Raw genomic sequence first — 57,084 nt, 5'->3', positions numbered from 1 at the left:
AGCGGCGACCTCGACCAGCACGCGGTCGGGAATCTGCTCATCGTGGCCCTCTGGGAGCTCCTGGACGACCCCGTGGCAGGGCTCGACTGGGTGGGCAAGCTGCTCGGGGCCCGCGGCCGGGTGCTGCCCATGGCCGCCGTGCCGCTCGGCATCGAGGCGGACGTGCGCACCGGGGACGGGCTGTCGACGATCGTGGGCCAGAGCCAGGTCGCCGTGACGCACGCACGCATCGAGCAGCTGCGCCTGGTCCCTCCCGACCCGCCCGCCTGCCCCGAGGCCGTGGAGGCCGTGCGGTCCGCGGACTGGGTGATCCTCGGTCCGGGCTCCTGGTACTCGTCGGTCATGCCACATCTGCTCGTCCCCGACCTCGCGCACGCGCTGCACGAGACCGCGGCCCGCCGCTGCGTCGTGCTCAACCTCTCGAGCGACACGGGCGAGACCTACGGCCTCACGGCGACCGACCACCTGGAGGCGCTGCACAAGCACGCGCCCGGGCTGCGGATCGACGCCGTGGTCGCCGACCCGAGCGCGGTCGAGGACATCGGGCTGCTGGCCGACGAGTCGGCGCGCATGGGTGCACGCCTCCTGCTCCGTCAGGTCGGGCGCTCCGACGGGACCCCGCGGCACGACGCGCTGCGCCTCGCCGCGGCTCTGCGGGACGTCTTCGACGGGTTCCTCGGCGACGTGGGGACGACGACGCGCTGACCGTCGCCCGCGTGGGGGAGTGCGGTCACGATCGTTGCCCGTTGATGGGAGGATGTCGCCATGGCGTTGACGGCACAGGTGAAGGACGAGCTCGCGCGACTCAAGGTGGACAAGACCTCCTGCCGCAAGGCGGAGGTCTCGGCCATGCTGCGATTCTCCGGTGGGTTGCACATCATCTCCGGTCGCATCGTGATCGAGGCCGAGCTGGACACGGCGATCGCCGCGCGTCGGCTCCGGCAGACGATCAGCGACGTGTACGGGCACACGAGCGAGCTGATCGTGGTCTCGGCCGGCGGCTTGCGCCGGGGGAGCCGGTACGTGGTGCGGGTCGTCAAGGACGGCGAGTCGCTCGCGCGTCAGACGGGCCTGCTCGACAACCGTGGTCGGCCCGTGCGCGGGTTGCCGCCGCAGGTGGTGTCGGCCGGGGTCGGCGAGGCCGAGGCCGCGTGGCGCGGCGCGTTCCTCGCGCACGGTTCGCTGACGGAGCCGGGGCGCTCGTCCGCTCTCGAGGTCACGTGCCCGGGGCCGGAGGCCGCCCTCGCCCTGGTCGGCGCTGCCCGACGCCTGGGCATCTCGGCCAAGGCGCGCGAGGTCCGCGGGGTGGACCGTGTGGTCATCCGCGACGGCGAGGCCATCAGCGCGATGCTCACGCGGCTGGGGGCCCACGAGACCGTGGTCGTCTGGGAGGAGCGGCGCCAGCGGCGCGAGGTGCGTGGCACGGCCAACCGGCTCGCGAACTTCGACGACGCCAACCTGCGGCGCTCGGCACGCGCGGCGGTCGCGGCCGGGGCCCGTGTCGAGCGGGCCTTCGAGATCCTCGGACCGGACCTGCCCGACCACCTGCGCGAGGCCGGCGAGCTGCGCCTCGCGCACAAGCAGGCGTCGCTCGAGGAGCTGGGTCAGCTGGCCGAGCCGCCGTTGACCAAGGACGCCGTCGCGGGCCGCATCCGACGCCTCCTCTCGACCGCGGACAAGCGGGCTGCGGAGCTGGGCATCCCCGACACCGAGGCCGGTCTGAGCCCGGACCTGCTCGACGTCTGAGCACCCACCCGTGGGTGGACGAGGGGCGCGCACCGGACGGTGCGCGCCCCTCGTCGTGCGCCGAGCGCCTCGCACGCCGTGGAGTGCGGTCCGGGCGGTGTGATGACGCTGGTGTGACGTGCGTCTCGGGCCTCCATCACGTTCCCACGCTTCGTGCAAGGTCGTCTCAGATCAGGTCTCAGGTCACGTGTCGGGCCGCTTTGGGTATAGGCTCGGGGATGTCAGGTGACAAAGACGTGCTCCTTCACTGAGGTCTTCGGGACCCTTTGAGTCGCAGCTGTCGCTGAGGCTCCGAGTTCCCGGGATCACGCCGTCAGGCATTCAGTGGGGGAGTACTTCGCCGTTCACCACCTACGTACGCCGTAGTACGTGATCGTTCGGCATCAACCGTGTGCGTCGGGAACACCGGCGCGCCCTGAGGAGGGCATTGTGACCATCCGCGTCGGTATCAACGGCTTCGGTCGTATCGGACGTAACTTCTTCCGCGCCATCATTGCGTCGGGGGCTGACATCGAGATCGTGGGTGTCAACGACCTCACGGACAACAAGACGCTCGCGCACCTGCTGAAGTACGACACCGTCCTGGGTCGTTTCCCGCTGAGCGTCGACTTCGACGACAACAACATCATCGTCAACGGCAAGGCCATCCGCGCCCTCGAAGAGCGCGACCCGGCGAACCTGCCCTGGGCCGAGCTCGGTGCGGACATCGTCATCGAGTCGACCGGTTTCTTCACCGACGCGACCAAGGCCAAGGCTCACCTCGAGGCCGGCGCCAAGAAGGTCATCATCTCCGCTCCGGCGAAGAACGAGGACGGCACGTTCGTCGTCGGCGTGAACCACGAGCAGTACGACCCCGCGACGCAGCACATCATCTCCAACGCGTCGTGCACCACGAACTGCCTCGCCCCGCTGGCCAAGGCGCTCAACGACGCGATCGGGATCGAGAACGGTCTCATGACCACGATCCACGCGTACACGGGTGACCAGAACCTGCAGGACGGCCCCCACAAGGACCTGCGTCGCGCCCGTGCGGCCGCGCAGAACATCGTCCCCACCTCGACCGGTGCGGCCAAGGCCGTCTCCCTCGTGCTCCCCGAGCTCAAGGGCAAGCTCGACGGCTACGCGCTCCGCGTCCCCGTCATCACGGGCTCGGCCACGGACCTCACCTTCGTCGCCTCGAAGGAGGTCACGGTCGAGGAGGTCAACGCCGCGGTCAAGGCTGCTGCCGAGGGCGCGCTCAAGGGTGTTCTCGAGTACGTCGAGGACGAGATCGTGTCCTCGGACATCGTGACCAACCCGCACCAGAGCATCTTCGACTCGAAGCTGACCAAGGTCTCGGGCAACCAGGTCAAGGTCGTCTCCTGGTACGACAACGAGTGGGGCTACTCGAACAGCCTCGTCGCCCTCACGCAGTACGTGGGTGTGCGTCTCTGATCTCCGTCTCTTCGACGTGAGGTGAATTCTGCGTCCGCGTGCGTGGCCGGCCCGGTTGGCCGCCCATGCACGCGGACGCAGTCATGTGTGACGTGACCTGTTTCGACCTGTTCAGACCAGGAGTGTGCTCATGAAGACCATCGACTCCCTCGGCGACCTGCGCGGCAAGCGCGTGCTCGTCCGCTCGGACTTCAACGTCCCCCTCGACGGGACGACCATCACGGACGACGGCCGCATCCGCGCCGCGCTCCCCACGCTCAAGCGTCTGACCGACGCCGGTGCGAAGGTCGTCGTGACCGCGCACCTCGGGCGTCCCAAGGGTGAGCCGGACGCCAAGTACTCCCTCGCCCCCGTCGCAGCCCGCCTCGGCGAGCTCCTCGGCGCGCCGGTGACGCTCGCTGCCGACACCGTCGGCGAGTCCGCCCGTGCCACGGTCGCCGCCCTCGGCGACGGCGAGGTCGCGCTGCTCGAGAACATCCGCTTCGACCCCCGTGAGACCTCGAAGGTCGACGCCGAGCGCGAGTCGCTCGCCGCGGACCTCGCAGCCCTCGCGGACGCGTACGTGTCGGACGGGTTCGGCGTCGTGCACCGCAAGCAGGCCTCGGTCTACGACATCGCCAAGGTGCTGCCGTCCGCGGTCGGCGAGCTCGTCCTCAAGGAGGTCGACTCCCTGAAGAAGGCGACCGAGGACCCGGCCCGCCCCTACGTCGTCGTGCTCGGCGGCTCGAAGGTCTCCGACAAGCTCGGTGTCATCGCCAACCTGCTGACCAAGGCGGACCGCCTGCTCATCGGTGGCGGCATGGTCTTCACCTTCCTCGCGGCCAAGGGCTACTCGGTGGGCAACTCGCTCCTCGAGACGGACCAGATCGAGACGGTCAAGGGCTACCTCGCGGACGCCGAGAAGGCGGGCGTCGAGATCGTCCTGCCGACCGACATCCTCGCCGCGGACTCGTTCGCCGCCGACTCGCCCTACGAGGTCGTGCCCGCGGACGCGATCCCGGACGGCAAGATCGGCCTGGACATCGGCCCCGAGTCGGCCAAGCTCTTCGCGAGCAAGATCGTCGACGCCAAGACGGTCGTCTGGAACGGCCCTGCGGGCGTCTTCGAGTTCGAGGCGTTCTCGGGCGGTACGCGTGCCGTGGCGCAGGCCCTGGTCGACGCGACCGCGAACGGCGCGTTCACGATCGTCGGTGGCGGCGACTCCGCCGCGGCCGTGCGCATCCTCGGCTTCGACGAGGCCGGATTCAGCCACATCTCGACCGGTGGCGGCGCGAGCCTGGAGTTCCTCGAGGGCAAGTCCCTCCCGGGGCTCGCAGTCCTCGAGGCCTGACCCCACCACCGCAGCCTCACGGCTCACAGAAGGTAGACACACCATGACTGATGCACGTACCCCGCTCATCGCGGGCAACTGGAAGATGAACCTGGACCACCAGGAGGCCATCCACACGGTCCAGAAGCTCGCCTGGGCCCTCAAGGACGCCAAGCACGACTTCTCGGCCGTCGAGGTCACGGTGCTCGCGCCGTACACGGACCTGCGCAGCGTCCAGACGCTGGTCGACGCCGACAAGCTCGAGCTGACCTACGGCGCGCAGGACGTCTCCCAGCACGTCTCGGGTGCCTACACGGGCGAGATCTCGCCCGTGTTCCTGAGCAAGCTGGGCGTGACCTACGTGGCGATCGGCCACTCGGAGCGTCGTCAGTACCACGGCGAGGACGACGCGCTCGTCAACGCCAAGTCGAAGGCGGCCCTTGCTCACGGCCTGATCCCGATCATCTGCGTCGGCGAGGCGCTCGAGATCCGCAAGGCGGGCGAGCAGGTCTCCTACACGCTCGCGCAGGTCGACGGCGCGCTCGAGGGCCTCTCGGCCGAGGACGCCGCCAAGGTCGTCATCGCGTACGAGCCCGTCTGGGCCATCGGCACGGGCGAGGTCGCCACCCCGCAGGACGCGCAGGAGGTCGCGGGCGCGATCCGTGCCCGTCTCGCGGAGCTCTACTCGACCGAGGTCGCCGACGCCGTGCGCGTCCTGTACGGCGGTTCGGTCAAGTCGTCGTCGATCGCCGAGCTCATGAAGGAGCAGGACGTCGACGGTGCACTGGTCGGTGGCGCGAGCCTCGACCCCGAGGAGTTCGCGAAGATCGCGCGCTTCCAGTCGCACCAGACCGGGGCCTGATTCCCCCTGCTGCCGGGTCGCGCCGCACGCGCGACCCGGCAGCGCGGCCACCGCTCGTGCGGTGGTCGCGGCCGGGCGGACCGGCGTCGGTTCCCCGCTGGACCGGGCGACGTGGCCCGCAGTGCGGAACGGTTCGTCGGAACGGCCCCTCGTCACCTACCCTTGTCCTCTGTGCCGCACCTGCACCCGCAGGTCGGTCCAGGACACCCGTGCGGTCCCTCTCGACTTCTCGACGTGGACCCAAAGAGCCAAGGACGTACTCGTGGACGCGCTGCGCATCATTCTTCAGATCCTGCTGGTCATCACCAGCGGCTTCTTGACCCTGCTCGTGCTCATGCACAAGGGCAAGGGCGGCGGCCTCTCGGACATGTTCGGTGGCGGCATCTCGAGCAGCGCCGGCAGCTCCGGCGTGGCCGAGCGCAACCTGAACCGCATCACGATCACGTTCGCCATCACCTGGACCGTCGTGATCATCCTCCTGGGGCTCATCCAGAAGGTCAGCTGACCCTCGCCGCCACGGCGGCAGGGAAGTGGAACCGGTCCGGCTCGCGGCCCGGTCGGAAGTCGGGGGAGTGAAGTCGTGGCTGGTGGCAGTGCTATCAAGGGGTCTCGCGTCGGGGCAGGCCCGCTCGGAGAGACGGAACGGGGCGACGTCGCCCCGCGCATCTGGGTTTCCTACTGGTGTGCCAACGGACACGAGACGCGCCCCAGCTTCTCCTCCGAGGTGGAGATCGTCACGCCCGAGACCTGGGACTGCCCGCGCTGCGGGCTGCCCGGCGGGCAGGACCAGGCGAACCCGCCGAGCGCGCTGCGCAACGAGCCGTACAAGACGCACCTCGCGTACGTGAAGGAGCGTCGCAGCGACGAGGACGGTGTGGCGCTCCTCGACGAGGCGCTCGCCGCTCTCCGCGCCCGTCGTAGCCGCCGCTAGCGCTCGCCGCAGCCGGTCAGCACAGCACAGCGGGGCCCGTCCGATCATCGGACGGGCCCCGCTGTGCTGTGCTGACCGGGGCCGGGACCGCCGGGCCAGCGCTCGACGGTCCCGGCCCTCAGGAGATGGTGCTGCTCGCTGCCAGGTCGACCAGCCACAGCGTGCGCTGCGTACCGACCGCGCCAGCAGCCGGCGTGGTCTCGACGGGATCCCCGGCCAGGGCGGACGCGACGGCAGGGGCCTTCTCGGCGCCCGCGGCGACGACCCAGACCTCCTGCGCTGCCTGGATCGCGGAGAACGTCAGGGACACGCGCTCGGGCGGCGGCTTGGGGGAGTCGTGGACTCCCGTCGCGGCTCCCTCGGCTGCGAGCCCTGCGTTGCCCGGGAAGAGCGACGCCACGTGCCCGTCCGGCCCCATGCCCAGCAGGAGGACGTCGAACGCGAGGTGTGCGGAGCCGTCGGGCGTGAAGCGCGAGAGCTCGTCGGCGTAGAGCGCCGCCGACTCCTCGGGGGACCCGACGCCCTCGCCCGGCGCAGCCATGACGTGCACGTTCTGCGCGGGAAGGGTCGGCAGGTGGTCGAGGAGGGCCTCGCGTGCCTGCGTCTCGTTGCGCTCGGGGTCGCCCGTCGGCAGGAAGCGCTCGTCGCCCCACCACACGTGCACGCCGGTCCAGTCGACCGCGTCGCGCACGGGGTGCGCGGCGACGGCCGCGAGCGAACGGATGCCGACCGTCCCGCCCGTGAGGACGACGTGGACGGGCGTGCGCACGGACTGGATGTCGAGGATGCGGGTCAGCAGGCGCGAGGCGACGGCCTCGGCGAGCACGCCCGCGTCGGGGTGCACGACGACGAGGCGCGCCCCGTGCGCGCGGGCCTCGGTCCCCGCGTCGGTCGTCATTCGCCGATCCTTGCCAGGCCCTTGGTGAGGACCTCGCCGTAGACCTCGTCCGGGTCCAGCCGGCGCAGCTCCTCGGTGAGGCACTCCTCGAGCTGGCGCAGCGGCAGCGAGATGCGCCGGTCCGGCTGGCCGGGCTGCGTCAGGGTCACGATGCGCCCGTCCGGTCGGGACAGGACGACGGCGCCGCCCTTGCGCTCGAGGGTCACCTTCGTGATCCCCTCGACCCCGCGCCGACGGACGAGCCGGACCGGGCACCGGAGCTGCTGGGCCAGCCACGCCGCGAGGATGTCGACCGAGGGGTGGTGCTCCTCGCCCTCGACCTCCACGGCCGTCACGGACTCGTAGGGCGGCTGGTCGAGCGCGGCCGCGATGAGCCCGCGCCACAGGGTCACGCGCGTCCACGCGAGGTCGGTGTCTCCCGGGTGATGGCTCTTGCTCAGGTGCTGGAGCGTCTGGAGGGACTTGCCCGCGTTGACGGCGTCGGTGATGCGACGGTGGGCCATCTGGCCGACGGGGTCCGCCGAGGGGTTGTCGGGCGTCTCGCGGGGCCACCAGGCGACGATCGGGGCGTCGGGGAGCAGGAGCGGCATCACGAGGGTGTCGGTGTGCGCGACGAGCGGGCCCGAGGGGCGCAGGATGATGACCTCGCTGGCCCCCGCGTCACCGCCGATGCGGATCTGGGCGTCGAGGCGCGCCGTCGAGCGCTTGTTGGCCGGCGCGACGACCACGACGCGGCAGGGGTGCTCGCGCGAGGCGCCGTTGGCGGCGGCGACCGCGTCCTCGACGTCGGCCTCCTCGGCCAGGACCACGAGGGTCAGGACACGCCCGAGGGCGACCGCGCCACCCTCGTCACGCAGCTTCACGAGGCGCTTGTTGACCGCATTGGTCGTCGTCTCGGGGAGATCGATGATCATGAGGTGGGGCTCCAGTTCGAGGTCCGGGCGGAGGTCCGGGGCAGGCGGGAGATCGGTGCGGTCGCGGTCACGGACGCCGCCACGTGCGACCGTCGCGGGCCATCATGTCGTCGGCCGAGGCCGGGCCCCACGTGCCGGAGCGGTACGGTTCCGGGGCGCCCTTGGACTCCCAGAACGCCGTGATCGGGTCGAGGATCTTCCAGGACAGCTCGACCTCCTCGTGGCTCGGGAAGAGCGGCGGGTCGCCCAGGAGGACGTCGAGGATCAGACGCTCGTAGGCCTCGGGGGAGGACTCGGTGAAGGCGTGGCCGTAGCCGAAGTCCATGGTGACGTCCCGGACCTCCATCGCGGTCCCGGGGACCTTGGCGCCGAACCGGATCGTGACGCCCTCGTCGGGCTGGACCCGGATCACGAGCGCGTTCTTGCCGAGCTCGGACGTGGCCGACGACTCGAACGGCAGGTGCGGCGCCGACTTGAACACGACGGCGATCTCCGTGACGCGACGGCCCAGGCGCTTGCCCGTGCGCAGGTAGAACGGCACCCCGGCCCAGCGGCGGTTGTCGATGTCGACGCGGATCGCGGCGAACGTCTCGGTCGTGGACTCGGGCGAGATGCCGTCCTCCTCGAGGTACCCCACGACCTCCTCGCCGCCCTGCCACCCGGCCGAGTACTGGCCGCGCGAGGTGTGGCGTCCCAGGTCGCGCGGAAGACGCACGGCCGAGAGCACCTTGAGCTTCTCGGCGCGCAGCGACTCGGCGTCGAACGAGACGGGCTCCTCCATCGCGGTGAGCGCGAGCAGCTGGATGAGGTGGTTCTGGATGACGTCGCGCGCCGCGCCGATCCCGTCGTAGTACCCCGCGCGGCCGCCGATGCCGATGTCCTCGGCCATGGTGATCTGGACGTGGTCGACGTAGTTCGCGTTCCAGATGGGTTCGTAGAGCTGGTTCGCGAACCGCAGCGCCAGCATGTTCTGGACGGTCTCCTTGCCCAGGTAGTGGTCGATGCGGAAGACCGAGTCCGGCGAGAACACCTTGGAGACGACGTCGTTGAGCTCGCGCGCGCTCGTCAGGTCGTGGCCGAACGGCTTCTCGATGACCACGCGGCGCCACGCGTCCTCGCCCGAGCGCGAGAGCCCGGAGCGCGAGAGCTGCTCGCAGACCAGGGGGAACGCGCTCGGGGGGACCGAGAGGTAGAACGCGTGGTTGCCGCCCGTGCCGCGCTCCTTGTCGAGCTCCTCGACCGTGGTGCGCAGACGCTCGAAGGCCTGCTCGTCGTCGAACTCGCCCTGGACGAACCGGATGCCTTCGGCGAGCTGCTTCCAGGTCGCCTCGCGGAACGGGGTGCGCGCGTACTGCTCGACGGCGTCCCGCACGACCTTGGCGAAGTCCTGGTCCTCCCAGTCGCGGCGGGCGAAGCCCGTGAGCGCGAAGCCGGGCGGCAGGAGACCGCGGTTGGCGAGGTCGTACACGGCGGGCATGAGCTTCTTGCGGGCGAGGTCGCCCGTGACGCCGAAGATCACGAGGCCGCTGGGCCCGGCGATGCGGGGGAGTCGAAGGTCACGCGGGTCGCGCAGCGGGTTGTGCTCTGCGCTGATCTTTGCCGGTCTCAACTGATGTCACCGTTCTCGTCGGCGTGGGCTGGAATGGTCGAAAGGTCCGTCCTGCGGACCGAGGTGAAGCCTAGGTGGTACGTGAGAGGCCGTCGCGGGGCGTCCACGATCGGTGCCGCAGGGGCCGCGACAGCAGTGCCGGCACCCCCGGCGCGCAGGGAGCGTGCCCGCGTCATGCGGGTGCGCCGCCGGCCCGGGCGAGCCCGTCCGCGACGGTCGCCAGCAGGTCGGACCAGCTGGTCTCGAACTTCTCGACGCCCTCGACCTCGAGCCGCTCGGTCACCTCGGCGAGCGAGACGCCGAACGACTCGACGGTCTCGAGGACCGAGCGGGACGCGGTATAGGTGCCCGCGACGGTGTTCCCGAGGACCACACCGTGGTCCGCGAACGCGTCGAGCGTCGCCTGCGGCATCGTGTTGACGACGTCGGGGGCGATGAGCTCGTCGACGTAGAGGGTGTCGCGGTACTCGGGGTTCTTGACGCCCGTCGAGGCCCACAGGGGGCGCTGCGGGTGGGCGCCGGTCGCGGCGAGGGCACGCCAGCGGTCGCTCTGGAGGACCTGCTCGTAGGCCTCGTAGGCGAGCCGCGCGTTGGCGATCGCGGTACGTCCGCGCAGGTCGAGCGCCTCGGGCGAGCCGATCGCGGTGAGCGCCGTGTCGACCGCCGCGTCGACGCGCGAGACGAAGAAGGACGCGACGGACGCGATGTGCGTCACGTCGTGCCCGGCGGACCTCGCCTGCTCGATCCCGGACAGGAAGGCGTCCATGACGCGGCGGTAGCGCTCGAGCGAGAAGATGAGCGTCACGTTGACGCTGATGCCCTGGGCCAGGGTGCGCTCGATCGCGTCGAGGCCCTCGACCGTGGCGGGGATCTTGATGAGGACGTTGGGGCGGTCGACCGTCTGCCACAGGCGGACGGCGGTCGCGACGGTGGCGTCGGCGTCTCGCGCCAGGCGGGGGTCCACCTCGATCGAGACCCGGCCGTCGACGCCGTCGGTCGCGTCGTAGACCGGGCGCAGGACGTCGGCCGCAGCGCGCACGTCGTCCGTGGTGATGCGCTCGACCGCGGCCTCGACGTCGGTCCCGGCCGCGGCCAGCTCGGCGAGCTGGGCGTCGTAGGCGTCGCCCTTGGCGAGCGCGCCCGCGAAGATCGTGGGGTTCGTCGTGACGCCTACGACGGCTCGCGAGCCGATCAGGTCGGCGAGCCCACCGCTGCGCAGTCGTTCTCGGGAGAGGTCGTCCAACCAGATGGAGACACCTGCCTCCGACAGCTCGCGGACGGGTGCTGGTGCTGCGCTGTGGTGCACGGACACGATTCTCCCTCTCGTCGTCTGGCGGCCGTCCTCACGGACGTCCCAGGAGGGGGCGGACGGAAGCCGCCCCCTCCTGGAATCTACGGATGGTCAGCGCTGGTCGCCAGTGCCACCGACCGAGGGGATGGCCTCTCCACCCGGTGCGGCGCCCGTACGGGCCGCCTCGATGGACTCCTTGGCGGCCGAGGCGACGGCCTCCGACGTGATCCCGAACTCGCGGTAGAGGATCTTGTAGTCCGCGGACGCGCCGTAGTGCTCGAGGCTCACGGAACGGCCGGCGTCGCCGACCAGGTCGCGCCAGCCCTGGGCGATGCCCGCCTCGACCGAGACGCGGGCCTTGACGGCCGCCGGGAGCACGCTCTCGCGGTACTCGGGGCTCTGCGCGTCGAACCACTCGCGGCTGGGCAGCGAGACCACGCGGGCCGCGATGCCGTCGGCGGCGAGCTGCTCGCGCGCCTCGACCGCGAGCTGGACCTCGGAGCCCGTGCCGATGAGGATCACGTCGGGCGTGCCCTCGGTGTCGAGCAGCACGTAGCCGCCCTTCGCGGTGCCCGAGGCGTCCGCGAAGCCGTCCGTGCCGCGCGGGAACGTCGGGACGTTCTGACGGGTCAGGATGAGGCCCGCCGGGCGGTCGTCGTGCTCGAGGATCGTGCGCCACGCCCACGCGGTCTCGTTGGCGTCCGCGGGGCGCACGACGTCGAGGCCCGGGATAGCGCGCAGCGCGGCGAAGTGCTCGATGGGCTGGTGCGTGGGGCCGTCCTCGCCCAGACCGATCGAGTCGTGCGTCCAGACGAACGTCGACGGGATCTCCATGAGGGCCGCGAGGCGGACCGCGGGGCGCATGTAGTCGGAGAAGGTGAGGAACGTGCCGCCGTAGGCGCGCGTGCCGCCGTGCAGCACGATCCCGTTGAGGATCGAGCCCATGGCGTGCTCACGGATGCCGAAGTGCAGCGTGCGGCCGTACTCGTGGCCCGGGAACTTCTTGGTCGCGTGCTCGGCCGGGACGAACGACGGCTCGCCGTCCATGGTCGTGTTGTTCGAGCCCGCGAGGTCGGCCGAGCCGCCCCAGAGCTCGGGCAGGGTGTCGGCAAGCGCCGAGAGGACCTTGCCGGAGGCCGCGCGGGTCGCGACGTCCTTGCCGGCCTCGAACGTGGGGAGCGACTCGGTCCAGCCGGCCGGGAGCTCGCGGGCCGTGAGGCGCTCGAGGAGGGCGTTGCCCTCGGGGTTCGCGATCTTCCAGGCCTCGAACGCGGTGTCCCAGCGCTCGCGCAGCTCGGCACCGCGCTCGCCGACGGCGCGCGTGTAGGCGAGGACCTCGGGCGAGACGTCGAACGACTTCTCCGGGTCCAGGCCGAGCTCGACCTTGAGGCCGCGGATCTCGTCGGCGCCCATGGCCGAGCCGTGGATGCCGCCGGTGTTCTGCTTGGTGGGCGAGGGCCAGCCGATGATCGTGCGCAGCGCGATGATCGAGGGCTTGCCGGTCTCGGCCTGGGCCGCGGCGACGGCTGCTGCGAGCTCGTCGACGTTCTCCGCGTAGCCCGTGCCGCCCTGGGTCCAGTCGACCTTCTGGGTGTGCCAGCCGTAGGCCGCGTAGCGCGCGAGGACGTCCTCGGTGAACGCGATGTCGGTGTCGTCCTCGATCGAGATCTTGTTGTCGTCCCAGATCACGATGAGGTTGCCGAGCTGCTGGTGGCCCGCGAGGGACGAGGCCTCGGAGGTCACGCCCTCCTGCAGGTCGCCGTCCGAGGCGATGACGTACACGTGGTGGTCGAACGGGCTCTCGCCCGGTGCGGTCGACGGGTCGAGCAGGCCGCGCTCGCGGCGGGCCGCCATGGCCATGCCGACCGAGGAGGCGAGGCCCTGGCCGAGGGGGCCCGTGGTGATCTCGACACCGTTGGTGTGCTTGTACTCGGGGTGGCCGGGGGTCTTGGAGCCCCAGGTGCGCAGCGCCTCGATGTCCTCGATCTCCAGGCCGTAGCCGGCGAGGAAGAGCTGGAGGTAGATCGTCAGCGACGAGTGGCCCGCGGAGAGCACGAAGCGGTCGCGACCGACCCAGTGCGAGTCGGCCGGGTCGTGGCGCATGACCTTCTGGAAGAGCAGGTACGCGGCGGGAGCCAGCGAGATCGCCGTCCCAGGGTGGCCGTTGCCGACCTTCTCGACGGCGTCGGCCGCGAGAGCCTTGATGGTCTTGACAGCCTGGTCGTCCAGGGGGGACCACTCGAGGGGCTGGTTGGCAGGAACGAACGCGTTCACCGGACCTCTTTCCCGTCCGGAGTCTGCGCCCCGGATCTTCGTCGATTCAACTCGGATCAACCGTTGAACTATTCCTTCGCGCGCACCCGGTGACTCACAGGGGGACCGAGGGCGGAGCGGCGGACCGGCCGGTCGCGACGGTGCGCACCGCGAGGTCAGGTCGCCTCGGGTCGCACCAGGGCACCAGGCCGTCGGTTGCTCCGCCCAGCCTATACGTGCGCCCCGAGCGGGCACGTCGCGCGACCATCTCGTGGATTTCGGTCGGATCTCACACTTTTGTTCGGGCGGGCAGGGCGGCGCCGAGAGGACGGGCGACGTAGCATGGGACGGATGTCCAGCGGGTCGGAGCAGACACGCACCGGCTGCCGGACGACGCCCCCCAGCATTCCTCGCCAGAACGGAACACCGAAGCGCGTGCACACCACGAGCCAGGCACCGATCGACGAGACGGGTATCCCGTCTCGCCCTGCCGCGACCTCCCCGGTCGCCGGGCAGGCCCGGGTCTCCACGGACGGCCATGCCGTCGCGGGGGTCCGCAGCACGATCGGCGCGTACGTCGCCCTGACGAAGCCGCGCATCATCGAGCTCCTGCTCGTGACGACGCTGCCCACCATGATCCTTGCCCAGGGTGGGCTCCCGGACCTCTGGCTCGTCGTCAAGACGCTCGTCGGCGGCACGCTGGCGGCCGCGTCCGCCAACGTCTTCAACTGCTACATCGACCGTGACATCGACGAGCTCATGAACCGCACCAAGCGGCGCCCGCTCGTCACCGGGGAGATCTCCCCGCGCGCTGCGCTGGTCTTCGCGACCGCGCTCGGCGTGATCGCGCTCGTGTGGTTCGCGTGGCTCGTCAACGCGCCCTCGGCCTGGCTCACGTTCGCGGCCATCGCGATCTACGTCGTGGGCTACACCATGATCCTCAAGCGCCGCACGCCCCAGAACATCGTGTGGGGCGGCATCGCGGGCTGCATGCCGGTCTTCATCGGCTGGTCGGCGGTCACCGGTTCGCTCAGCTGGTCCGCGGTCGCGCTGTTCCTCGTGATCTTCTTCTGGACGCCGCCGCACTACTGGCCGCTGTCGATCAAGTTCAAGAAGGACTACGCCAACGCCGGCGTGCCGATGCTCCCTGTCGTCGCCGACAACCGCAAGGTCGCGCGCGAGATGATCGGCTACACCGTCGCGATGATCGCCTCGTCGCTCGCGCTGTGGTGGCTCGCCCCCATGACGTGGGTCTACGGCGTGGTCGCGATCGGCCTGGGCGCCTGGTTCCTGGCCCTGTGCATCACCATGCTGCGCCGCGCCAACGACCCGACCAAGGGCAAGCTCGGGGCCATGAAGGTGTTCCACGCCTCGATCACGTACCTGACCCTGCTGTTCGTCGCCGTCGCGGTCGACGTCTTCCTCCCCTTCTGACGGTCGGGCCGGGACGCACGGGATGACCGTCCGACGAGCAGCCGACGCGCGATGACGCGCGTCGCCGACGGAGAGCCCATGCTCGCCGTCGGGCCCTCGGACGGTCCCCACGCCCCTGCCGCCCCGGACGCCACGCCCCCGGCTCCACCGCTGCCCGCCGCGCTCGAGCGCGCCGTGCGCGAGTACCTCGCGCACCTCACGGTCGAGCGCGGGCTCTCCCCGAACACGGTCGCGGCCTACCGGCGCGACCTGGCCCGCTACGCCGCGTACCTCGCGGCGCGCGGCCGCACCGAGCCCGCCGAGGTGAGCGCGGCGGACGTCGCGGAGTACGTCACCACGGTCCGCACGGGGTCCGACGGCGCCGCTCTCCTCTCGCCGTCGTCGACGGCGAGGTCGCTGGCCGCGGTGCGAGGGTGGCACCGGTTCTGCGCGCTCGAGGGGCACACGGGCGCCGACCCGTCGGCCGAGGTGCGCCCGCCCGCACAGGGCAAGCGGCTGCCCAAGGCGATCTCCACCGACGAGGTCGAGGCGATCCTCGAGGCCGCCGGGGCGGGGGAGGGGCCGGGGCCGCTGCGCGACCGCGCGCTGCTCGAGCTCGTCTACTCGACGGGCGCCCGCATCTCCGAGGCCGTGAGCCTCGACGTCGACGACCTGGACCTCGAGACCGGGGCGGTGCGCCTGTTCGGCAAGGGGGGCAAGGAACGCGTGGTGCCCGTGGGCTCGTACGCGGTGCGCGCGCTCGACGCCTACCTCGTGCGGTCTCGGCCCGCGCTGGCCGCGACGGGCCGGGGCACGCCTGCGGTCTTCCTCAACACGCGCGGTGCCCGGCTGAGCCGCCAGAGCGCGTGGGCGGTGCTGCGGACCGCGGCCGAGCGCGCCGGGCTCGAGCACCCCGAGCGCATCTCGCCGCACACCCTGCGTCACTCGTTCGCGACCCACCTGCTCGCGGGCGGCGCCGACGTGCGCGTGGTCCAGGAGCTCCTGGGGCACGCCTCGGTGACGACGACCCAGATCTACACGCTCGTGACCCGGGACACGCTGCGCGAGGTGTACGCCTCGGCGCACCCGCGCGCGCTCGGCTGACGTCGCGCCGGATCGCGCCACTCCGGCGCGTGCTCGCGTCCTCGCGGGGACGCTGGGGTAGCGTGGCCGACGTGAGCAGCCAGGCCCCGAGCGAGACACAGGACGCCACCGAACCGTTCGACGCGCGCGTCGGTGCGGGACCCGGGGTCGTCGACGGCGGTGCGGACGTCGCGCCCGACAGCTTCCCGCGGGTCGATCCCGTGGGGCGCACCGTCCCCGACTTCCCCGTCCCGGAGGTGCTGCCCACGCACGGCCCCGGCCGCATCATCGCGATGTGCAACCAGAAGGGTGGGGTCGGCAAGACGACCACGACCATCAACCTGGGCGCCGCGCTGGCCGAGTACGGCCGCAGGGTCCTCCTGGTGGACTTCGACCCGCAGGGCGCCGCCTCGGTGGGCCTGGGCGTGAACCCGCACGAGCTCGACCGCACGGTCTACAACCTGCTCATGGAGCGCGGTGCGGACATCCGCGAGGTCATCGTCCCCACGAACGTCGAGAACCTGGACGTGCTCCCCGCGAACATCGACCTGTCGGCGGCCGAGGTCCAGCTCGTGGGCGAGGTCGCGCGCGAGTCCGTCCTGTCGCGGGTCCTGCGCCCCGTGCTCGACGAGTACGACGTGATCCTCGTCGACTGCCAGCCCTCGCTGGGCCTGCTCACGGTCAACGCGCTCACGGCCGCGCACGGCGTGCTCATCCCGCTCGAGTGCGAGTTCTTCGCGCTGCGCGGCGTGGCCCTGCTCGTCGAGACCATCGAGAAGGTGCGCGACCGGCTCAACCCGCGCCTCGAGATCGACGGCATCCTCGCGACCATGTTCGACTCGCGCACGCTGCACTCGCGCGAGGTCGTGGCCCGCGTGCACGAGGCCTTCGGCGACAAGCTGCTGCACACCGTGATCGGGCGGACCGTGAAGTTCCCGGACGCCTCCGTGGCCGCCGAGCCCATCACGGTGTACGCCCCGACCCACCCGGGGGCGACGGCGTACCGTCAGCTCGCCCGCGAGCTGGTCGCCCGTGGCGACGCTGCCTGACACCGTGCAGGCAACCGCCCCGGTTGCTCACGCGCAGGAGCAACCGGCGCCCCCACCGCCGAGCACGGACCGGTACGGCAACCCGGCCTTCGAGGTGCACCTCGAGAACTTCTCGGGCCCGTTCGACCTGCTGCTCTCGCTCATCGCCAAGCACAAGCTCGACATCACCGAGATCGCGCTCGCGCAGGTGACCGACGACTTCATCGCGTACATCCGCACGGCCGAACGCCTCGCGCGCGAGGCCGAGGCGGCGGCGCGCGCCGAGCGCTCGGAGGGGCACGGTCCCGACGGCGGCTCGCCCGCAGGCGCCTCGTCTCGCCGCGGGCGCGGGCGAGGCGCGCACCCCGGCTGGGACCTGGGCACCGCGAGCGAGTTCCTGCTCGTGGCCGCGACGCTCCTGGACCTCAAGGCAGCGCGCCTGCTGCCCACGGGGGACGTCGAGAGCGCCGAGGACCTCGAGCTCCTCGAGGCCCGCGACCTCCTGTTCGCCCGCCTCCTGCAGTACCGCGCGTACAAGCAGGTCTCGGCGGTCATCGCCGAGCGGCTCGCGACCGAGGGGCGACGCTTCCCGCGCGTCGTCCAGCTCGAGCCCCACCTCGCGGCCCTGCTGCCCGAGCTCGTGTGGAAGCTCGGGCCCGACCAGCTCGCGGCGCTCGCGGCCAAGGCCCTCGAACCCAAGGCGCCCCCGCCGGGGGTGTCGTTGACCCATCTGCACGCGCCCGCGGTGAGCGTGCGCGAGCAGGCGGGGATCGTCGTCGGGCACCTGCGCCGCGAGGGCGCCGCGTCCTTCCGGACGCTCGTCGCCGACGCGGGCGAGACGATCGTCGTCGTGGCCCGCTTCCTGGCCCTCCTCGAGCTCTTCCGCGAGGGGCTCGTCGCGTTCGAGCAGGTCGAGGCGCTCGGCGAGCTCACGGTCCGCTGGACCGGCGCCACGGGCGACGGGGCCACCGGCGACGACGGCGGAGCACCCGACGCGGTGCTCGGTGCCGTGCTCGACGAGGTGGGCGGTGAGTTCGACGAGCTCGACGCCCACGCGGCACCGCCCCACGACGGGGCAGGACCAGGCACGGCCGGACCACAGCATGAGTGAGGAGAGCATGACGTACGACACCGTCGACACCCCGGTCGCCCGCGCGGGCGACCAGGACGACGACCACGCGGGACCCGGATCCCCGACCGGAGGGCCCGCTGCCCCCGGCGCCGAGCCGGACGAGCCGTCGTTCGACGTCGCCCACGTCCCGGGCGGGGCGCTCGCAGCCCTCGAGGCCGTCCTGATGGTCGCCGACGAGCCGATCCCCGCGGTGCAGCTCGCCACGGCGCTCGGTCTCCCGCAGCGCGAGGTCGAGGACCTGCTCGCCGAGCTGGCGGCCGAGTACCGCGGTGAGCTCGGTGGGCGCCCCCGCGGGTTCGAGCTCCGCCAGGCCGGCGGCGGGTGGCGCGTCTACTCCGCGCCCGTGTTCGCCGACGTCGTCGGGCGCTTCCTGCTCGAGGGCCAGACCGCGCGCCTGACGCAGGCCGCTTTGGAGACCCTCGCCGTCATCGCGTACCGTCAACCGGTCACGCGCGGCCAGATCTCGGCCGTGCGCGGCGTGAACGTGGACGGCGTCGTACGGACGCTGACGACCCGCGGACTCGTCGCGGAGGTCGGCCAGGATCCCTCGACGGGTGCGGTCCTGTACGGAACCACGGGATACTTCATGGAGCGCATGGGCTTCTCGTCCCTCGACGAGCTCCCCGCCCTCGCGCCGCACCTGCCGGACGTCGACTCCATCCTCGACGCCGCGGACAGCACACTCGGAGCGTCCGAGGGTGGGAGCGACCGCGCACAGCCGCGGTCGCCGGCCCTGCCCGACGACGCTCGACCCAGCACGAACGACGAAGGAACATCATGAGCAGCGCACGCGAGGGTGGCCGTCCGGCCGCCCGAGGACAGCGGTCCGAGAACACCTCGGGCACCGGTCGACCGGGCGGACGGTCGGGCGCACCTCGCTCCTCGGCCCCCCGCACCGGGGCGGGCCGCGGGTGGGCCGGCGACGCCCAGGCGGGCAAGAGCAAGCCGCCGCGCCGCCCGGTCGCGCCCAAGGGTCCCCAGCCGGACGTGCACGTCGCCGACGGCGTGCGCCTCCAGAAGGTCCTCGCGACCGCGGGCCTGGGCTCGCGCCGCGCGTGCGAGGACCTGATCGCCGCGGGCCGCGTCGAGGTCGACGGCGTCCTGGTGCGCGAGCTCGGCGTCCGCGTGGACCCCGAGACCGCGGTCATCCACGTCGACGGCATGCGCATCCAGCTCGACCAGTCGCTCGTGACGATCGCGCTCAACAAGCCGCTGGGCGTCGTCTCCACGATGCACGACCCCGAGGGGCGCCCCGCGCTCACGCAGTTCGTCGCGACGCGCCCCGAGCGCCTCTTCCACGTCGGGCGTCTCGACGCCGACAGCGAGGGCCTGCTGCTCCTGACGAACGACGGCGAGCTCGCCAACCGTCTCTCGCACCCCAAGTACGAGGTCTCCAAGACCTACCTCGTCTCGGTCGAGGGCCGCGTCGCGGGCAACGTCGCGAACAAGCTGCTCCACGGCATCGAGCTCGAGGACGGGCCGGCCAAGGTCGACCGCTACCGCGTGGTCGACACGACCCCGCAGGCCAGCATGGTCGAGGTCGTCCTGCACGAGGGGCGTCACCGCATCGTGCGCCGCATGTTCGAGGAGATCGGCCACCCCGTGACCCGGCTCGTGCGCACCCGCATCGGGTCGATCCACCTGGGCAACCTGCGTCCCGGCGCCACCCGCGTCCTGGGCCGCACCGAGCTCGGCACCCTCATGAGCGAGGTCGGGCTCTAGCACGCCTCCCGCCGTCCCGAGCCCGCGTCCTCACGCGGGCCCGGGTCGGCCTCCTCTCGACCCGACCCTCCCGTACGAAGGAGTACCCATGCCCGTCCGGGCCATCCGGGGCGCCACGCAGCTCGACGTCGACGAGCGCGAGCACCTCTTCGAGCGCACGCGCGAGCTCGTCCAGGCCGTCCTCGACGCCAACGAGGTCGACACCGCGTCGCTCATCTCGATCTTCTTCACGTGCACGCCCGACCTCGTGGCCGACTTCCCGGCCGCGGCGGCCCGCGAGATGGGGCTCGGCGACGTGCCCCTCATGTGCGCCGTGGAGATCGGCGTGCCCGGCGCGCTGCCCCGCGTCGTGCGCCTCATGGCGCACGCCGAGCTCGATGTCCCCCGGGCCGACGTCCAGCACGTGTACCTGCACGGCGCCACGTCGCTGCGCAAGGACCTGGCCCAGTGAGCGGGGACAGCGCCGGGACCCGAGCCGCCTCGCACGGGATCGTCGTCGCGATCGACGGCCCCTCGGGTTCGGGCAAGTCGAGCGTCTCGCGCGCCGTCGCGCGCCGCCTCGGCACCGCCTACCTGGACACGGGCGCCATGTACCGCGCCGCGACCTGGTGGTGCCTCGAGGAACAGGTGGACCTGGCCGACCAGGCCGCCGTGGCCGCGGCCGTCGACGTCATGCCGCTCGTCATGGGGATCGACCCCGCCGCGCCCACCGTGCACGTCGACGGCACCGACGTGGGCGAGGCGATCCGGACCACCGAGATCTCGACGGCCGTGAGCGCGGTCGCGACCAACCTCGCGGTGCGCGCAGAGCTGCGCCGCCTGCAGCGCGCGATCATCGCGGCCGAGTCCTCGGTCGAGTCGGCCGGGACGTCGTTCTCCGGCGGACGCGGCATCGTGGCCGAGGGCCGCGACATCACGACCGTCGTGGCCCCCGACGCCGACGCCCGCATCCTCCTCACCGCGAGCGAGGAGGCCCGCCTCGCGCGCCGCTCGCTCGAGGTCCACGGCGCCGCCGACGCGGCCGCGGTCGAGGCGACAAAGGACCAGGTCCTGCGCCGCGACCGCGACGACTCGACCGTCTCGCAGTTCCACGTCGCCGCCGACGGCGTCGTGACCGTCGACTCGTCCGACCTCGACTTCGAGCAGACGATCCAGGCCGTGCTCGACGTCGTCGAGCAGGTCCTGGCCACCGCAGCGACGGGGCCCGACGCCGGCACGGGGGGCGAGGGGCCCGCTCGGTGAGCACCCCGCACGTCCCCTCTCCCGCCGGGCCCGCCTGGTCCCGCTGGGTGGGGCGCTTCCTCGCGCGCGTGATCTGGGACACCCGGGTGGTCGGGGCGGACCTCGTCCCGGCCACCGGGCCCGTGCTCCTCGCGGCCAACCACACCGGGCTCGTCGACGGGCCGCTCGTGCTGGGCGTCGCGCCCCGCCCTCTGCACGTCCTCGTCAAGGAGGAGATGTTCGTCGGGCCCGTGGGGTGGGTCCTGCGCGCGGCGGGGCAGATCCCCGTCGACCGGACCGGCGGGCGCGCAGCCCTCGTGACGGCGCTCGCGGTCCTGCGCCGCGACGGGGGAGTGGGCGTGTTCCCCGAGGGCAACCGCGGCCGTGGCGACGCGACCTCGGCGCGCGCGGGCGTGGCCTGGCTCGCGCTCAACGGCCACGCACCTGTCGTGCCCGTCGCGGTGCTGGGCACGCGCCGCACGGGCGACCGGCTGAGCCGGGTCCCGGGGTTCCGCCGCCGCCTGTACGTCGAGTTCGGAGCGCCCGTCGTCGTCGAGAGGCCCGACGGCGTGCGCGGCAAGGCCGCCCTGGACGCCGCGAACGAGCAGATCCGGTCGGCGCTCGCGACGCTCGTGACGGCCGCCGTGGACCGCTCGGGCATCGCGCTGCCGGTCGACGGGCCCGAGCGGCCCGGAAGCGGAGACGCCCCGTCCACGTGACGTCGTGCACTCCGGGCGTGTCGCGCGGGCTCCTCGTTCGGAGAACTGCCCGGTTGCTGGGAGAATGGTCCCCATGACCACACCCGACCACGCACAGCCCGATGCCCAGGCATCCCTCGACGAGGTGTCGCAGACCCCCGGTGAGACGATCGACCAGGCGAGCGACGTCGTCGGGCAGCCTGAAGAGACCACCGATCCGTTCGTCCCCGTCGAGGGCGACGAGCAGGACGACGACAGCCGTGAGCGCTCGCTGCGCGCCGGCCTCGCCGACTACGAGCTCGGCGACGAGGACCTCGCGCTCCTGTCCGCCGACGGCGAGGACCTGGACGGCGAAGCCCCTCCGGCGCCCCTGCCCGTCCTCGCGATCGTCGGACGCCCCAACGTGGGCAAGTCCACGCTCGTCAACCGCATCCTCGGCCGCCGCGAGGCCGTGACCGAGGACAAGCCCGGCGTCACGCGCGACCGCGTCTCCTACCCGGCCGAGTGGGCCGGGCGCCAGTTCACGCTCGTCGACACGGGCGGCTGGGAGGTCGACGTCGCCGGCATCGAGGCGCGCGTCGCCGAGCAGGCCGAGGTCGCGATCGCGCTCTCGGACGCCGTCGTGTTCGTCGTCGACGCGACCGTGGGCCCCACGGCCACGGACGAGCGCGTCGTGCGCCTGCTGCGCAAGTCGGGCAAGCCCGTCGTGCTGTGCGCCAACAAGGTCGACGGCGCGCGCGGCGAGTCCGACGCGACCGAGCTGTGGAGCCTGGGGCTCGGCGAGCCGCACCCCGTCTCGGCCCTGCACGGCCGTGGCACGGGTGACCTGCTCGACGCCGCCATGAAGGCGCTGCCGCTCGTGTCCGAGCACGCGGTCGTCCTGCCCTCCGGCCCGCGCCGCGTCGCGCTCGTCGGGCGCCCGAACGTCGGCAAGTCGTCGCTCCTCAACAAGGTCGCGGGCTCGGAACGCGTCGTCGTCGACTCGGTCGCCGGCACCACGCGCGACCCGGTCGACGAGCTCGTGCTCCTCAAGGGGATCCCGTGGTGGTTCGTCGACACCGCGGGCATCCGTCGCCGCGTGCACCAGACCAAGGGCGCCGACTTCTACGCCTCGCTGCGCACCCAGGCAGCGATCGAGAAGGCCGAGATCGCGGTCGTGCTCGTGGACGCCTCGGTGCCGCTCACCGAGCAGGACACCCGCGTCATCTCCCAGGTCGTCGACGCGGGCCGCGCCCTCGTCATCGCCTACAACAAGTGGGACCTCATGGACGAGGACCGTCGTCCGTTCCTCGAGCGCGAGATCGAGCAAGACCTCGTCCAGGTCCAGTGGGCCCCGCGCGTCAACGTGTCGGCCCGCACCGGGTGGCACACCGACCGTCTGGTGCCCGCGCTCGAGCGCTCGCTCGAGTCCTGGGACAAGCGCATCCCCACGGGACGCCTCAACGCGTTCCTGGGCGAGCTCGTCGCAGCCCACCCGCACCCGCTGCGCGGCGGCAAGCAGCCCCGCATCCTGTTCGCGACCCAGGCGTCCACGCGCCCGCCGCGCTTCGTGATCTTCGCGACGGGCTTCCTCGAGGCCGGCTACCGCCGCTTCATCGAGCGTCGTCTGCGCGAGACCTTCGGGTTCGACGGCACGCCCATCGAGATCTCGGTGCGTGTGCGCGAGAAGCGCAAGCGCTGACGCTCGTCCTGCGGGCCCCTGGCGGGCTCTAGCAGGGCGCGTGGGGGCGTCGAGCGATCCACGGGAGGGCCGTGCGTGCCGGAAGGCGCGTGCGGCCCTTCTGGGCGTTCTGGGGGTGGTCTGGGGTGGTCGGGGGACGGCGAAGTGCTCGTGGTGGTGGCGTGACGACCTGGGGCGAGGGCTGGGTGTTGACCGACCGGCCGCTGGAGGCGTGCTGTCGATGCGCTGGGCGGCGGCTCGGAACGGGCTGTACGGGCCGTGGGAGCCGGCCGAGAACGCGTGATCCAGGCCACTCACCAGCGACGATGCACGGAGCACGCCCAAAGTGGGGTATTGTTTCTCTCGGCCCTGAAGGGCTGGTGAAGCCCTCCGGGGCTCACGGGCTGTGGCGCAGCTTGGTAGCGCACTTGACTGGGGGTCAAGGGGTCGCAGGTTCAAATCCTGTCAGCCCGACAGTGAGAGGCTAGGAATCGCAACGATTCCTAGCCTCTCGTCGTATCCGGACGTGGTCGAGGTGCACAGCCCGGGCGACGAGCGATCACCCCGCGTGGGCGACACGGGCCCGCAGCTCAGGCGTGAGCCCGGCCGGCGACCAACGCCCGATGTCGAGGCAGTCCTCCGCCGCCCGCGTCCCGCACCCTGGGCAGATCCACGGCGCGTGCCTGCCCGTGCCGCGCGAGCGCTCCATGTGCCTCTCGCGCGGGCGAGCCTCGCCGTCGAACGGCCAGAACCGGTAACCCGTCGGGCGCCGCGGTGGCGAGACGTGCGCCCACCCGCTCTGCGCCTGTCTCCACCTCGTCACCGAGCCAGTGCCAGACCTTGAACACCTGACTCTGTTCGTCGCCTACCTTCAACACCTGACGTGGTTGAAGGCGGACCGTGAACACTCGGCGGCGTCGGGCCTCGTCGTAGGGCGGCGGCGCCGGGGTCTCATGGGCGGTCCTTCCGTACGGCAGTCACAAGTTCGTCAGGTCGACGAGTGCCACACTCGGGTTCCTGCCCAGTGATCACCGGTGCGTGGCGTGGCAGCCGAACCTCTTCGCCCCCTACTTGCTGTCGACGCGCCCGATGGGATCGGAACCGGCGCTGAAGACGGCGCGACCGGCGGGCCAGCTGTTCTCGTCGACGTGCAGAGCGGTGCGAAGGTAGGCGGTGCTCATCCGCTGGATGACGGCGACCCGCTCAGGGTCTTCGTCAGTGGTCTCCGCGACCTCGTATCCGACGATCCCGCCGAGGGCGTGCTCGGCGCCGTAGAAGGTGAGCAGGTCGGTGGCGCCGGGGCTGTGCGTGTAGGCGTCGGTGAACCAGTCAGGTCCGCGGCTGGACATCTTGGACTGGTCATGGTCGCCCGCTACGACGAGGGTTGGCGTGGTCAGCTCCTGGAACGAGGGGCGCATGAACGGGAAGTTCGCCTGCGCGAACGGGTGCAGGTCATCGCCGCCAAGACCGGTCGTGGCGAAGAGGATGCCAGCGGTGACCCGGCCGTCTGACATGTCTTGGCCGACCTGGCCCGCTTCGTCGAAGGTCCGCGCTCCCAGGAGCGTTTGTGCCGTCTGCCCGCCCCAGGAGTGACCCGTGGCGGCAACGCGGCTGCGGTCGACGCGCCCGGCAAGCCCGGGGACGGCGGCCTCGATGGTGTCGAGCTGGTCGAGGATGCGTGTGAGATCCACGATCCGCTCGGTCCAGATCGTCGGGAAGACGGGGTGGTCGAACCCGAAGCCGTTCCGACGAGAGTCGAGGTGCGTGGGCTGAATCACGACGAACCCTCGAGAGGCCCAGAACGCGGTGAGCGGCGCGTAACCGTCGAGGTTCCATCCGTTGCCGTGGGAGAACACCACGACGGGCAGGTCTGTGCCAGTCGCTGGCGCCGAGACGCGCACCTCCAGCGGGACGGGTCGGTCCGGGGCAGAGAGTGCGACCGGAGCCACAGAGACGACCGGGCTGCCGGCACCGATGATGCGGTCCAGCGTGCTGACGATTGATGCAGTCATGAGAAGTTCCTCTCCGAGGAGCTGTGCTCTGCGATACTGGTTATCGGAGCAACGTTCCGGAACGTTACGGAACGATGCTCCGTAATGCAAGCGCAGGCAGGCGGATGTGTGAGGATGGGGCCATGGCTGACGCCGAGAGGGAACAGTTGCACGGTGTGCGATCCCAGCAAGCGGGTCGTCCGCGTCGAGATCAGCAGGTGCTGCTCGACGCGGCGGCAGCAGTGTTCGTGACCTCCGGGGTCGACGCTCCGGTGCGGGAGATCGCGGCGAAGGCCGGCGTCGGTGTAGGGACGATCTACCGTCACTTTCCGACGCGACCCGAGCTCGTGGTGGCGGTGTACCGGCACCAGGTCGAGGCGTGTGCAGAAGCAGGCCCACGATTGCTCTCGGAGAGCGCGACGCCTGAAGCGGCGCTGCGGGCATGGGTTGCCCTGTTCGTGGAGTTTCTCGTCACCAAGCACGGGCTCGCCAGCGCACTGCAGGGAGACGGTGCTGGATCCGACGCTCTGCATTCCTACTTCGTCGGCCGTCTCGTCCCGGTGTGTGGCACTCTCCTTGAGGCGGCGCTCGAGTCTGCCGGCAAAGCTCAGCCCGTTGATGCCTACAACATGCTCAAGGGCATCGGCAACCTCTGCATCGGTGCCGCGAACGACACCCGGTACGACGCCACCGTCCTCGTGCAGCTTCTCGTTTCAGGTGTGCTCAGCAGGGAGGCTCGCTGACCCAGACCCATCGCTTCCTCGCGTGGAGCGCGACAGGAAGCGCGGCTGCGACGGCTGAGGTCAGGCATGACGCGAAGGTCGCGAGTTTCGCTGACCACCGGGCGAGGTGAGTGGGCTGGGCGTTCATGCTGACGACTCGAGCACACACAGATGTGCCCGACAAGCGGTGGCGGTCTCGGGCGCCGGAGATGCCGTGAGCGTCTCCGCGTTGCTGCGGGAAGGCGCGCTTGTCGGGGTGGCGGCCGTCGATCTGGGCTGGACTGCGTTGGGCTGCGCCCCGGAGTGGGGCAACCTCGAGGTTCTCGAGGTCCTTCTGATAGCCCTCGACGTCGTCACCGACCTCGGGTAGGACACGTACCCTCGTGGCCACTCGGGTCTGGGCCGAGCGCCTCACCTGTAGCGTTGCTGCGATGGAGCGCTCTGAGATCTTCGACATCGCCCACCAGCGACATCCGATCGCGGCGCCGGTGGCGCCCGAGCGGCTTCGCGAACTGATCGGCTGGCTGAGCCCGAGCGACGGGGCCCGCGCCGTTGACCTCGGCTGCGGCGAGGGCGAGTGGTTGCAGCACCTGCTGCTCGACCATCCCGGGATCACCGGCGTGGGAATTGACCACATGCTCCCTACCACTGCCGCCCGGCGTTCCGCCGAGCGTGGGTTGAGCGACCGGGTGCGCTGGATCGAGACGGATGCCCCCGCCTGGAGCGACGGGGAGTTCGACGTGGTGCTGTGCGTCGGCGCGAGCCACGCCTTCGGTGGGCTGGCGGACATGCTGGGCGCCGTCCGGCGACACCTGCGCCCCGGCGGCCAAGCGCTGGTCGGCGACAGCATCTGGGAGAGCACCCCGTCGGCTTCTGCGCTGGCAGCGCTCGAGGTCTCTGCCGACGCCTATCCCGACCTCGCCGGCCTCGTGCGAGCCTTCCATGAGCACGGTTTCGAGCCGTCGTTCGGGCACGTCAGCACGTTGGCCGAGTGGGACGACTACCAGTTCAGCTGGACCGGGTCGCTCGTCGACTGGGCCGTACGGCGGGCCCCGACGACCGAGGATCGCAGCCAGGCGCTCGCTGCCGCACGGGAGAACCGCGACGCTTGGCTGAGCGGCGCACGACGCGAGCTCGGGTTTGCGACCTTCGCCCTTCACGACGTCGCCGCGGGGCCGGCCGGCGTGACCGTAGCGAGAACCCCCTAGGCCGCGTTCTGCGACACCGAGGGTTTTCGGGCACTAGTTGACGCAAGGGTCAGGAGGGCCTGGAGCATCAACTCCTGGCGCCCCGATGTCGGCTGGACCCACACGATCCTGGTTGCGTGCAACCCCTAGAGGAAACGTAGTCCGCGCCTCCGTGCGGAGCTCCCTTCCACCTCACGGTTCGTCGTCCGGCAGCGAAGGGGCGGCGCTCATGGCTGAGAGTCATAGGTAGTGCGAGCAGCGTCGATGTCGTCGACGGTGGCGAAGGCCCACTCGATCAACGGCCGGACCGCCCGACGCAGCGTGTGCCCGGTCTCGGTCAGCGTGTAGGTGACCTGTGGGGGAACCGTCGGGACGACGGTGCGTGTGACGAGACCGTCGCGTGCGAGGCGGCGCAGGGTCACCGTGAGCATGCGCTGGCTGATCCCGCTCACGACTCGGCGGGCCTCGTTGAACCGCAGGGGTCCGTGCCCCAGTGCGGCGACGACGTACAGGGACCACTTGTCCGAGACCAGGTCGAGGACCTCCCGTGCCCGCTCCGCGCCCGGCCCGCAGATCGGGTCGACCTCGTCACTGACCTGCATCGTTACCTCCAGAGAACCACGGCACCTCAAGGTGCCTTCTTGACCGCGGCGGTCTAGTTATCCAAAGTTACCAAGGAACGGCTAGTAACCGCTGTGCCTCGTACCACCGTGGACGAGGCCGTCTTCTCAAGGAGTCTTCTTGCCTACTATCGCTGTCGTCGGCGCAGGGCCCGGCATGGGCCTGGCCATTGCACGCACCTTCGGCTCTCACGGTTTCGACGTCGCCCTGCTCTCCCGGAGTCGGAGCAGTCTCGACGCCCGGGTCGCCGACCTGGCTGCCGAAGGAGTCTCTGCCCGAGGCTTCGTGGCTGACGTCCTGGACACCGAGTCGCTCACCGGCGCGCTGGAGGCCGCCGCCGAGCACTTCGGGGGGATCGACGTGCTCGAATACTCGCCGGGCGGACCCGAGCCGAAGTTCCTGACGCCCAGCAGGCTCACCGCCGCCGATGTCGACCTGCAGATGCGATACCTCGTCTACGGTGCGATCACGGCGGTCGGCGTGGTGCTGCCCGCGATGCGGGAAGCCGGCGCGGGCACGCTGCTGTTCACCACGGGGGCCGGATCGGTGGACCCCACTCCGATGCTCGGTGACATCAACACGGCCGGTGCCGCGTTGCGCTCCTGGGTGCTGAACCTGCACAAGGAGCTCGAACCCGAGGGCATCCAGGCTGCGCACGTGGCCATCGGGGCCCGGATCGGTGACCGCGCCCCCGAGGGCACACCCAGCGCCTCCGCGGACCAGATCTCCCCGCTGTACTGGGACCTGCACGTCCAGCGCGACCACGCCGAGAAGATCTTCACCCCATGAACCAGGACCTTCCCGAGACGCCCGCGTCACCCGTCGTCGAACGGCCTGTCGCGGGCTGATCCTGAAGACGGCGACGGGGCTGGGTGCAGCGTCGGAGCCCCGGCTGGGGCCCTCGCCCCGGGCAGTGAGGACCCGAGGCGAGGGCGGTGTGGGCGGGCCCGATCAGCGGGTCGAGGTGGCGTTGAGGTGGCTGACCATGGCGGGGTCGTGGTGGTCGAACGCGACGCTGGTGCCGGTGTCGAGGGTGGCGATGCGTGCCATCTCGTCGTCGCTGAGCACGAAGTCGAAGATGTCGAGGTTCTCGGCCATCCTTTCGGGGCGCGTCGACTTGGGGATGGCGACGACACCGCGCTGGATCAGCCAGCGCAGGGTCACCTGGGCCACGGACTTACCGTGCGCCGCACCCACGGCTGTCAGGACGGGGTCGCTGAAGATGTTGTTCTTGCCTTCGGCGAGGGGGCCCCAGGACTCGATCTGTACGCCGCGCTCGGTCAGGAGGGCTTGGTCGTCGACGCGCTGGAAGAACGGGTGGGTCTCGATCTGGTTCACGGCCGGGGTGATCTCGTTGTGCTCGACGAGGTCCACGAGCCGGTCGGGGTAGAAGTTCGAGACGCCGATCGCTCGGACGGCTCCCTGACGGTAGAGCTCCTGCATGGCCCGCCAGGAGCTGTAGTAGTCACCGAGGGGCTGGTGGATCAGGTAGAGATCCAGACGGTCGAGCCCGAGGAGCTCCAGGGACGTGTCGAACGCGCGCTTGGTGCCCTCCTCGCACCGTCGTGGATCCAGAGCTTGGTGGTGACGAACAGCTCGTCACGCGGGATACCGCTGGACCTGATGGCGCGCCCTACGGCCTCTTCGTTGCCGTAGGCGGCAGCCGTGTCGAGGTGGCGGTATCCCGCAGCAAGGGCGTCGGTGACGACGCGCTCGGTCTCGTCGGCGGGGACCTGGAAGACGCCGAATCCAAGGATCGGCATCTCGACCCCGTTGTTGAGGACGACGGAGGGGATCTGTACGGGCATGGCGGAACCTTTCGTGGGAGGGACGGCCGCACGACGAGACGGTCGTGCGGCGGGTGGTCGGTGGCGCGGCTTCGGTCGCGGTCAGGTCGCGGTCAGGTCCCGGGGTGCGCCCGGACCCTGGCTCGTGCGCTCCTGGCTCGCCGCACGTTCCTCGCGCTCGGTGGTGGCGGCCCACGTGGCGAGCAGGTCGAGGCCCTGTCGTGAAGCCGAGCCCGGCTCGGCGGTGTAGACGAACAGCACGAGGCCGGGATCGGAGAGGAGCTGCATGCCCTCGTAGGTCAGGTCGAGGTCCCCCACGACGGGGTGGTGCAGCCGTTTGACCCCGGTCTGATGCAGGCGCACGTCGTGCTTGGCCCAGCGGGTACGGAACTCGGGGCTACGGGTGGACAGCTCACCGACGAGGTCGGTGAGCTCTCTGTCGTAGGGGTTCTTGCCGGCCGCGGACCTCAGGGCTGCGACGGTGTCGTTCGCGGTTGCCTCCCAGTCGCGGAAGAAGTCTGACGCCCGAGGGTTCAGGAACCGGAACCGCGCGAAGTTGACCGGCCGTGCCGGGTCCTCGAACAGTGGCGCGTTCAGCGCCCGCCCGAGGCGATTGATCGCGACGATGTCGCCGCGGCCGTTCGACACCCAAGCAGGCGACAGCTGAGCGTCCAGGACGTGCTGCACGCTCGGCCGCACCTGGTGACGCGCCGGACGCCGCCTCGTCGCGCCGCGGGTGTTCTCCGCACGGGCCAGGTCGAAGAGGTGTCTGCGCTCGGCCTCGTCGAGCTGCAGGGCGCGCGCGATGGCGTCCAGGACGCTCTCGGACGCGCCGCGGACGTTGCCGCGCTCGAGCTGGGTGTAGTACTCCACGGACACCCCGGCCAGCTGGGCCACCTCGCTGCGGCGCAACCCTGTGACCCGGCGGGTCCCGAGTCCTGCAGGCAGGCCGACCTGCTCGGGCGTGACCCTGCCTCGGCGGGAGACCAGGAAGTCTCGTACCTCGTCGCGTCTGTCCATGCCCACGACGCTACGACCGTCGTCGTGACCGTGGGAGATGCTGGCAGCACCCCCCATCACGTGGGCCACCGTGGGCTGTTCAAGGAGGAGGCGGACCGGCCGGGTGGAGCATGGTGCATCTGGCGCGTCGACCGGCGTGTCTTGGCACCTGCGACGTCGTGGCGGGCGGCGGCCGTACGAGTGCGCGGGCGGCGAGCGTCCCCGGTCCCCAGTTGCCGTTGCTGGGGGGCGGGCAAAGACTGGACGGCACGACCTGGGGGGCGAACGTTCTGAGGCGACGTGGAAGCTCGCTGCTGTCGCCCTTTCTGTTCTCTCGCGAGCGGTAGTCCGGCGAACGTCCAACGAAGGAGACAAGGATGTCTGAGACTCGTGTCGTCGTCGGTGTCGACGGATCGACGAGCAGCCGCACGGTACTGACCTGGGCCGCCCACGAAGCCCGCCTGCGTGGCGAGCCGCTTCTCGTCGTGCACTCGCGCTTCCGGCCGGCCTACGACCCGATGTTCGCCGGAGGTTTCTACCTGCCCCCGATGGCCACCGAGAGCGACGAGGCCGACGAGGTGCTGCGCGTCGCCGTCGACGTCGCCCGACAGGCCGAGCCCGAGCTGGAGGTGGAGACATCAGCTCGACCGGGACCGGCAGCCCTTGCTCTGCTGGACGCGGCGAGCGAGGGCGCCGGGCTCGTCGTGGTCGGCACACGCGGCCTCGGTGCCTTCGGTGCCCTCTTCCTGGGCTCCGTCAGCATCCAGCTCGCAGCGCGCTCTCCGGTACCTGTGGCCGTGGTGCCGAGCGACGCGACGTTCTCGACCGCAGGCCCCGTCTTGGTGGGCGTCGACGGATCGCCCCGGAGTGAGGTCGCGACGGTCGAAGCAGCCCACGAAGCGGTCCGCCGCAACGTCCCGCTCGACGTCGTCGCGGCGTACACGGTCCCTGCCGACCCGCTCGTGACCTCCCTCACGCCGTCGGTCGACGATCTGCGCGCGGCATTCCGCGGCCGAGCGCACGAGGTGGCGGAGGGGGCTGCAGAGTCCGCCCGCCGCGTTGCCCCGTCCTTGATCGTGCGGACGCACGTCATGGAAGGGCCGCCGGCCGACGAGATCTCGCGAGCCGCCGTGGCTGCCTCCGTCGTCGTGGTCGGTTCGCGGGGGTACGGCGAGGTCAGGGGCCCGGTCCTGGGATCGGTCAGCCAGACCCTGCTGCGTCACGCGAAGTGGCCGGTGCTGGTCACGCACGAGTCCTGACGGGCCCGCGATCGGCGGGTTCAGACCGGCTCTCGTCGGCCTTCCTCGGCGGTGGTCTCGGTGAGCGTCGTCGCGAGCGAGGTGAGGGCCCCGGGCACGAGCGAGTAGTACGCCCAGCGCCCGCGCTGCTCACGCGTGAGGAGGCCGGCGTCGACGAGGATCTTGAGGTGGTGGCTCACGGTCGGCTGGGACAGGCCGACAGGCTCGGTGAGGTCGCACACGCAGGCTTCGCCGCCCTCGTGAGAGGCGACGATCGAGAGCAGCTGGACCCGGGTGGGGTCGGCCAGCGCCTTGAAGGTGCGCGCGAGGGCGCGGGCGGTCTGGGGGTCCGCCGCCTGCCGGACCAGCGGCGCGCAGCAGGCGGCGCCGGCGGTGCCGGCTGGTGCGAGGGGCAGGTCCGTCGTCGTGGTCATGAGCCCATCTTGCCACGTATCGAAGTTTGTGGATACGTTGTCGCCATGGAGTTCATTGATGGTTGTCGATGCGAGGAGTGGTGATGAGCGAGGTCGTGCGTGCTGACCTGCCGGTCGTGGTGATCGGTGGGGGACCGGTGGGGCTGGCCGCGGCCGCTCACCTGCTGGAGCGGGGCCTGGAGCCGGTGGTCCTCGAGGCGGGCGAGGGGCCGGGTGCGGCGGTGGCGTCGTGGGGACACGTGCGGTTGTTCTCGCCGTGGCGCTACGACATCGACGAGGCCGCGTGCCGACTGCTCGAGCCCACCGGATGGAGGGCCCCGGACCTGAACGAGCTGCCCACGGGTCGCGAGCTCGTGGACGAGTACCTGGTGCCGCTGGCCGCGACCCCGGCGATCGCCTCGCGGTTGCGGACCAGGACACGGGTGCTGGCCGTGGCCCGCGACGGCGCGGACAAGACCCGGTCCTTGGGCCGGGAGCGGCGCGCGTACCGGGTGCGGACCGTGGGTGCGGACGGGCAGGTCGAGGATGTGCTGGCCCGTGCGGTGATCGACGCGTCCGGGACGTTCACGACGTCCAACCCGCTGGGGACCAGCGGCCTTCAAGCCGTCGGCGAGGACCGGGCGCAGGGCTTCGTCACCGGCCCCCTGCCTGATGTCCTGGGCTCGCAGCGGGAGCGGTTCGCCGGCCGGCACACGCTCGTCGTCGGGATGGGCCACTCGGCAGCGAACACGCTCCTGTCCCTGGTCGAGCTCGCGGAGTCCGCGCCGGGCACCACGGTCACCTGGGCGATCCGCGGCGGGTCGGCGCGGCGCCTGTTCGGCGGCGGGACCGACGACGAGCTGCCCGCGCGCGGGCTCCTGGGCACCCGCCTGCAGGCCGCGGTGGAGGCCGGCCGGTTGACGTTGGTGAAGTGGATCTCGATCGAACAGCTCGTGCCCGGCCAGGACACGGTGCGGGTCCTGGGCCGTTCGCGCGACGAGGCGCTGGACCTGCAGGTCCATGCGATCGTGAACGCGACCGGGTTCCGCCCGGACCTGGACATGCTGCGCGAGGTGCGCCTGGACCTGGACCCGGTGGTGGAGTCCCCGAGCCGGCTGGCCGAGCTCATCGACCCCAACTTCCACTCGTGCGGCACGGTGCCCCCGCACGGGGAGAAGCTGCTCCGGCACCCCGACGACGGGTTCTACCTCGCCGGGATGAAGTCCTACGGGCGGGCGCCGACGTTCCTGCTCGCCACGGGCTACGAGCAGGTCCGCTCGATCGCCGCCGCCCTGGCAGGTGACCGGGCCGCAGCCGACCTGGTCCAGCTGAACCTGCCTGCCACCGGTGTGTGCTCGACGGACCTGGCGCTGGAGGCCGACGACGAGACCGACGTCTCGTGCTGCGGCACAGCACCCACCGAGCCGCAGCTCGTCACGCTCGGGGTCGGTGCACCGTCCGGGTCCGGGTTTGCTACCGGCGTCGTCCACGGGCGCTCCGGCGACGAGCCGACGCCGGCGAGCGCCTGCGAGTAAGGCTGGGCCTGCGTGCAGCGAGCCCCGCCGGGGGGCTTCGCCCGTACGAGGAAGGGCCGGACGCGCACGCGTCCGGCCCTTCGTCGCGTCCGGGGTCAGGCGGTGGCAGGGACCTCGACGGCGTCGACGCCGAGCTCGGTGAGCAGGGTCAGGACGCGGGTGCGGATCTCGTCGCGGATGGGGCGCACGGACTCGATGCCCTGCCCGGCGGGGTCCTCGAGCTTCCAGTCCTCGTAGCGCTTGCCGGGGAAGACGGGGCACACGTCGCCGCAGCCCATGGTGATCACGACGTCGGAGGCCTGGACGGCCTCGGTGGTCAGGACCTTGGGGGTCTCGGTGCGGATGTCGATCCCGGCTTCGAGCATGGCCTCGACCGCGACCGGGTTGATCTGGTCGGCGGGCATGGACCCGGCGGAGCGGACCTCGACGGCGCCACCGGACAGGGCGCGCAGGAACCCGGCGGCCATCTGGGAGCGGCCCGCGTTGTGGACGCAGACGAACAGGGCGGACGGCTTCTCGGTGGGGGCGTGCTGGGCGTTCATGAGGTCTCTCCAGGCTGGTGCGTGCGGGTCAGGTGGGCAGGGTGAGGTCGGGCAAGAGGTCGGCGAGCAGGGCACGGACCCGGGTGTCGAGCTCGTCGCGGATCGCGGCGACACCCGCGGGGGAGGCCAGGGCGGGGTCTCCGACGAGCCAGTCCTCGTAGCGCTTGCCGGGGAGGACCGGGCACACGTCACCGCAGCCCATGGTGATCACGACGTCGGCCGCGCGGACGGCGTCGTCGGTCAACGGCTTGGGGAACGCGTCCTGGGCGGTGCCCAGGTCGTCGAGGGCTTCGCGGACCCCGGCGTGGATCTCGGCGGCGGGGGTGGAGCCTGCGGAGCGGACCGTGACGCGGTCGCCCGCGTAGTGGCGCACCAGTGCGGCGGCGAGCTGGGAGCGGCCGGCGTTCGCGACGCACACGAACAGCACCTGGGGGCGGCTCGTCGGGTCGCGGGTGATGTCGGTCAGGCGTTGGCGGGCGAAGCGTTCGGTGAGGGTGATCAGGTGTGCGGAGACCTTCGCCGAGCGTGCCAGGTCGGTGTAGGACTCGCGCACGACCCGCTGGACGACGTCGAAGCGCACGCCGGGGAACGTGGTCGCGAGCTCGGTGGCCAGGTGGTCCAGGGCCGGGTCGACGTCCTCGAGCCCGCGCAGCACCTCCTGGGTGACCGATGCCTCGAGGGCTGCCGGGGCGAAGGAGTCCAGCAGGGTGGTCACGGCCGTCTTGTAGCCGGGGGTGATGCGGTACCAGACCCAGGTGCCGCGCCGCTCGGAGGCGAGGACCCCGACGTCGCGCAGCACCTTGAGGTGGTGCGAGACGGTCGGCTGGGACACGTCGGTCAGGGCGGCCAGGTCGCACACGCAGGCCTCGCCGGCCGGGGCGGTGGCGATGAAGGACAGCATGCGCAGGCGCAGGGGTTCGGCCAGGGCCTTGAGCGCGGTCGCGACGACGGTGGCGATGCCGGCGCCGATGGCGTGGGACTCGATCTGCGGCCCGCAGTCCGCGTCGCGCACCGTCAGAGGCGGGGGAGTGGTGGTCATGGGGTCACCTTCCCGGGTTCGGCCACCGGGGTGGCGTAGGGGTCGACGGCGAACCAGCGGCGGGCGATCCACAAGGAGACGTAGACCAGGCCCACCAGGACCGGGACCTCGATGAGCGGCCCGACGACACCGGCCAGGGCTTGGCCCGAGGCTGCGCCGAACGTCGCGATCGCCACCGCGATCGCGAGCTCGAAGTTGTTGCCGGCCGCGGTGAAGGCCAGGGTCGTGGACTTGGCGTACCCCAGGCCCAGGGTCTTCCCGGTGACGATGCCCACGCCCCACATCACGGCGAAGTACACCAGCAGCGGCAGGGCGATGCGGGCCACGTCGAGCGGGTTGGAGGTCACGGCCTCGCCCTGCAGTGCGAAGAGCAGCACGATCGTGAACAGCAGCCCGTACAGGGCCCAGGGGCCGATCACGGGCAGGAACGTGTCCTCGTACCAGCCCCGGCCCTTGGTGCGTTCCCCGACCAGGCGCGAGGCGAACCCGGCCACGAGCGGGATCCCGAGGAAGACCAGGACGTTGAGCGCGATCTGTCCCATGGAGATGTCGAGCCCGGCGGTGTCCAGGCCCAACCAGCCGGGCAGGATCGTGAGGTAGAAGTAGCCCAGGAGCGAGAACGCGAGGACCTGGAAGACGGAGTTGATCGCGATCAGGACCGCCGCGGCCTCCCGGTCCCCGCAGGCCAGGTCGTTCCAGATGACGACCATCGCGATGCAGCGGGCCAGGCCCACGATGATCAGTCCGGTGCGGAACTCGGGCAGGTCGGGCAGGAAGATCCACGCCAGCGCGAACATCAGCGCGGGCCCCACGAGCCAGTTCAGCACCAGGGAGGACACCAGGAGCTTCTTGTCCCCGGTGACCGAGGCGACCTTGTCGTAGCGGACCTTGGCCAGGACCGGGTACATCATCACGAGCAGGCCGATCGCGATGGGCACCGAGATCCCCCCGACCTCGATCGAGGCCAGCACGTCCGACAGGGCCGGGACGAACCGGCCCAGCAGCAGTCCGGCGACCATCGCGAGCCCGATCCACACCGGCAGCCACCGGTCGAGCGTCGACAACCGTCCTGCGCCCTGGGCGATCACGGGGGTGGTGGCTGGTGCCACGGTGCGGCTCACGCCAGGGCCTCCTCGATCTCGGCGACCAGCACCCACGGAGGGCGCCTGCCCACGATCGACGTCATGGCTCGCTCCAGGAGGTGGCGGTCACGGTCGGGCATGAGAGGGCAGGGTCGGCCAGGACGGTGCATCGACATGCGTCTATGTTGACACATTTCGATATAGGGAGACAAGGCGACATCGCTCTGCTGACGTCGGACCTGAGCCGAGTTGCGGAAGGCAACGGACCGTGGAGCATGGGGTGGGCGCTCCACCTGGACGCCGGTGATCGAGTGAGGGTGTGGGGCATGGCGACGGAGCTGACGGACCGGGCGGGGTTGGCCAAGGACGCGTACGTGTACGGGTATCCGTTGGTCTTCAACGTCGACCAGGTGCGGCGCTACGTGAACGAGGGGGTCGGTGCGAACCCGGCGGCGGCGTTCAACACGTTCTCGCACGCACGGCACCTCGCGGGCCCCGCAGACACGTTCGTGACGATCAACAACGACACCCTGTACTCGATGGCACAGCTGGACCTGTCCGTCGGTCCGCTCGTGCTGGACGTGCCGGCGACCGGGGAGCGCTACTACGTGCTCCAGTTCGTCGACGCCTGGACGAACAACATCGCGTACGTCGGGACGCGGGCCACCGGCAACGAGGCGGGCCGGTTCGTCGTCGTCCCACCCGGCTGGTCGGGCGACCTGCCCGCTGACGCCCTCGTGGTGCAGGCGTCGACCCGGATCGTGAGCATCGTCGGGCGGATCGCGTGCGCAGGACCGGACGACGTCGGCGCGGCGAACTCCGTCCAGGACCAGTTCCTGCTCCGGCCTCTCGACCTCACCGCGAAGCCTGCCGGCCTGCCTGACAAGGCGGCGTCCGGGGAGGAGGGCCTTGACTTCTTCGAGGACCTGCGACGGCTGTCCCAGGAGCTTCCGCCCTCACCGGCCGACGTCGGGTACGCGACCCGGTTCGACCCGCTCGGGCTCGCCGGGACCGCACCGATCCAGGACCCCGACGGCGAGCTCGCCGAGCAGTATCTGGCCGGGCGAGACCTGGTGGAGCACGCCTCTCACCACGGTTCCGCGCCCGTCAACAACGGGTGGACCGTCGGACTGCACATGTTCGACTACAACGTCGCCGCGCTCGGGCTGGGCACGATCGACGCGCCCGGGTGGAAGATCGCCGACCCGGCCGAGAGATTCCTCGATCGAGCCGTGGCGGCGCGCCTCGGCCTGTGGGGCAACCACGCCTATGAGGCCGTGTACGCCCAAGCCTTCACCGACGTCGACGGCGCACCTCTGCGCGGCGAGTCGACCTACGAGGTGCACTTCGACACCGAGCCGCCCGTCGGGGCGTTCTGGTCGATCACCCTCTACGACGTCCCCCGGTACTTCCTGGTCGACAACCCGATCGACCGGTACTCGATCGGCGACCGCACGCCTGGCACGCGGCGCGCCGACGACGGCACCTTGACCGTGACGATCTCCCACGCAGAACCCGCTGACCCGCTCGCGCGCGCGAACTGGCTCCCAGCCCCCGACGCGGCGTTCCGCCTGGTCCTGCGGCTCTACATCCCGGGGCTGACGGTGCTCGACGGCACCTACGGCTTCCCGCCCATCACCCAGGTCTGACCGCGCGCGTGCTGGCTCTCTGACGCCGCAGAGACCGCGTCTGCGGACGTCGGAGAGTCGGCCGGTCGGGCCGTCCTCAACGTCCTCGACGATGCCGACGTCCTTCGGCAGCACCGGTCTGCGTGGTGTGATCTCGCGTGCCACGAAGCTCGTGCCGCACGACCTGCCGGCCGTCGTCGAGCACCACGGTCAGCTCGGCACCTCGGCCCGGAGGTAGTGCACGCACGGTGACCTGACCCGCGAGCGCACCCCGGACGTGACCGGCTGCCTCCGCAACCGTCGTGGGGTCGACCAGGGGCTGCCCGCGGTCGTCGAGCAGACGCACGTCGACGCCTCTGGAGCGCGCCTGTGCGCACGCCTCCACCATGTCGGCCGTGGCGAGGCCCGGAGCGCGGAGCCGGTCCCGCAGCCCGGCCTCGATCAGTGTCGCGTCGGCGCGCTGGACGTCGGTGAGGCTTCGGCCGCGCGCGAGAACCTGGAGGGTGGGCCCGACGATCTCGGCGACCTCCTCGAGGCGTTGCCGCCCGGCCTCGATGGCAGCGTTCATGGCGTTCGCCTGCGAGGTCGCCCGTGCTCCGGCGGCCCGGTGCGCCGTGACCGATGCGACGAGCCCGACGAGCATGCGTCGCCACATCGTGCCGACGATGATCGCGGCCGTCGGTTTGAGCAGGAGCTCGAGCACCTCGGGCGCGTCCAGCCGTTGCCCCACGGCCCACGCGGTCAGGACGAGAAGCAGGGCGGAGCCCGCACCGCACGCGCCGCGGACCCGTCCCCGCACGGCCGCCAGCCCCACCTGGTAGCCCGCCAGGTACACCAGCGCGGTCCAGACCCCCGACGAGTCGGCTGCCAGGGTCAGGACGATCACCGCTGCGAGCGGAGCAAGCAGCGCGAGAGCCGCCCTGCGCGACGAGAGGTGGTCGGGCCCGCGCGACGTCAGTGCGAGCAGGGAGGAGAACAGCGCGAGGAGTGCGACCACGAGCGCGAGCGGGCCAGGGGAGTCCTCCCGGCCCAGGAGCACGTGCGCCGCCACCGTGCACCACACGTAGGCGAGCGCGAGCCGCGCGCCCCTGGTGCCGAGCCCGGAGGGCACCAGGTCGGGCCACGGCGTACGACCGGTCGACAGGTTTCCGGTGCCCCGCTCGTCCGGGAGCGCCTGCCCGCCGTCGGCGCGGCCGGTCGGGGTGAGGGCTTCGCTCAGGTGGCGGTTCCAGGAGAGCGTCACGCACGTGCCGCGCCCGCGCTCAGAGGTGATGACGGCGTCCCCGCCGGGGACCGCGGTCATGCGGCCGACGATGCTCGTCCTGATGCCGACGGAGTCCGTCCCTGCCCGGTGAGGGTCGAACCCGACGCCGTCGTCGATGACTTCCACGGTCAGCCCGGAAGAGTCCGACACGAGGGTCACGTGGACGCTGACCTGCTCCTGGGTGCCGCTCCCGGCATGGATCAGGCTGTTGCGCAGCGCTTCAGCCATGGCCGACACGACAGCATCCACGACAGGGGGCGGCACCGTGACCGCCTCGCACCGGCTCGTCACCCGGGCCGTGGGGTGGACCTGCGCGACACGTGCTTGGACGAGCGTCACGATCGAGTCGACCTGACCGACCGGGTCGCCGCCCCCCGCGCCCAGGAACCCCAGCGCGCGTCGCGCCGGGGCGACGAGCGTGGAGCCGACCCCCTCGGCCGCTCGGCCGGCGAACACGAGAGTCGAGAGGATCTCGTCGTGGACGATGCTGACGAAGCGCTGCTGCTCGGCCGCTGCGGCCTCGGCCTCGAGGCGCCCGTGCTCACGCCGCTCCGCATCGCGCTCCGAGCGGGCGAGCTGCTGGAGCTGGCGGCGGAGCGCGACGAAGACGGCGACGAACGCCATGTTGCCCAGGTGGATCGGCGTCTGGAGGACGACGTCCAGAGGCACGGAACCCTGGACCGCCCAGATCGCGACAGGAACGGCCAGGGCGAAGGCCTGGGACAGCACGAGGGCCCACTGCCAGCGCACGAGCAGGACGAGGAGCGAGACCGCCACCGGCTCGAGCTCCCACACCCACGGGACGGAGGACGCGCCGGACGTCTCCGCGAGAGGCCATGTCAGCGCGAGGGAGAGGCTCAGTGCAGGGATCGTCGCCCAGAACGCGCGCAGCGCGCGCGCCGGGACCGTTCGGGCGAGTGCGGCGAGCACCAGGATCAGCGCCGCCAGGACGACTGCGGCGACGTTCCACCACCCGGCAGCGTCCCCCCACCGCTCGATCGCGACCGGGACGGTGATCAGGACGAGCGCGGAGCCGCCGAGCGCGATGAGCAGGCCGACACGACGATCGGCGGTGATCGACGAGGAGGCCCCCGCGACCCGAGGTGCTGCGAAGCCGGTCACCGAGGTGGCGCCAGCATCCCGTCCTCGACCGCGCGGCGGTAGAGGTCGACCTTGGTGTGGGCCTGCCGATCGACGGCCGCGTACTTGGTCCGGATCCGTCGGACGTGGTCCAGCACGGTCTCTCGGGTGATCCCGAGCATCCGAGCGACACGGTCCGCCTTCTCGCCTGAGGCGTACAGCTCGAGCACCTGGCTCTCGCGAGCGGTCAGGCCCGCGTCCTGCACGGCTGCGTCGGCGTCGATCGCCGCTGCCCAGTCGACGCTGGCCACGATCTCTCCTCGCGCCGCGGCCCGGAGCGCGTCGACCAGCGTCGCAGGCGACTCGGACTTGCGGATCATCCCGGCCACCCCGGACCTTGCTGCCTGCCGGACCAAGGCCGGGTCGTCACCGGAGGTGTACGCCACGACGGTCACCCCGAGCCGGCGAAGCCGTTCCAGGTTCTGCGCGGGGGTCGTGCGGTCCGCCAGCCGGAGATCGAGAAGGACGAGGTCCAGGTCCGGCGCGGCGTCGACGAGCTCGCTGACCGTCGCCGCGCGCGCGACCAGGGCGAGGTCGTCGTGCTGATCAAGGATGGCTTCGACTCCCAGCCCGACCGCTGCGTGGTCGTCGACGATCCCGACGCGACGCCGAGGACCTGGATCGGGCGACGGGTCGTGGGGCGTGCGGTTCATCGGTGCCGTCCTCGCAGCCGGGTCGTGGTCGCGTCGATCGTAGCCCCGTGCCCCGTCACGGCCGGACCCGCCGAGCACCTCTTCACCCACCCCCACAACTGGGGGATACCCCGGGATCGAACGCTCACCCGGGGCTACGTTCCCTAGGAAACCCCTCTCGACCGAACGGAACCTCGATGACCTTCTGGCAGTCCGCCCTCCTCGTCGTGGAGATCTTCTTCTTCATGGCCTACCTCGTGATCCTGTTCCACGTCCTCTCCGACCTCTTCCGTGACCGGGGGCTCGGCGGTGTCGCCAAGGCGGCCTGGATCCTGTTCCTCGTGCTCGTCCCGGTCCTGACGGCCCTCGTCTACGTGATCGCCCGCGGCCGTGGCATGGCACAGCGCCAGAACGCCGCCGTCGACGCCGCGCGCCAGCGCACCGACGACTACATCCGTCAGGTGGCCGCGACGTCTCCGGCCCAGGACGTCGCAGCCGCCAAGGCGCTGCTGGACTCCGGTGCGATCTCCTCCGACGAGTTCGACCGCCTCAAGGCAGTGGCCCTGGCCGCGGCATGACGAACCAGGCACCGCAGGCGAGCACGGGACGCTGGACGACCTTCCTGGCCAAGCGCTGGCTGAGCATCGTCCTGGTCGCACTGACCGTGGTCTTCGTCGCGCAGAACCAGCAGGAGGTCTCGTTCAGCCTGCTGTGGGCCACCTTCTTCGCGCCGCTGTGGGTCGTGCTCGCGATCGTCCTGGTCGTCGGGTTGCTCGCCGGCGGCCTGCGCGTCAGGTCCAAGCACAAGGCGGCCGCTCGTGGCCGCCGGTAGCCCGACGGGGTGCGTGGAGCACGGGAATCCGTCCACCGACCAAGGAAGTGTCATGCGCGACCAGAACGAAGCGTCAGATGAGGTCTGGGGTCCCGTCTCGTGCCTCCTCCTCGAAGTGCCACCGGGCGCGAACGTCGGCCCGGGCGTCGTCGAGCTCCTGCACCTGGTCGACTCGCGAGCGGTCCGCCTGCTCGACATCGAGGTCGTCGAGCACACCCGGACCGGCCTGCGAAAGGTCGACGACGCCGACTGGTTCTGGAGGCTTGCGCCACCCGTCATCGAGCTGGTCGGGTCCTCGTCGGACCTGCTCGACGACGAAGACCTCCGGGTCGTCGCGGACCGGCTCGCACTCGGGTCCGTCGGCATCGTCGTGGTCTACGAGTCCTTGGTCATGCGCGACGTCGTCGACAGGTTCGCGAGCCACGGAGTCGAGGCCGTCCACTCCTTCGCCCTCCTGCCCAGCGACCTCGAGCTGGCGCTCGACCAGAGCGAGCCCGTGAGGAGCGGCACATGAGCCTCTTCCGGACAGCGAGCAAGGTCGCGGTCGCGAGCTCGGTCCACGGGCGGGTCCAGCAACGCCAGCGAGCGCGATGGGCCGCCGAGGACCAGGGCGCGAGCGCCGGAGTGGCGGCAGCTCGTCCGGCAGCCGGATCGAACCCGGCCGGCAGCTCGGCGCTGACACCTGTGCTCGACGCCATCCCGGACGTCGAGCGCCGGATCCAGCTCCTCCAGCAGCTCGTCGAGCTCCGCGACGCCGGGGTGCTCACCGATGCCGAGCTGGCGACCCAGAAGGTCCGGGTGCTGGGTTGATCCCGGCGAAGGACCGGCCGCCGCGTGCACAGGTTGCGCGCTGTGGCCGGTCCTTCGCCCGGGCGCGACATCGACCCCGAGCGGGTGGCGCCGATGCCCGGTGGGTCCGGCTGTGCCGTCCAGCCAGCGCGGGACGAGACGAGGACGTGCGGCTCCGGCCCGACGGGTCTCCCTATTCCCAGGTAGGGACGTTTCCACCGGCATAGCGGGCGCCGAAGCCACCGGTAGGCAGGATCTCGGCGATGCGGCGGAGGTCCTCGGCGGTGAGCGTCAGGTCGGCCGCGGTGATGTTCTCGGCCACGCGCTCCGGGCTCCGTGTGCCGGGGATCGGCACGACGTGGTCGCCCTGTGCGAGCAGCCAGGCGAGTGCCAGCTGGGCGACCGTGGCCTCCTTGGACTCTGCGAGAGCGGTCAGGTGGCGGGTTGCCTCGAGGTTCTTCTCGAAGTTCCCCGGCTGCCAGCGCGGGTCGGTGCGGCGCATGTCGGTCTTGTTGTACTGGTCGGCGGGCTTGGCGGTGCCGGTGAGGAACCCGCGGCCGAGGGGGGAGTAAGGCACGAAGCCGATCCCGAGCTCGGACAGGGTGGGGAACAAGGACTCGACGTCGCGCTCGAACAACGAGTACTCGGTCTGCAGGGCCGAGACCGGCTGCACGGCGTGCGCGCGGCGGATCGTGGTCTCGCCGGCCTCGCTGAGGCCGAAGTACTTCACCACGCCCGCGTCGATGAGCTCCTTGACGGTGCCGGCGACGTCCTCGATCGGGACGGCCGGGTCGACCCGGTGCTGATAGAGGACGTCGATGTGATCGACGCCGAGGTAGCGCAGGCTGTTCTGGACGACCTCACGGATGTGTTGCGGCCGGGAGTCCTGGCCGTGGTCGCGCGTGAACCCGAACTTGGTCGCGATGACGACCTCGTCCCGGAAGCTCTTGACGGCGCGGCCCACGATCTTCTCGTTCTCGCCCCAGCCGTAGAGCTCAGCGGTGTCGAAGAACGTCACACCCAGGTCGTGAGCTCTCTGGATCGTGGCGATGCCTTCCTGCTGGTCGCCGGGGCCGTAGGCGATGGAGATGCCCATCGCCCCGAATCCCAGCGCGGACGTCTCCAGGCCTTGCTGGCCCAGGGTGCGGTTCTGCATGAGGGCGCCTCTCTTCTGCTCGCTCCGACGCTCGTTCGACGACGGGCGGTGCGGCGGCCGGCCGATCGGCCGAACCGAACGGTTCGGTTCCACTCTAGGCCGAGGAGGTCGAGAGTCAAACCGAACGGTTTGGTTGTACTTTGGACGCATGGCCGACCATCACGCACCCAACCTCCCCGCATCGTCCGAGGGTGCCGTCGGCGGGGTTGACGGGACGCGTGAACGAGTGGTGGCTGCGGCCATGGACGAGTTCGCGCGCTACGGGATCGCCGGCGCCCGGGTCGACCGCATCGCCAAGCAGGCCCGCACGAGCAAGGAGCGCGTCTACGCGCACTTCCGAGGCAAGGAAGCGCTCTACGCCCAGACCGCGGCCCGCGAGCTCGGCGTCATCGCCCAGGCCACCCAAATCGATGCGCGCGACCTGCCGGGCTATGCCGGGCGGCTGTTCGACTACTTCACCAGCCGCCCCGATCACTACCGGCTGATCAGCTGGGGGCGCCTCGAGCTGACGGCGGGCGACGGGACGAGTCAGGACGCGATCGCCGGCAAGGTCGAGCAGCTCCGTCAGGCGCAGCGCGACGGGGCGCTCGATCCCACCTGGGACCCGTTCGACGTCCTTGCCCTGGTCAACCAGATCGCGACGACCTGGTCGGCGCAGCCCGAGATAGCGGCTGCCGCCAGCGAGCACTCGGACGACCGCTCGGTCGCAGCGCAGCGGGCCGCCGTGGTGCGCGCCGTCGAGCGCCTCTTCCCGGCGGCCGCTCCGCGTCCATAGCTCGGAGCGGGGCGTCAAGCCCGTCGCGCGCAGGTCGCTGACTGCGTGTCCTGCGCGGAGACGGGGCCCAGGCTGCGCGTGGACAGCGGGTGCTCGGCGAGCGCGCGGCCGCGACCTGCCCGTGTTCGACGCGCTGGGATCGGTCGGTGTCGACCAGTCGGACTCACCTCCGCAGGGTGTTGACACGGTACGTGTGAGCGCTAACATGTCATTCACTGTCACGTGCGGCAAAGTCTGACGCACGCTCGCCGGTCGCCGAGCACCCGCTCGGGGAGGCGCGGTCGACAGTTCCGCTCGATGGCGAGCGGGCACCCTTCGTCGGGTGTCCTGGGCCTCACGGCTGAGTCCCTTGCTGGCCTCGTCGACGGTGACGGCCCGATCTTCGGGGGAGAGCCCCGGATCGACCGGTCTGGCAGGAAGTACGTCCCGACAAAGGAGTTGACGTGACAGGAGCAAGACGACGCCGGGTGCACACGATGGTCGGAGGGACCCTCCTCGTGGGGCTGCTGGTCCCCACCGCCGTCGCCGCGGAGGTGTCGCCGCCGCCGTCGGGCCTGACCTCGACGGACAACGGCGACGGGACGTACGGGGTTCCCCTGCTGAACAGCGACGTGCCGGACATCAGCGTGGCGCGGGTGCCCGCTGCGGAGAGCACGGAAGGGCGTGACGTCTACTACATGATCAGCACGACCATGCACCTGAGTCCGGGCGCACCGATCATGAAGTCGTACGACCTGGTGAACTGGGAGACGGTCAACTACGTCTACGACCGGCTGGGCATCGGTGACGCTCCCTCCCTGCGCAACGGCCAGAACTCCTACGGCGAAGGGCAGTGGGCCTCGTCGTTGCGCTACCACGACGGCAGGTTCTACGTGGCGTTCAACACCAACAACCTCGGTGGTGCCTACATCTACAGCACGGACGACATCGAGGACGGAACCTGGGAGAAGGTTGCGCTCGGCCGGGGGTTCCACGACCTGTCGCTCTTCTTCGACGAGGCCGGCGGGGGGACTCCCTACATCTTCCACGGGTCGGGCAGCACGAGCGCCGTGCAGCTCAGCGACGACCTCACGACGATCGTCGCCGAGTACCCCGACATCTTCGGGTCGAAGGACTTCCCCGACTTCCCGATCCTCGCCAGCGGCATGCACTACGAAGGGACCCAGGTCTCCTACCGCGACGGCTACTACTACATGACGACGATCACCTGGCCGGCCGGCGGCAACCGGCAGGTCGTGCTCTTCCGCTCCAAGGAGCTGCTCGGTCGGTACACGGCGGTCGACGGGACGAACACCTACGAGGTGCGCAGCGGCCTGGACTCCGACGGGTTCGCGCAGGGCGGCCTCGTCGACATCGCCTCGGCCGACGGCGGGACCGACTGGTACGGCATGTTCTTCCGGGACACCTATCCGCTCGGGCGGATCCCCGCCCTGATCCCCGCGACGTGGGAGGACGGGTGGCCGACCTTCGGTGACGACGGCGTCGTCCACGCAGGAGACACGTTCACCAAGCCGATCACGCTCACGCCCGAGCAGGACCGGGTCGAGCGACTCAAGTCCGTCGTGGCGTCCGACGACTTCGCCAACGACGCCGAGCACAAGACCTTCCGCGACACCCGCTGGGAGATTCCTGAGGCGCCCGAGTACGACGAGTCCCTGCTCGGGGTCGAGCTCGTCGACAACCCTGGCTTCGAGGACGCAGGCATCGAGCCCTGGGGTTCTCAGTTCGGCGCGATCATCTCGCGCGACCCGAGCACGGCATCGTCCGGGACCGCGGCCCTGCGGGTCACCCACCGGACCGTCAACGGCTCTGCCCCCTACCAGCAGCTCGACGGCAGGATCCAGGCAGGCATCACCTACGAGATCTCCGCACGCGTGCGCTACACCGAAGGACCCGACACCGTGCGGTTCGACGTCGTGGGTGACTGGGGCACGGGCGTCAAGGTGCTCGCCGGCGTCGATGCCGCGAAGGGGCGGTGGGCGACGATCACCGGTACCTACACGATCCCGGCCGACGCCGACGTGCGTTCCTTCAAGCTCGCCGTCGAGACACCGTGGGCGAACCCGCAGCCGCCGTCGTCGAGCGTCGAGTACGTGCTCGACGACGTCTCGGTGACGGGCAAGGCTCCGCAGCTCGAGCACGTCCACGCCGACGAGGTGGCCTACAACGGGTCCGACCTGGACCTGGCCTGGGAGTGGAACCACAACCCGGACAACCGCTACTGGTCGCTCACCGAGCGCGAAGGATGGTTGCGCCTCACGAACGGGCACGTCGTGACGGGCGAGGCCGAGTACAGCAAGTCTCCCGGACGTGACCTGACCTACCTCGAGGAGGCGCGCAACACGCTGTCCCAGCGCACCTTCGGTCCCACCGGTTCGGCTGAGACGCGACTGGACGTGTCAGCCATGCTCGACGGCGACGTGGCCGGCCTTGCGGTCTACGGCCGCAGCTTCACCTATGCGGGGATCAAGCAGGTCGACGGCGCTCGCACCCTGGGTCTCGTGACCCGCCTGCAGCCCTTCGACGAGTCGATCGAGGCCGCCGCGGTCGAGAGCTTCGTCCCTGGGACCACGATCGACCTCGGGTCACGCACCGACGTCCGGCTCAAGGCGGACGCCGACTTCTCCTCCACCCCGGGGCAGCTGCGGGTCCAGTTCTCCTACAGCCTCGACGGCCGGACCTGGCAGCCGCTCGGCCCCTCGCAGGGGCCCATCGTCATGGACTGGAGCCTGTCGCACTTCATGGCCAACAGGTTCGGTCTCTTCAGCTACGCCACCGAGCAGAGCGGCGGAACCGTCGACTTCGACTACTACTACCTCAGTGACGTGCTCGATGCGGACGGGGGCGCGGACCGGACGACGCTCGACGCAGCGGTCGACGAGGCGCAAGGGCTCGACGAGCAGCGCTACACCCCGGAGTCCTGGACCGTCGTCGAGAAGGCGCTCGGCTGGGCGTTGGCCACCACGTCCCCGTCCACGCAGAACCAGGTCGATGCCCCGGCACACGCCCTCTCCGTCTCGCTCGCATCGCTCGTCAGGAGGGACGCCAGCGAGGTCGCGTTCACGGCGGAGGCCGTCGTCCGACCGGTCGCAGGCAAGGACGTCGTCACGGTCCGGGTGATCAACGGCGAGGACGCCCCCGTGGACGTGACCGTCGCGACGCCGTACGGGACCAAGACGTTCACGGCCGTCTCACCCGGTAAGAGCGCCCAGCAGTCGTTCGCCACCCGGCTCGCAGCGGTTCCCGCAGGAGAGGCGACCGTCACGGTCACCCGGACGGTCGACGAGCGCGACCTGACGACCTCGCGTGTCGTCGCCTACGGCCGGACCGGGTCGTAGATGGCGCGTGGCCCCGCCCTCACGGGCGGGGCCGGGCCCCTGGAGGCCACCACTCGTGCCGGCCCGACGTCGCGGCGGCACAGCACCACCCATGGAAGACCGACAGAGCAAGGAGGCTCTTGTGACACATCGTCACGGACGACTGAAGGAACGCACCACCGCAATGATCCTGGCCGGTTCGCTGGGGGTCGTCGGACTGGCCGCGGTCGCGGTGCCCAGCTCCGCGGCGCCCGGCACCGCCCACGCCCGGTCTGCGGACACCGCCTCGACGAACGTCGTCGCCAACCCGGGGTTCGAGGACGGTGTCGTCGCCCCCTGGGTGATCCGCAACGGGGGAGACCTCGAGCTCTCGGACGATGCGTACTCGGGAGCGTCCTCCGTCCTCGTCACCGAGCGCCAGACCACGCAGTCCGGCCCGTGGCAGGACCTCACCGGCAAGGTCGAGGCAGGAGGGTCCTATGCCGTGTCGGCCAAGGTGCGCTACGACACGGGCCCTGCGACCAAGCAGTTCTTCGTGACCGCGTTCACCGGGGGCTCCAGCTACACGAACATCGCGACCGGGACGCTGAACCGGGGTGAGTGGGGAACGCTCCAGGGCACCTGGCTCCTGCCCGCCGGGACGACACCGGCCGAGGCGCACGTCTTCGTCGAGACGCCCTGGGTGCCCGACCCCGCGGCGGACCCGGCACAGCACCTCATGGACTTCCGGGTCGACGACGTGTCGGTGACTCTCACGAGCCCGGGCGGTGGCGGGTTCGACGCCGTCGGCAAGGTCCCGGGAAACACCAACCCGCTCGTCTCCCACGCGTTCGGTGCCGACCCGTACGCGTTCGCCCACGATGGCCGGGTCTACGTCTACACGACCAACGACACCCAGGAGTGGGCACCCGACGAGAACAACATCAGCACGCCCAACACCTACGGGAAGATCAACCAGATCAACGTGATCAGCTCGGCCGATCTCGTGAACTGGACCGACCACGGTCCCATCCAGGTCGCGGGCCCCACCGGCGCGGCGACCTGGGCCAACAACTCGTGGGCCCCGGCGTTCGCCAGCAAGACGATCGCCGGCAAGGAGAAGTTCTTCCTCTACTTCGCGAACAACGCGGCCAGCGTCGGCGTCCTGGAAGCGGATTCTCCTCTCGGCCCCTGGACGGACCCCCTCGGCAAGCCCCTGATCAGCCCTGAGACGCCCGGAGCGGCGAGCAACGGCAACTGGCTGTTCGACCCCGCGGTGGTCGTCGACGACTCGGGGCAGGGCTACCTGTACTTCGGTGGCGGCGAAGGGAACCCGCCCGAGACGCCCAACAACCCCAGGACCACCCGCTGGATCAAGCTCGGCGACGACATGGTCTCCACCGTCGGGACCGCCCAGGTCGTCGACGCCCCCCGCATGTTCGAGGCGAGCCATGTCTTCGAGCGCGAGGGGAAGTACTACTACTCCTATTCGACCAACTTCAGCAGCGTCGCTCCGTCGCCGGGCTACCCGGCCAACGGCGTGATCGCCTACATGATGGCGGACTCGCCAGAGGGACCCTGGACCCCCGAGCAGTTCGAGGGCACCGTCCTCGACGGCATGTACCAGGAGTTCGGTGTCGGGGGGAACAACCACCAGTCGTTCTTCGAGCTCGACGGTACCTACTACATGGCCTACCACGCCCAGACCCTCAACCTCGCACTCGTCGGTGGAGACGCGAGCAAGGTCAGGGGATTCCGCAGCACCCACATCAACGAGGTGACGTTCCAGCCCGACGGCACCATGAACAAGGTCGATGCCGACTACGTCGGTGTCTCGCAGATCGCGCCTCTCGACCCGTACTCGATCATCGAGGCCGAGACGATCGGCTACCAGAAGGGGATCACGACCGCGCTGCTCACGAGCCCGACGTCGACGCCCGCTCTCAAGCTGACGGACATCGACTCCGGCGACTGGGTGGCTCTGGCCGGTGTCGACTTCGGTCAGGACGGGGCGACCGAGTTCGGCACCACGATCGCACCCCTCGCCGGCGGCCGCGTCGAGGTTCGGCTCGACAGCCCCGACACGTCCACGAGCGCGAACCTGGTCGGCACGATCGACGTGCCCGCAGGTGACGGAACCTGGACCGACCTCGCGACCACGATCGACCGCACGACCGGTGTCCACGACGTCTACCTGACGTTCGCCGGCGACCAGGAGGGCGACCTGTTCGACGTCGACACCTGGCGATTCGGGGTCGCCGGCGCCGAGGTCGAGCCCGTGGATCTCGCGGTCACGGCCAGGGCGCAGTGCGTCGCGGGCCGGGCGAACCTCACGGTGCGTGCGGTCAACGGTGAGGACGTGGCCGTGAGCGTGGCGCTCACGACGCCGTTCGGCACCAAGACGTTCGCGTCGGTGGCGGCGGGCAAGAGCGCGTCGCAGTCGTTCAACAGCCGTGCGGCTGCGGTCCCCGCGGGGACCGCGACGGTCGTGGGCACGATCGGCACGGGGGCCGGGGCCCGCTCGACGACGTTCGACGTCGAGTACCCGGCCACGACCTGCGGCTGACGACCGCACCAGCTCCGCCGGGGTCGCGAGGTCCTCTCGCGGCCCCGGCGTGAACCCTCCGGTCCAGACGGGCCGGTGACAGGACCAGCACGACCAGCACCAGGCGCTCGGCGCCTGCTCCTCGGCCGCCTCTCTCCGGCACCAAGAGCGCAGTGCATGCCGAAGGTGGCAGCGAGTGACACACATGTCACGGGGCCATCGTGTCCCCGTGACGGATACACCCAGTGCGACCGGTGGGCTGCGCGCGCTCGCTCGGGCGAGCGTGCGTACCGCGATCGCGGACCGTGCCCTCCAGCTGTTCGACGAGCAGGGGTACGACGAGACGACGGTCGACGACATCGCCGCAGCCATGGGGATCTCGGGTCGCACCTTCTTCCGCTACTTCGCGACCAAGGAGGACGTCGTGATCGGCGACCTGATCATCGGGGGCGCTGCCCTGAGGGACAGGGTGGCCGCGCTGATCGTGGAGCAGGCTCCGTGGCACGCGTTGCACGGTGCGATGCGCGAGGGAGCAGAGGAGATCGACGCGAACCCCGTCCGCTGGCGGCGGACCATGCGCGTCATCAACAGCACGGCGTCGTTGAGAGCGCGCAACATCGAGAAGCACCTGACGTCGTCCGCCTTGCTGACCCCCGTCATGTCCGGGCACGTCGCGCCTGACCCGAGACTCGGGGACCTGCCGGCTCGTGTCGTCGTGTCCTCTGCTTTCGCCTGCCTCGACTCCGCGCTGACGAGCTGGACCACCGCTGACGGCTCCGTCTCGCTCGTCGACACGCTCGACATCGCCTTCGCCGCCAGGCTCGACCAGACCGCCGCGCGCTAGGGAGCTCTGCCCAGTCCTTGCACGGCGGCGACCGTCCGCCCGTGCGGCGTTCGAGGTGTGTCCAGACGCGTCCGACGCCGCCCCCGTGCCGCGACCGGGTTGCCCGGTGCGACGCGCGAAAGTCCCCGCCGCCGTCGGGTCCCCGACGTGCCTCCGCGGCCTCCAGCCGTGGTGAGCCGACCGCACCGCGCGGTGTGGTTGCGCTTCCATGATCCACTGGGCGCACGAGAGGGGTGAACGATGAAGTCACGTGTCGCGACGATCCAGGACGTCGCACGGAGCGCGGAGGTCTCGACGACGACGGTGTCGAGGGTCGTCAACCGCAAGGGGTTCGTGAGCGACGGCGCGCGGCTCGCGGTGCTCGAGGCGATCGACGACCTCGGCTACGTGCCGTCGGCCGCTGCACGAGGGCTCGCGTCCCGGCAGAGCGGGATGATCGGGCTGTGCCTGCCCGACACGGGGAAGCCCGACGACCTGGCCGGTCGTGCGCACGACGGCTCCGGGGTGCGCGTGCTCCTGGACCCGCGGCCGGCCGGTGAGATCGGGTGGGGAGGCCTGTACTTCGGTGAGGTGTTGCGCGGAGCCGAGTACGCGGCCTGGGAAGCGGGCCTGGCCCTCACCGTCGCGACGGCGCGCGAGCCCGATCTCGAGGCCCGCGTCCTGGCCATGGCGGGTCGTGTCGACGGGCTCGTCGTGGTGGCCCAGTCCCTCCCGGACGACCTGCTCGATCACGTCGCCCGACGCGTCCCGCTCGTGGTGCTCGCGGGCCCGATGGTCACCGACCGTTACGACCACGTGACGGTCGACAACGCCGCGGGCATGACCCGGCTCGTGGAGCACCTCGTCGTGGACCACGGGATCCGCGACCTCGCCTACGTGGCAGGGCGAGCCGGTACCCCCGACGACGCCGAGCGGTTCCGCGGCTTCCGCGAGGCCTTGGCGGGGCAGGGCATCGACCCGCCTGCCGAGCCGCGGTCGCGCGGAGACTTCTCTCGCCGACGCGCCCGCGAGCTGGCGGCCGAGCTCCTCGACGGCCCCGGGTCGCTCCCGCGGGCACTGGTGTGCTGCAACGACGAGACGGCGCTCGGCCTGCTCGACGTGCTCGTCGCGCAGGGAGTGCGCGTGCCCGAGGACGTCGTGCTCACAGGCTTCGACGGCATCGACGCGGCGAGGACGTCGGTCCCGCCGATCACGACCGTCGAGCAGCCGACCGCGGAGCTCGGGCGGCTCGCCGTCGAGCGACTGACGACCCGGATCGGTGCGCCGCGCCGTCGTCCCACGGTCACCACGTCGTCCGTGACCGTCCATCTGAGGGCGAGCTGCGGCATGCATCCGAGTGTCCCGTCCGACGAGAACGAAGGCTGAACCATGGAGAGCGTCACCAAGAACCGGCAGTCGCCCGAGACGCTGCGGACGATGATCGAGCGGGCGTTCGGACCGCAGCAGGTGCCCGACGACGACGGCTTCGCCACCGAGCTCACCTACGGGTACTTCAACGCTCTGTACCGGATCCGACTGGCCGACGGCAAGGAGGTCGTCCTGAAGATCGCGCCTCCGGCCGGCGTCCCGGTCCTGACCCACGAGCACGACATGATGCGCAACGAGATCGCCGCGATGGACCTGGTCCGGCGCGCGTCCTCCGTGCCGGTACCCGAGCTTCTCCACGCCGACCTGTCACGAGAGCTGTGCGACGCCGACTACTTCTTCATGGAGCACGTCGACGCCACGTGCTTCGGCATCGCGGCCGACGCAGGGCAGCTCCCCGCGCACGTCGTCGACGCGGGGTTCGAGCATCTCGGGTCCTTGAACCGCGACCTGAACGCGATCGTCGGGACGCACTTCGGCCCGGTCCGCGGTCCAGGCTTCGGCACGTGGCGTGAGGCGGCCACGACGATGTTCCGTACCGTCCTGGCCGACGGGGTGCGCGCAGCGGTCGACCTCGGGTGGGATCCGGAGGTCGTGCTCAAGGCGTTCGAGGATCGTGCCGACGTGCTCGACGACGTGACCGGACCGCGCCTCGTCGAGGTCGACCTGTGGGCCAAGAACTCGATGATGCGGGACGGGCGCATCGTCGCGATCATCGACCACGAGCGCGCGATGTTCGGCGACCCCCTCATGGAGGCGGGACTGACCGGCCTCGACCTGCCCTCGTTCCCCGACCCGGAGCCCTTCATGCGAGGGTTCGGCCTCGTCGAGCTCGACCACTCCCAGCGGACCAGGCGCCACCTGTACACGCTGTGGCTCGCCGTGACCATGCTCGTCGAGACGACCTACCGGCAGCAGAGTCCTGAGCAGTACCGCTGGGCGTGCGAACAGCTCGACATCGCCATGGGGCTCCTCTGCCGGACGACGTGACGGCGACCGCACCCTCGCACGCCACACCTGCTCCGGCCGACCTCCTGGGGACCCGGCCCGTCGGGCGCCTCCTGTGGCACACGTGCTCGCAGACCACTCTCTCCGTCGGCGTCTACGGCATCTACGCCCTGACGAACGCCTGGTTCGTCGCGCGCGGCGTGGGCCCGACGGCCATGGCCGCGGTGAACCTCGTGGCCCCGTTGCTGCTCGCCCTGGGCGCCGTCTCGACCACGGTCGGCGTCGGTGCGGCCTCCGTCGTCTCGCGGAGCCTCGGCGCCGGCGACCCGGCGCGCGCGGCACGTGCGGCCGGCAACGCGTTCGTCATGTTCTGGGCCGCGGCCCTCGCCACCACGGCCGTCGGCATCGCCTTCCTCGAGCCGCTGCTGGCCGCGCTGGGGGCGACGGGCCCGACGATCGACGACGCACGGGACTACGCGCTCGTCCTCCTCGCGGGGGCGGTGGTCTCGACGGGCTTCTCGAGCCTGGTCCGCGCCGAGGGGCGCATGCTCTTCTCCACGATGCTCTGGCTCGTGCCGGTCGCCGTCCAGATCGCGCTCGACCCCCTGTTCATCTTCGTGCTCGACCTCGGCGTGCGAGGTGCCGCTCTCGGCACGGTCGGCGGCCAGGCGGTCTCGGCAGCGATGAGCCTGTGGTTCTTCTTCCTCCAGCGCCGGCGTCCCTATCGCATCACCTGGTCCGACCTGCGTCCGCACGGACCGACCCTCGGTGCGATCCTCGGCGTCGGCGCGCCGTCGTTCCTCGCGGGTCTCGGCACGACGCTGCTCGTCGTGCTCGTCAACCTCTCGCTGGTTCGAACGGGTGGTGCGACCGTCCTCGCGGCGTTCGCCGTCTGCGCCCGGCTGCAGACCTTCGCGACCATGCCCCAGACCGGCATCAGCCAGGGCCTTCAACCCGTGGTGGGGTACAACGCGGGGGCACGGCTCGTGGACCGCGTCAGGAGGGCACGCACTCTCGCGCTCCGGGCGACGACGCTCTACAGCGTGCTCGCCGCGACCGCGCTCGCGGTCCTGGCGGAACCTCTCGTGACCTTCTTCGTCGACGAGCCCGACGTCGTCCGCACCGGGTCCGTGGCGCTTCGCGTCCTCGCCGTCGGCCTCGCGGTCTCCGGGGTCGCCCCGCTCGTCTCGGCGTACTTCCAGGCGCTGGGACGTGCTCGCCCGTCCTACCTGATCTCCCTCGGGACGCTCGTCGGGATCAAGGTGCCCCTCGTCCTCGTCCTGGGACCCACCGGATCCAGCGGCACCTGGATCGCGCTCGCCGCGGGCGAGGTGCTGGCCGCCCTGGCCGCGCTCCTGGTCCTCCTCGCCGTCCAGCGTCGAGACCGTCGCGGCGCTCCCTAGGGACGCCCTGGCGGGTGCTCCGATCGTCCCGCCCTCCGGCGAGGGCGGGACGACCTGACGTGCCCGGCCTCAGCCCGTCGTCAGCTCGCGGGCCGCCGCCCACTCCCGGAACCCGGTCGCGATCTGCGGCGCGTGCGTGTGGTGGAGGTAGTGCTCGCCGGGCACAGGAACCACGGTGCCGTCCTCGACGGTCGCGGCCTGCTCCTCGTGCAGCGCCAGCCAGTCCGGGTTGTTCGCGTTGTCGGCCTCGACGAACAGCAGCAGCGGCAGGTCCGCCGGGAACGTCGTCCCGAGCGCACGCTCGAAGTTCGTGCTGATGTGCGACATCTCGTCGAGGTACGTGGGGCGCAGCGAGTTCCGGTGGGTGAACATCGTCATCTGCTCACGTGCGTGGTCGGAGTACACGGAGCCGTCGAGCCCGCCGCTCCCGAACGCGGTGAGGACGCGGACCAGGCCGAGGTTCTTCGCCGCGGCCATGAGGCCCGTCGGGAACGCCGTGTCGGTGTGCGGTTGCCCGGGGACGCTCGTGTCGACCCCGACGAACGCCATCACCTCGTCGGGGTAGCGTGCGGCGTACTCGATGCCGTAGATGCCCGCGATCGAGTGCCCCATGAGGACGTAGCGGTCGAGGTCGAGCGCCTGGAGCGCCTCGTGCACCTCGGTCACGACGTTCTCCGTGGTCCGCTCCACGTCGGTGCCGTCGCTCAGTCCGTAGCCGAAGGGTTCGACGACGACGACCCGGTGGTCCTGGGCCAGGTCCGTGACCAGCGGCTCGAAGTCGAGGACGGGAGAAGGCGTCCCGAACCCGGGCAGGAGGACCACGTCGACCGGGCCGGCCCCGGTGACGAGCACGTTCATCTGGCGCCCGTCGACCGTCACCGTTTGGCCGTAGGACTCGATCCGGTTGCTCTCGCGCGCGGTCGCGACGGCGTTCACGACGGTCGTCGTGGCCAGGGCCACCGCGACCACGGCGCCGGTCGCGGCCACGGCCACGAGCACTCTCTTCACAGGCTTCTTCACGCGTTCCTCTCTACGCGGCACACGGTGTGCCCCGCCTTCCGGTCCAGCATCGTGTGCCGGCAGAACGCGCGCGTCAGCCCTGCGCGGTCACCTCGGTACAGCGATCGCAGTACGCGCGCGTCACCTTGCGGGGCGATCCGCCGGCGCGGGTCGACCGGGATACTGGGGGAGTGACGTCACCTCGCTCCGCCGCAGCAGCGGTCCCCGTCGGCGACGTCGTCGCGATCGCCACCGTCGTGCTCTTCGGAGTCCTGCCGTTCCCCGACGAGGACTTCCGCACGCGGGGCCTGCCGATGGTGATCGCGCTCGTCCCGGTCGCGGTGATGCCGCTGCGCCGACGACGGCCGATCACCGCGCTGGCGGTGAGCGTCGTCTGCGTCGTCGCCGTCGCGCTCGCGGGCACCCTCGCACCGGCTGCACTGGTCGCCGTCATGATCACGGCCTTCGCGGTCACGAACCGGACGCGCCGCACGGTCGGGCGCGCGTGCGTGGGCGCGGCCGCCTTCGTCGTGTTCCTCGTGAGCGCCGTCCCGCTCGGCGGTGAGCTCTTCCACCCCGGGGCGACGCAGTTCGTGACGCTCGTCGTCCTCGCCGGAGCCATGGGCGACGCCACCAGGTCACGTCGCGAGGCGCTCGCGGCCGTGACGGAGCGGGCCGAACGCGCCGAGCAGGGGCGGGACGAGGAGGCGCGGCGGCGCGTGGTCGAGGAGCGCGTGCGTATCGCCCGTGACCTGCACGACGTCGTCGCCCACCAGATCTCGGTGATCAGCCTGAGCGCGGGGGTCGCGTCGTCGTCGCTCGAGTCCCGGCCCGAGCGGGCCCGCGAGGCCCTCACCACCATCCGCAGCGCCTCGCGGACCGTCCTCGCCGACATCGGCGGCCTCTTGGCCATGCTGCGCGCGCAGGACGACGTCGAGCACCGCGACCTGCACCCGCAGGCGGGGCTGGCGCAGCTCGACGCGCTCGTCGAACGCTTCGCGGGCGTGGGCCTCGACGTCGTGCTGCGGAGAGAGTCGGGCCTCGTCGCCCTCTCGCCGGCCTGTGACCACGTCGCCTACCTCGCTCTCCAGGAGGGACTCACGAACGC

General features: G+C 71.1%; 52 protein-coding genes, 1 tRNA gene and 1 pseudogene (2 of these 54 cut by a window edge). 37 read left to right on the top strand and 17 right to left on the bottom strand.

Annotation, left to right across the window (positions count from 1 at the left end; translation table 11 throughout):
- From yvcK to ACFWGN_RS14580, 7 genes are all read left to right on the top strand, one after another.
- Positions 1–705, top strand: partial view of a uridine diphosphate-N-acetylglucosamine-binding protein YvcK gene (yvcK, locus tag ACFWGN_RS14610; protein ID WP_377617728.1) — the 3' portion only. It extends 258 nt beyond the left edge of the window; the window shows 705 of its 963 coding nt (coding positions 259–963); its start codon lies off the left edge, out of view; the stop codon is at positions 703–705.
- A 60-nt stretch (positions 706–765) separates the two neighbouring features.
- Positions 766–1,746 (top strand): DNA-binding protein WhiA, encoded by a 981-nt coding sequence (gene whiA, locus ACFWGN_RS14605; protein WP_191805771.1) that lies wholly within the window; start codon positions 766–768, stop codon positions 1,744–1,746.
- 429 nt (positions 1,747–2,175) lie between these two features.
- Positions 2,176–3,180 (top strand): type I glyceraldehyde-3-phosphate dehydrogenase, encoded by a 1,005-nt coding sequence (gene gap, locus ACFWGN_RS14600; protein ID WP_377617726.1) that lies wholly within the window; start codon positions 2,176–2,178, stop codon positions 3,178–3,180.
- Positions 3,181–3,310: 130 nt separating this feature from the next.
- Entirely contained in the window at positions 3,311–4,510 is a 1,200-nt protein-coding gene (locus tag ACFWGN_RS14595; protein ID WP_191805773.1) for a phosphoglycerate kinase, read from the top strand.
- Positions 4,511–4,553: 43 nt separating this feature from the next.
- Positions 4,554–5,351 (top strand): triose-phosphate isomerase, encoded by a 798-nt coding sequence (gene tpiA / locus ACFWGN_RS14590; protein ID WP_377617725.1) that lies wholly within the window; start codon positions 4,554–4,556, stop codon positions 5,349–5,351.
- Between the two features lie 262 nt (positions 5,352–5,613).
- Entirely contained in the window at positions 5,614–5,856 is a 243-nt protein-coding gene (secG, locus tag ACFWGN_RS14585) for a preprotein translocase subunit SecG (protein WP_056651589.1), read from the top strand.
- Positions 5,857–5,931: 75 nt separating this feature from the next.
- The gene (locus tag ACFWGN_RS14580; protein WP_056651591.1) at positions 5,932–6,282 is read left to right on the top strand and encodes an RNA polymerase-binding protein RbpA; all 351 of its coding nucleotides are present in this window, start codon (positions 5,932–5,934) and stop codon (positions 6,280–6,282) included.
- 118 nt (positions 6,283–6,400) lie between these two features.
- On the opposite strand, the gene pgl is transcribed toward ACFWGN_RS14580, so the two are convergent.
- The 5 genes from pgl to tkt all read right to left on the bottom strand — a co-directional run bounded on the left by pgl (position 6,401) and on the right by tkt (position 13,268).
- A complete protein-coding gene (pgl, locus tag ACFWGN_RS14575) occupies positions 6,401–7,180 on the bottom strand; it encodes a 6-phosphogluconolactonase (RefSeq protein ID WP_377617722.1) in 780 nt (259 codons plus the stop codon).
- Positions 7,177–8,094: a glucose-6-phosphate dehydrogenase assembly protein OpcA gene (gene opcA / locus ACFWGN_RS14570; protein ID WP_056651597.1), complete on the bottom strand. Its 918-nt coding sequence runs from the start codon at positions 8,092–8,094 to the stop codon at positions 7,177–7,179. Before opcA ends, pgl begins: the two co-directional genes overlap by 4 nt.
- A 67-nt stretch (positions 8,095–8,161) precedes the next feature.
- Positions 8,162–9,703, bottom strand: coding sequence for a glucose-6-phosphate dehydrogenase (zwf, locus tag ACFWGN_RS14565; protein WP_056651600.1), 1,542 nt, complete (start codon positions 9,701–9,703; stop codon positions 8,162–8,164).
- A gap of 172 nt (positions 9,704–9,875) precedes the next feature.
- A complete protein-coding gene (tal, locus tag ACFWGN_RS14560; RefSeq protein ID WP_377617720.1) occupies positions 9,876–11,009 on the bottom strand; it encodes a transaldolase in 1,134 nt (377 codons plus the stop codon).
- Between the two features lie 96 nt (positions 11,010–11,105).
- The gene (tkt, locus tag ACFWGN_RS14555; protein WP_354505865.1) at positions 11,106–13,268 is read right to left on the bottom strand and encodes a transketolase; all 2,163 of its coding nucleotides are present in this window, start codon (positions 13,266–13,268) and stop codon (positions 11,106–11,108) included.
- 414 nt (positions 13,269–13,682) lie between these two features.
- Here tkt and ACFWGN_RS14550 point away from each other — a divergent pair, with 414 nt between their 5' ends.
- The 11 genes from ACFWGN_RS14550 (at position 13,683) to ACFWGN_RS14500 (ending at position 23,678) form a co-directional block, all read left to right on the top strand.
- Positions 13,683–14,681 (top strand): heme o synthase, encoded by a 999-nt coding sequence (locus ACFWGN_RS14550; protein ID WP_318244675.1) that lies wholly within the window; start codon positions 13,683–13,685, stop codon positions 14,679–14,681.
- A 51-nt stretch (positions 14,682–14,732) separates the two neighbouring features.
- Entirely contained in the window at positions 14,733–15,764 is a 1,032-nt protein-coding gene (gene xerD / locus ACFWGN_RS14545) for a site-specific tyrosine recombinase XerD (protein ID WP_377617718.1), read from the top strand.
- Between the two features lie 200 nt (positions 15,765–15,964).
- Positions 15,965–16,792: an AAA family ATPase gene (locus tag ACFWGN_RS14540; RefSeq protein WP_318244677.1), complete on the top strand. Its 828-nt coding sequence runs from the start codon at positions 15,965–15,967 to the stop codon at positions 16,790–16,792.
- Positions 16,785–17,882, top strand: coding sequence for a segregation and condensation protein A (locus tag ACFWGN_RS14535; RefSeq protein ID WP_377617898.1), 1,098 nt, complete (start codon positions 16,785–16,787; stop codon positions 17,880–17,882). Before ACFWGN_RS14540 ends, ACFWGN_RS14535 begins: the two co-directional genes overlap by 8 nt.
- Positions 17,883–17,889: 7 nt before the next feature.
- Positions 17,890–18,684, top strand: a complete 795-nt coding sequence (scpB, locus tag ACFWGN_RS14530) for an SMC-Scp complex subunit ScpB (protein ID WP_191805782.1) — start codon at positions 17,890–17,892, stop codon at positions 18,682–18,684.
- On the top strand, positions 18,681–19,625 hold the full coding sequence (locus tag ACFWGN_RS14525; protein WP_191805783.1) for a pseudouridine synthase: 945 nt from the start codon (positions 18,681–18,683) through the stop codon (positions 19,623–19,625). Before scpB ends, ACFWGN_RS14525 begins: the two co-directional genes overlap by 4 nt.
- A gap of 88 nt (positions 19,626–19,713) precedes the next feature.
- Positions 19,714–20,076: a chorismate mutase gene (gene aroH / locus ACFWGN_RS14520; protein ID WP_056651607.1), complete on the top strand. Its 363-nt coding sequence runs from the start codon at positions 19,714–19,716 to the stop codon at positions 20,074–20,076.
- Positions 20,073–20,867: a (d)CMP kinase gene (cmk, locus tag ACFWGN_RS14515; RefSeq protein ID WP_318244676.1), complete on the top strand. Its 795-nt coding sequence runs from the start codon at positions 20,073–20,075 to the stop codon at positions 20,865–20,867. The genes aroH and cmk overlap by 4 nt, the downstream gene beginning before the upstream one ends.
- On the top strand, positions 20,864–21,565 hold the full coding sequence (locus ACFWGN_RS14510; protein WP_377617716.1) for a lysophospholipid acyltransferase family protein: 702 nt from the start codon (positions 20,864–20,866) through the stop codon (positions 21,563–21,565). The genes cmk and ACFWGN_RS14510 overlap by 4 nt, the downstream gene beginning before the upstream one ends.
- 73 nt (positions 21,566–21,638) lie before the next feature.
- Positions 21,639–23,225, top strand: a complete 1,587-nt coding sequence (gene der / locus ACFWGN_RS14505; RefSeq protein WP_191805785.1) for a ribosome biogenesis GTPase Der — start codon at positions 21,639–21,641, stop codon at positions 23,223–23,225.
- A 379-nt stretch (positions 23,226–23,604) separates the two neighbouring features.
- Positions 23,605–23,678, top strand: a tRNA-Pro gene (locus ACFWGN_RS14500).
- 593 nt (positions 23,679–24,271) lie between these two features.
- Here ACFWGN_RS14500 and ACFWGN_RS14495 read toward each other — a convergent pair.
- A complete protein-coding gene (locus tag ACFWGN_RS14495) occupies positions 24,272–25,306 on the bottom strand; it encodes an alpha/beta hydrolase family protein (protein WP_377617714.1) in 1,035 nt (344 codons plus the stop codon).
- 32 nt (positions 25,307–25,338) lie between these two features.
- On the opposite strand from ACFWGN_RS14495, the gene ACFWGN_RS14490 reads away from it, so the two are divergent.
- The 3 genes from ACFWGN_RS14490 (at position 25,339) to ACFWGN_RS14480 (ending at position 27,125) form a co-directional block, all read left to right on the top strand.
- A complete protein-coding gene (locus tag ACFWGN_RS14490) occupies positions 25,339–25,938 on the top strand; it encodes a TetR/AcrR family transcriptional regulator (RefSeq protein ID WP_377617713.1) in 600 nt (199 codons plus the stop codon).
- 193 nt (positions 25,939–26,131) lie between these two features.
- Complete coding sequence (locus ACFWGN_RS14485) at positions 26,132–26,287, top strand: hypothetical protein (RefSeq protein ID WP_377617711.1); 156 nt, start codon at positions 26,132–26,134, stop codon at positions 26,285–26,287.
- Between the two features lie 61 nt (positions 26,288–26,348).
- Entirely contained in the window at positions 26,349–27,125 is a 777-nt protein-coding gene (locus ACFWGN_RS14480) for an SAM-dependent methyltransferase (protein ID WP_377617710.1), read from the top strand.
- A 206-nt stretch (positions 27,126–27,331) separates the two neighbouring features.
- On the opposite strand, the gene ACFWGN_RS14475 is transcribed toward ACFWGN_RS14480, so the two are convergent.
- Positions 27,332–27,706: a helix-turn-helix domain-containing protein gene (locus tag ACFWGN_RS14475; RefSeq protein WP_191805788.1), complete on the bottom strand. Its 375-nt coding sequence runs from the start codon at positions 27,704–27,706 to the stop codon at positions 27,332–27,334.
- 139 nt (positions 27,707–27,845) lie between these two features.
- On the opposite strand from ACFWGN_RS14475, the gene ACFWGN_RS14470 reads away from it, so the two are divergent.
- Positions 27,846–28,514: an SDR family NAD(P)-dependent oxidoreductase gene (locus ACFWGN_RS14470; protein ID WP_377617708.1), complete on the top strand. Its 669-nt coding sequence runs from the start codon at positions 27,846–27,848 to the stop codon at positions 28,512–28,514.
- 162 nt (positions 28,515–28,676) lie between these two features.
- Here ACFWGN_RS14470 and ACFWGN_RS14465 read toward each other — a convergent pair.
- Positions 28,677–29,488: pseudogene (locus ACFWGN_RS14465) on the bottom strand (aldo/keto reductase).
- 126 nt (positions 29,489–29,614) lie between these two features.
- Complete coding sequence (locus ACFWGN_RS14460) at positions 29,615–30,532, bottom strand: helix-turn-helix transcriptional regulator (protein WP_377617706.1); 918 nt, start codon at positions 30,530–30,532, stop codon at positions 29,615–29,617.
- A gap of 356 nt (positions 30,533–30,888) precedes the next feature.
- Here ACFWGN_RS14460 and ACFWGN_RS14455 point away from each other — a divergent pair, with 356 nt between their 5' ends.
- Complete coding sequence (locus tag ACFWGN_RS14455) at positions 30,889–31,770, top strand: universal stress protein (protein ID WP_377617705.1); 882 nt, start codon at positions 30,889–30,891, stop codon at positions 31,768–31,770.
- Positions 31,771–31,790: 20 nt separating this feature from the next.
- Here the strand turns inward: ACFWGN_RS14455 and ACFWGN_RS14450 are convergent, their stop codons facing one another.
- Positions 31,791–32,183 (bottom strand): ArsR/SmtB family transcription factor, encoded by a 393-nt coding sequence (locus ACFWGN_RS14450; protein WP_377617703.1) that lies wholly within the window; start codon positions 32,181–32,183, stop codon positions 31,791–31,793.
- Positions 32,184–32,266: 83 nt separating this feature from the next.
- Here ACFWGN_RS14450 and ACFWGN_RS14445 point away from each other — a divergent pair, with 83 nt between their 5' ends.
- Positions 32,267–33,697: an FAD-dependent oxidoreductase gene (locus ACFWGN_RS14445; protein WP_377617702.1), complete on the top strand. Its 1,431-nt coding sequence runs from the start codon at positions 32,267–32,269 to the stop codon at positions 33,695–33,697.
- 95 nt (positions 33,698–33,792) lie between these two features.
- On the opposite strand, the gene ACFWGN_RS14440 is transcribed toward ACFWGN_RS14445, so the two are convergent.
- From ACFWGN_RS14440 to arsB, 3 genes are read right to left on the bottom strand one after another with little or no spacing between them, the layout of a single operon-like run.
- Positions 33,793–34,239, bottom strand: coding sequence for an arsenate reductase ArsC (locus ACFWGN_RS14440; RefSeq protein ID WP_377617700.1), 447 nt, complete (start codon positions 34,237–34,239; stop codon positions 33,793–33,795).
- Positions 34,240–34,267: 28 nt separating this feature from the next.
- Positions 34,268–35,278: a metalloregulator ArsR/SmtB family transcription factor gene (locus ACFWGN_RS14435; protein ID WP_377617698.1), complete on the bottom strand. Its 1,011-nt coding sequence runs from the start codon at positions 35,276–35,278 to the stop codon at positions 34,268–34,270.
- Positions 35,275–36,387 (bottom strand): ACR3 family arsenite efflux transporter, encoded by a 1,113-nt coding sequence (gene arsB, locus ACFWGN_RS14430; RefSeq protein ID WP_377617896.1) that lies wholly within the window; start codon positions 36,385–36,387, stop codon positions 35,275–35,277. Before arsB ends, ACFWGN_RS14435 begins: the two co-directional genes overlap by 4 nt.
- Before the next feature lie 299 nt (positions 36,388–36,686).
- Here arsB and ACFWGN_RS14425 point away from each other — a divergent pair, with 299 nt between their 5' ends.
- Positions 36,687–38,009 carry a DUF1254 domain-containing protein gene (locus tag ACFWGN_RS14425; RefSeq protein ID WP_377617697.1) on the top strand — a complete coding sequence of 441 codons (1,323 nt, stop codon included), beginning with the start codon at positions 36,687–36,689 and terminating at the stop codon, positions 38,007–38,009.
- 76 nt (positions 38,010–38,085) lie between these two features.
- On the opposite strand, the gene ACFWGN_RS14420 is transcribed toward ACFWGN_RS14425, so the two are convergent.
- The gene (locus tag ACFWGN_RS14420) at positions 38,086–40,374 is read right to left on the bottom strand and encodes an ATP-binding protein (protein ID WP_377617695.1); all 2,289 of its coding nucleotides are present in this window, start codon (positions 40,372–40,374) and stop codon (positions 38,086–38,088) included.
- A complete protein-coding gene (locus ACFWGN_RS14415; RefSeq protein ID WP_377617693.1) occupies positions 40,371–41,045 on the bottom strand; it encodes a response regulator in 675 nt (224 codons plus the stop codon). The genes ACFWGN_RS14420 and ACFWGN_RS14415 overlap by 4 nt, the downstream gene beginning before the upstream one ends.
- A 176-nt stretch (positions 41,046–41,221) precedes the next feature.
- On the opposite strand from ACFWGN_RS14415, the gene ACFWGN_RS14410 reads away from it, so the two are divergent.
- The 4 genes from ACFWGN_RS14410 to ACFWGN_RS14395 are packed head-to-tail and all read left to right on the top strand — an operon-like array spanning position 41,222 to position 42,666.
- A complete protein-coding gene (locus tag ACFWGN_RS14410; protein WP_377617691.1) occupies positions 41,222–41,602 on the top strand; it encodes an SHOCT domain-containing protein in 381 nt (126 codons plus the stop codon).
- Complete coding sequence (locus ACFWGN_RS14405) at positions 41,599–41,856, top strand: lipopolysaccharide assembly protein LapA domain-containing protein (RefSeq protein ID WP_191802311.1); 258 nt, start codon at positions 41,599–41,601, stop codon at positions 41,854–41,856. The genes ACFWGN_RS14410 and ACFWGN_RS14405 overlap by 4 nt, the downstream gene beginning before the upstream one ends.
- Positions 41,857–41,908: 52 nt before the next feature.
- The gene (locus ACFWGN_RS14400) at positions 41,909–42,370 is read left to right on the top strand and encodes a hypothetical protein (protein WP_377617690.1); all 462 of its coding nucleotides are present in this window, start codon (positions 41,909–41,911) and stop codon (positions 42,368–42,370) included.
- Positions 42,367–42,666 carry a hypothetical protein gene (locus ACFWGN_RS14395; protein ID WP_377617688.1) on the top strand — a complete coding sequence of 100 codons (300 nt, stop codon included), beginning with the start codon at positions 42,367–42,369 and terminating at the stop codon, positions 42,664–42,666. Before ACFWGN_RS14400 ends, ACFWGN_RS14395 begins: the two co-directional genes overlap by 4 nt.
- Positions 42,667–42,838: 172 nt before the next feature.
- On the opposite strand, the gene ACFWGN_RS14390 is transcribed toward ACFWGN_RS14395, so the two are convergent.
- Positions 42,839–43,801: an aldo/keto reductase gene (locus ACFWGN_RS14390; protein WP_377617687.1), complete on the bottom strand. Its 963-nt coding sequence runs from the start codon at positions 43,799–43,801 to the stop codon at positions 42,839–42,841.
- Positions 43,802–43,949: 148 nt separating this feature from the next.
- On the opposite strand from ACFWGN_RS14390, the gene ACFWGN_RS14385 reads away from it, so the two are divergent.
- The 7 genes from ACFWGN_RS14385 to ACFWGN_RS14355 all read left to right on the top strand — a co-directional run bounded on the left by ACFWGN_RS14385 (position 43,950) and on the right by ACFWGN_RS14355 (position 54,977).
- On the top strand, positions 43,950–44,576 hold the full coding sequence (locus ACFWGN_RS14385; protein ID WP_377617686.1) for a TetR family transcriptional regulator: 627 nt from the start codon (positions 43,950–43,952) through the stop codon (positions 44,574–44,576).
- A gap of 443 nt (positions 44,577–45,019) precedes the next feature.
- Complete coding sequence (locus ACFWGN_RS14380; protein WP_377617684.1) at positions 45,020–47,914, top strand: family 43 glycosylhydrolase; 2,895 nt, start codon at positions 45,020–45,022, stop codon at positions 47,912–47,914.
- 163 nt (positions 47,915–48,077) lie between these two features.
- Positions 48,078–50,438, top strand: a complete 2,361-nt coding sequence (locus ACFWGN_RS14375) for a family 43 glycosylhydrolase (RefSeq protein ID WP_377617683.1) — start codon at positions 48,078–48,080, stop codon at positions 50,436–50,438.
- Positions 50,439–50,646: 208 nt separating this feature from the next.
- Complete coding sequence (locus ACFWGN_RS14370) at positions 50,647–51,261, top strand: TetR family transcriptional regulator (RefSeq protein WP_377617681.1); 615 nt, start codon at positions 50,647–50,649, stop codon at positions 51,259–51,261.
- Positions 51,262–51,501: 240 nt separating this feature from the next.
- Positions 51,502–52,626, top strand: coding sequence for a LacI family DNA-binding transcriptional regulator (locus ACFWGN_RS14365; protein WP_377617680.1), 1,125 nt, complete (start codon positions 51,502–51,504; stop codon positions 52,624–52,626).
- A gap of 3 nt (positions 52,627–52,629) precedes the next feature.
- Positions 52,630–53,616: a phosphotransferase family protein gene (locus ACFWGN_RS14360; protein WP_377617678.1), complete on the top strand. Its 987-nt coding sequence runs from the start codon at positions 52,630–52,632 to the stop codon at positions 53,614–53,616.
- A complete protein-coding gene (locus ACFWGN_RS14355; protein WP_377617676.1) occupies positions 53,613–54,977 on the top strand; it encodes an MATE family efflux transporter in 1,365 nt (454 codons plus the stop codon). Before ACFWGN_RS14360 ends, ACFWGN_RS14355 begins: the two co-directional genes overlap by 4 nt.
- Positions 54,978–55,046: 69 nt before the next feature.
- Here ACFWGN_RS14355 and ACFWGN_RS14350 read toward each other — a convergent pair whose 3' ends face one another.
- Entirely contained in the window at positions 55,047–55,997 is a 951-nt protein-coding gene (locus ACFWGN_RS14350; protein ID WP_377617674.1) for an alpha/beta hydrolase, read from the bottom strand.
- Positions 55,998–56,167: 170 nt separating this feature from the next.
- On the opposite strand from ACFWGN_RS14350, the gene ACFWGN_RS14345 reads away from it, so the two are divergent.
- Positions 56,168–57,084 carry the 5' portion of a sensor histidine kinase gene (locus ACFWGN_RS14345; RefSeq protein ID WP_377617673.1) on the top strand. It continues 259 nt past the right edge of the window, so 917 of the gene's 1,176 nt are visible here — the first part of the coding sequence; the start codon lies at positions 56,168–56,170; its stop codon lies beyond the right edge, outside the window.

Source organism: Oerskovia sp. NPDC060338, assembly GCF_042726295.1.
In the GTDB taxonomy this organism is placed as follows: Bacteria; Actinomycetota; Actinomycetes; order Actinomycetales; family Cellulomonadaceae; genus Oerskovia; species Oerskovia merdavium.
The sequence above is the reverse complement of the archived record's forward strand: the minus strand, read 5'-3'. Positions and strand labels throughout refer to the sequence as shown.

Excerpts from the sequence above, each read along its gene's own strand:
- ACFWGN_RS14445 (WP_377617702.1), top strand. The coding sequence starts at position 32,267 with ATGAGCGAGGTCGTGCGTGCTGACCTGCCGGTCGTGGTGATCGGTGGG.
- scpB (WP_191805782.1), top strand. The coding sequence starts at position 17,890 with ATGACGTACGACACCGTCGACACCCCGGTCGCCCGCGCGGGCGACCAG.
- ACFWGN_RS14410 (WP_377617691.1), top strand. The coding sequence starts at position 41,222 with ATGACCTTCTGGCAGTCCGCCCTCCTCGTCGTGGAGATCTTCTTCTTC.
- whiA (WP_191805771.1), top strand. The coding sequence starts at position 766 with ATGGCGTTGACGGCACAGGTGAAGGACGAGCTCGCGCGACTCAAGGTG.
- ACFWGN_RS14395 (WP_377617688.1), top strand. The coding sequence starts at position 42,367 with ATGAGCCTCTTCCGGACAGCGAGCAAGGTCGCGGTCGCGAGCTCGGTC.
- ACFWGN_RS14415 (WP_377617693.1), bottom strand. The coding sequence starts at position 41,045 with ATGAACCGCACGCCCCACGACCCGTCGCCCGATCCAGGTCCTCGGCGT.
- ACFWGN_RS14425 (WP_377617697.1), top strand. The coding sequence starts at position 36,687 with ATGGCGACGGAGCTGACGGACCGGGCGGGGTTGGCCAAGGACGCGTAC.
- ACFWGN_RS14385 (WP_377617686.1), top strand. The coding sequence starts at position 43,950 with ATGGCCGACCATCACGCACCCAACCTCCCCGCATCGTCCGAGGGTGCC.
- ACFWGN_RS14375 (WP_377617683.1), top strand. The coding sequence starts at position 48,078 with ATGATCCTGGCCGGTTCGCTGGGGGTCGTCGGACTGGCCGCGGTCGCG.
- ACFWGN_RS14480 (WP_377617710.1), top strand. The coding sequence starts at position 26,349 with ATGGAGCGCTCTGAGATCTTCGACATCGCCCACCAGCGACATCCGATC.
- aroH (WP_056651607.1), top strand. The coding sequence starts at position 19,714 with ATGCCCGTCCGGGCCATCCGGGGCGCCACGCAGCTCGACGTCGACGAG.
- xerD (WP_377617718.1), top strand. The coding sequence starts at position 14,733 with ATGACGCGCGTCGCCGACGGAGAGCCCATGCTCGCCGTCGGGCCCTCG.
- tpiA (WP_377617725.1), top strand. The coding sequence starts at position 4,554 with ATGACTGATGCACGTACCCCGCTCATCGCGGGCAACTGGAAGATGAAC.
- pgl (WP_377617722.1), bottom strand. The coding sequence starts at position 7,180 with ATGACGACCGACGCGGGGACCGAGGCCCGCGCGCACGGGGCGCGCCTC.
- ACFWGN_RS14400 (WP_377617690.1), top strand. The coding sequence starts at position 41,909 with ATGCGCGACCAGAACGAAGCGTCAGATGAGGTCTGGGGTCCCGTCTCG.
- ACFWGN_RS14455 (WP_377617705.1), top strand. The coding sequence starts at position 30,889 with ATGTCTGAGACTCGTGTCGTCGTCGGTGTCGACGGATCGACGAGCAGC.
- ACFWGN_RS14360 (WP_377617678.1), top strand. The coding sequence starts at position 52,630 with ATGGAGAGCGTCACCAAGAACCGGCAGTCGCCCGAGACGCTGCGGACG.
- ACFWGN_RS14460 (WP_377617706.1), bottom strand. The coding sequence starts at position 30,532 with ATGGACAGACGCGACGAGGTACGAGACTTCCTGGTCTCCCGCCGAGGC.
- ACFWGN_RS14490 (WP_377617713.1), top strand. The coding sequence starts at position 25,339 with ATGGCTGACGCCGAGAGGGAACAGTTGCACGGTGTGCGATCCCAGCAA.
- ACFWGN_RS14450 (WP_377617703.1), bottom strand. The coding sequence starts at position 32,183 with ATGACCACGACGACGGACCTGCCCCTCGCACCAGCCGGCACCGCCGGC.
- ACFWGN_RS14365 (WP_377617680.1), top strand. The coding sequence starts at position 51,502 with ATGAAGTCACGTGTCGCGACGATCCAGGACGTCGCACGGAGCGCGGAG.
- ACFWGN_RS14405 (WP_191802311.1), top strand. The coding sequence starts at position 41,599 with ATGACGAACCAGGCACCGCAGGCGAGCACGGGACGCTGGACGACCTTC.
- ACFWGN_RS14525 (WP_191805783.1), top strand. The coding sequence starts at position 18,681 with ATGAGCAGCGCACGCGAGGGTGGCCGTCCGGCCGCCCGAGGACAGCGG.
- ACFWGN_RS14435 (WP_377617698.1), bottom strand. The coding sequence starts at position 35,278 with ATGACCACCACTCCCCCGCCTCTGACGGTGCGCGACGCGGACTGCGGG.
- ACFWGN_RS14440 (WP_377617700.1), bottom strand. The coding sequence starts at position 34,239 with ATGAACGCCCAGCACGCCCCCACCGAGAAGCCGTCCGCCCTGTTCGTC.
- ACFWGN_RS14595 (WP_191805773.1), top strand. The coding sequence starts at position 3,311 with ATGAAGACCATCGACTCCCTCGGCGACCTGCGCGGCAAGCGCGTGCTC.
- ACFWGN_RS14390 (WP_377617687.1), bottom strand. The coding sequence starts at position 43,801 with ATGCAGAACCGCACCCTGGGCCAGCAAGGCCTGGAGACGTCCGCGCTG.
- der (WP_191805785.1), top strand. The coding sequence starts at position 21,639 with ATGACCACACCCGACCACGCACAGCCCGATGCCCAGGCATCCCTCGAC.
- opcA (WP_056651597.1), bottom strand. The coding sequence starts at position 8,094 with ATGATCATCGATCTCCCCGAGACGACGACCAATGCGGTCAACAAGCGC.
- ACFWGN_RS14475 (WP_191805788.1), bottom strand. The coding sequence starts at position 27,706 with ATGCAGGTCAGTGACGAGGTCGACCCGATCTGCGGGCCGGGCGCGGAG.